Genomic DNA, 57,022 nt, shown 5'->3' with positions numbered 1-57,022 from the left:
CAGGAGCAGGCGCAGGTCCCCGGACACATCCCCGGCGCGGCCAACGTCCCCTGGGCGCAGGCTGCCAACGACGACGGGACGTTCAAGTCGGCCGATGAGCTCAAGGAGCTGTACGCGCGCCAGGGCATCACGTCCGACCGCGAGATCATCGCCTACTGCCGTATCGGAGAGCGCTCCTCGCACACCTGGTTCGCGCTCCACGAACTGCTCGGCTATCCGGACGTCAAGAACTACGACGGCTCCTGGACCGAGTACGGCTCGCTGGTGCGCGCTCCCGTCGAGATGGGATGACGCCTCTGGCGCGTACGCGGGGTTAGGTCCTGTCCGGTCGATCAGGCCGGATCAGTGAGCGGGGTCTGGTGCGTGCAGCTGCAAGGCGGAGGAAGGAGCCCACGCGGAGCGTCGGCGACTGACGACAACGCAGCAGATGTGCGTGCCAGGGCACGCGAGCCCGGCAAGATCGGCCGGACAGGACCTTAACCGAAGCGGCCCTCCACATAGTCCGCCGTCCGCGGGTCCGAGGGTGCGGAGAACATCGCGGGCGTGGGGCCGTGTTCGACGATCACGCCCGGGGTGCCCTGTTCGGCGAGGAAGAAGGCGCACTGGTCGGAGACGCGCGCCGCCTGCTGCATGTTGTGGGTGACGATCACGATCGTGACCTCGTGGACCAGCTCGCGGATGGTCTCCTCGATGCGGCGGGTGGAGGTGGGGTCGAGCGCCGAGCAGGGCTCGTCCATCAGGAGCACCTTGGGACGGATCGCCAACGAGCGGGCGATGCACAGGCGTTGCTGCTGGCCGCCGGAGAGTGCTCCGCCGGGCTGGCGCAGCCGGGTGCGGACCTCCTTCCACAGGCCTGCCTTGGTCAGGCACTCCTCGACGAGGTCGTCCTTGGCGCCGCCGCCGAGGCGGACGCCGGTGAGTTTCAGCCCCGCGGTGACGTTGTCGTAGATCGACATCGCCGGGAAGGGATTCGGCTTCTGGAACACCATGCCGACGCGGCGGCGCGCCTCGGTCAGGCGCTGGCCGGCCGCGTAGATGTCCTGGCCGTCGACCAGCACCTCGCCCGCCAGCGAGGCGGACGGGACGAGTTCGTGCATGCGGTTGAGGATGCGCAGGAAGGTCGACTTGCCGCATCCGGAGGGGCCGATGAGGGCCGTGACCAGGCTCGTCGGCATGGTCAGCGATACGCGGTCGAGGACTTTGTGGTCGCTGAACCAGGCCGAGATCCGGCGGGCCTCAAGGGTCGCCCCCGTCGCGCCTGTCGCTCCGGTCGTCCCGGTCGCGCCGGTGCTCCCGGCGCTCCCGAAGCCGTCGACCGGCGCCGGAAGCGGGAGGGTGGTCTCGGTCTGGGTGGTCTGGTCGCTCACGGCACGTCCTTGTTCGGCGGAGACTCGATCACGGAAGCCCGATCACAGAGGGTTCGATCACAGAAGGCGCGATCACAGCAGGTTGGGGAGGAGCAGCGCGGCCTGGTCGGCGACGGCCAGGCCGAGGGCGCCGAGCAGTGGCACGCCCACCACCCAGGTGTGCCGCCGACCCCAGCGGGCGTGTGCCCAGGCGACGGCCGCGGCCGCCAGCACCAGCCCCTGGCCCCACAGCACGAGCGGCAGCCAGGCGGTCTGCTGCACAGCCATCGGCTTCTCGTCCTCCGGCAGGGCGCCGGACGGTACGGCGGGCGCCGGCGCGGCCTGGACGTCCGAGACCAGGTCCGCGTCCACCCGCAGAATGCCGCGGGGCATGAACGGCGTGCCGTCGGCGGTGATGAGGGTGAGGCGGCCCCGGCCGCCGGTGAGGGCCGGTGGCTGGGGGTCGCCCTCCCGGCGCGGGCCGATGACCCTGTACGTGTGCTTCCCCTGGCCCGTCGTCACGGTGAACCTGTCCCCGGCGGTCAGGTCCTCCAGGCGCCGGAAGGGCCCCCCGTAGGTCGCCTGGCGGCCCATGATGACGCTGACTCCGGCCTGGCCGGGCAGGGTGGTGTCCCGGCGGTGGCCCGCCCCACGGGCCAGGTCGTGCGCCGTGGTTCCCTCGCGGACGACTTCGCGCAGCTGGAGTACGGGGATGTCGAGGAGAGCGACCGGATCCCCGGGCGCCGGCGCCAGGCCGCCGCCCGGGGACCGGCCGATGGGCGCGACGCCATTGGCCAGTTCGGAGCGGAAGCCGGCGTAGTCGACCTGTCGGTCGCGGGCGTGCCGGAGGTCGCCTACGAGAGTGACGTCGACGACGAATCCGAGCAGCAGCGCGGCGAGGATGCTCAACGCCGCGCTGACGACGCGCAGTCGGGGCCCGGCGGCCGGCCGGCCGGACGGCGCGGGGCCGCCGGGTGATGTGCCGCGGACGGGAGCGCCGTCCGCGGTCACGGCGTCGGCCGGGGCAACCGGTGCCGTCATCCGATCCTCCGTGACACTGAGGTGGCGTAACCCCAGGCGTATCCGGGGCGCTTGGCCGTGATGGTGACGGTGAGCAGGTGGCCGCGGTCGGCCCTGGTCGGGTAGTACGTCACGCGGGTCGCACCGGTGATCGTCCGCCCGTCGCGCTTCCAGGTGTAGCTGTACGTGGTGGCCGCGGGGGTCCACGTCCCCGGCCTCGCGGTCTGCCGGTAGCCCACCCTGGCGGTGCCGGTGATCGAGGGCCTCGTCACGTTCTTCAGCGCCGGGCCCGCGGCCACGGTCACGGCCGGGCTGGTCGAGGTGGTACTGCCGGTGCTGTTGGCCGCCATCGCCCGGCAGGCGGTCTTGTGGTTGTAGTCGGCCGCGACGAGGGGGCGGGTGCGCGCGATGGCACCAGTGATCACTGCGCCGTCGCGGAGCCAGAGGTACTTGATCGACGTCGCGCCGCTGAAGGCCACGGTGCAGGTGGCCGTATAGCCGACCTTGAGGGTGCCGGTCACCTTCGCGGGCGTCGTGATGGCCGGGGGCTTGATCTTGACCGTGTACGACAGGGCCGCAGAGGACGAAGAGCCGTACGCCGCCGGGTCGGACGGTGTGAACTCCGCCTTCAGCGCGTGGGTGCCGACGGCCAGAGCGGTGGTGGTCAGGGTGGCCACGCCCGCGGACACCGCGACGGGGGTGCCGAGTTGGGCCGCCCCGTCCAGGAAACGTACCGAACCGGCCGCCTCGGCCGGGGCCACCGTCGCCGTCAGCTTCACGGCTGTGCCCTGGACGACCGGGCTCACCGGAGCCGTCGCGAGGGTGGTCGTGGTCGCGGCGGCGGGAGCGGTGCTCTGGTAGGCGGTGTTGGACGTGAACCACATGGGGGCGGTGAAATCGCCGTACGTCGTCGAACCGAAGGCGGCCCGGCAGGTCAGCGTGAAGTCGTAGCGCCCCTGCAGCGTGGTGAAGCCCGCCGTACTGGCGTAGTCACGCATCGTCTGCGTCAGCGGCACCACGATGCCGCCGGTGCCCGTTGAGCCGTATGTCTCGATCGGTGAGTTGCTCACCACGATCTGACCCTCGGCCGGGAATCCCGAACCGGCCACGGAGACAATGAGGTTGGTGGCCTCGGCCGGGCACGGCCCGGCGGTGGTCAGCGTGACCCCGCTGGTGTCCGTACCGGTGGCCGGGGTCACCTCCATCGAGCCGAGGACATCGGCCCTGGCTCCGGTGGTGCCGAGCGCGAGCGCTCCGGCGGTGAGGAGCGATGCGAGCGCGACCGACAGCGGCCGGCGTGCGGTTGAGAACCTCATGGTCTGTCTCCGCCTCAGACGTTCTGGGTGTCGGTGCCGGGGAATTCCTCGCGCCCGCGGGTGCGCCGCACGACCGTGATGCCCGCCGCCACGAGCAGGGCCGAAGCCACGCCGGCCATCGCGATGTCGGTGCCGGTGGCCGCAAGGGATCCCTTGCCGCCGCCCGAACCGCCGCCGCTGACGTCGGTGGAGATGCCCTGGGAGCCGCCGCCCGGGGTCGCGGTGTCCGTCGGGGCGGCGGTGTCGGTCGGCAGCGCCGTGTCGGTGGGCGACGCGGTGTCGGTCGGCAGCGCCGTGTCGGTGGGCGACGCGGTGTCCGTCGGAGACGCGGTGTCGGTGGGAGAGGCGGTCCCCGTGGGCGACGGTGAGCCGGTGCTGGTGGGCGCCGTGGAGGACGGCGTGGCCGTCGGCCCGGCGGGGTCGGTGTTGCGGTACGCGGTGTTGGAGGTGAACCAGATCGGCGCGGTGAAGTCGCCGAGGCTGGTGCCGTTGAAGGCGGTGCGGCAGGTCACCGTGAAGTCGTAACGGCCCTTCAGCGTGGTGAACCCCGCCGTGTTGGCGTAGTCACGCATCGTCTGGGAGAGCGGGATGATGAGCCCGCCGTCCGCCGTCGATCCGTAGGTGCTGAGCGGCGAGTTGCCGACCACGTTCTGGCCCTCGGCCGGGAAGCCCGAGCCCTTCACCGCGACGATGAGGTTCGTGGCCGCGTCCGGGCACGCCTTCGACGTGGTCAGCGAAATCCCGCTGGTGTCCGTGCCGGTGGCCGGGGACACCTCGGCCGTACCGACGACCTCGGCGTGCGCGGCGGTCGCGGTGAGCACCCCGGCCGCGCCGGTCGCCGCGATCAGCGATCCGAGCAGGACGGCGGCCGGCCGGGATATCAAGGTGCGGGACTTGGTTGTGATGGACACGGTGTTCTCTCCCTGTGACTGATGGTTCAAGAGGTATGGACGGTGGTGGTGTTCAGTCGCCCGGCTCGGGCTCCGCGGCACGCGCCCGGCGTCCGCGCACCCAGTGAGCCGCACCCATGAGGAGTGCCAGCAGGGCGGCGGCGAAACCGGCCACCGACCAGGCGACGAGCGAGGTGTTGGAGTCCTGGGCAGCGGCTTCCGCCGCGGCGGGCGCACCCGCGGGTGCGGCGGACCCGTTCGCGGACCCGTTCGCGGGCGCGGAAGGCGCCCCTGCCCCGGCGCCCGCCGCGCTCCCTGTTTCCGCGCCCGTACCGCCCCCCGACACGGTCGGCGGTACGGGCTGCTCTGATTGCCCCGGCGCCTTGGCGTCCGGAGCCTTGACCGCGACCCGCGTACCGTCCACGTACGCGTCTTTCGCGGTGAACCGCAGGGACCCCGTGAAGTCCCGCAGACTCGTCAGGTCGAATGCGCCCTTGAGGCAGCTGACCGTGAAGGTGTAGGTGCCGCGCAGTGTGGTGAAGCCGGCCGTGCTGGCGTAGTCCCGCATCGTGTACGTGAGCGGGATCGACAGGCCGCCGCCGGGCACCTTCGGATACGTGGCGAGCGGGGCGTTGCCGACGACGATCTGGCCCTCGCGGGGGAATCCCGCTCCGGTGACGCGGGCGATGACGTTGGCGGTCTTCGCGGGGCAGGGCACGGCGGAACTGAGCGTGATGGGCTGGGCGTCGCTCCCCCGCGCGGGGCTGACCGCGAGTCCTCCGGACTCCGCCGCCCGGGCATCGGCGGGTGTCCCCGCGACGACCGCTCCGGCGGTGAGCAGGATCGCCGCGAGGCCGACGGCCTGCTTCGACCTGGCCGCGGCGGGGCGCGGCTCCGGTGCGCTCGTGCCCGCGCCGCGCCGCCGACGCCTGCGTACGAGCAGGAGCGTCAAGGCTCCGGCGGCGACCAGCAGCACGACCAGCATCGCCCACGGCACGGCCCAGAACACCTCGACCCGCGTGACGCGCGGCAGTACGCGGTGCTTGATGTCGCCGCGTACGGGCCTGGGGTCGACGGTGACCGTGGTGGTGTCGCGCATGGCCGGGAGGACGCCCGTGGCCGAAGCCGTGATCTTCACGGCGGCGCCGGGCAGCAGCTCGGGGATGTCACGAGGAGCCGCCACCTTCCCACTGCCTCCGAACAGATCGCGTACGCGCACCGCCTGACGGGCCGCCAGCCGGACATTGCCGGTGTTGCGCACGGTGTATGTGACGGTCGCGGAGCCCGTGCCGAAGGGGTTGGCCGTGCCGTGGTAGGCCGTGTCCAGGCCCTCGACGGTGAGACGGGGCTTGAGCTCCCCGGCCACCCGCAGATAGATCCGCGCGCCGACCCGCTGGTCGACGGCGACCTTGCTGCCCTTCTTGTCCGTGCGTACCGCCGACAGCGAGGCGACGATGCCGCCGGTGTGGTCCCCGGGGGTCACCTTCTGCGGGACGGTCAGGGTGAAGGGCACGATGACATGGGACCGGCCGGGCACGCTCAGCACGTTCTTGCCGAGCTTCACCCAGGAGCCCACGTCGGTGGCCTTGTGGTTCGCCGCGAACAGGTCGAAGCCGCCGTCGGCGGTGGTGAAGGCGTCGCCGGCGTACACGCGCAGGGTGAGCGGCTTCTTGCCGTAGTTGTGGACGGCGATGTGGTCCTTGACGACGGCGCCGGGGGTCGCCCCGTACGAGAAGTGGGGCCGCGCGTCGGGCTTCTTCGCGGCCGACGGCTGGACACCGAAGGTCGTACGCCCCTGTCCGCCGTCGCCGGGCCGGGTGGCCGGAACCGGGGTGGCGGCCGACGCGGTTCCGGCTGCGGCCGGGAGGACGGCGAGAAGGCATGCGGCCAGGACGGCGGCGATGCGGCGGGCTGAGGTCGTGATCATGTCGGGTCGTCCGTTCGGGCGCGGGACGGGTGGAGCGGGGTGGGTGGGCGGCCGGGGCGGGCATCGCTGCCCGCCCCGGCCCGGGGCGGCTTACCTGGGGGGCAGTGCCGCCGCCCCGTGACCATCCGGGTGGGTCAGATGGCCGTCAGGGTGAGCGTGGCGGTGTAGGTGCCGGCCACGGTCGAGGTGGGCGCGTTGAGAGCCAGGTCCGCCCCGACGTGGGCGGTGCCCAGGCCGGTTCCGTTGGCGAGGGAACGGGAGGACTTGAGTCCGGCCGTGCCCGCGTCCGCGGGGGCGACACCGTTGGCGGCCGCGACGGCAGCACCCGGCGTGACGGTCTGAGAGGCGCCCTTGTCGATCAGCTTCGGCGTCCAGCCGAGGTTCTGACCGTTGATCAGGTGCGTACCGCCGTCGGAGAAGTCGGTCAGCTGGCCGCTGACGGACCAGCCCGGGTTACCGGCGCGTGTGTCGGTGAGCGTGACCGGGTTGATCGCGCCCGTCGTGGACAGCAGGTCACCGTTGGCGTTGAGCACCGGGGAAGGCAGGGTGACATGCGGGTTGTCGACGCTGATGACGAGCGCACCGGCTTCGACTGTGGTGGTGATGTCCTGGGAGGCGGTGACACCGGCGAAGGCGCCGATCACGTACGGAACGGCACCGGAGTCGGAGCCGAGGTACGCGGCCGGGTTCGTCGGGACGAAGACCGCCGAGAAGGAGTGGTCACCCGCGCCCAGGCTGCTCGTGGTGTAGGCGGCCTGACCGGCGGCGACCGGCACCGTGGCCAGCGTGGTGGTGGTACCGCCCACGGTGTCCTGGAACTTCACGGAACCGGCCGCCGAGGCGGGCGCCACCGTGGCCGACATGCTGACCGGGCTGAACTGGGCCGCGGTGCCGGCCGGCGATACGGCCAGCGCGGTCGTGGTCGCGGTCGCCGGAGCGGTGTTGACCGTGTACGCGACCGCGGCGGACGCGGACGCGTTGTAGGCGGTGCTGCTCGGCGTGAAGGCGGCCGTCAGCGAGTGACTGCCCGCGCCCAGGCTGCTCGTGGTGAGCGCGGCCTGGCCGCCGGAGACGTTCACCGGGTTGCCCAGCGCGGCGCCGTTGTCCTTGAACTGCACGGTGCCCGCGGCGCCGGCCGGGCCGACGGTCGCGGTCAGCGTCACGGGAGTACCCGCGGTGACCGGGCTGGCCGGGGACACCGCGAGGGAGGTGGTGGTGTCGGTCTTCACGGCCGGGTCGGTGTTCTGGTACGCCGTGTTGGACGTGAACCAGACCGCCGCCGGGAAGTCACCGAGGCTGGTGCCGTTGAAGGCTGTCCGGCAGGTGACCTGGAAGCTGTATTTGCCGGTCAGGTTGGTGAAGCCCGCCGTGTTGGCGTAGTCACGCATCGTCTGGGAGAGCGGGATGATGAGCCCGCCGTCCGCCGTCGATCCGTAGGTGCTGATCGGCGAGTTGCCGACCACGTTCTGGCCGCCGGCCGGGAAGCCCGAACCGGTCACCGAGACAATGACGTTGGTGGCGTTGGCCGGGCAGGGGCCGGACGTCGTCAGCGTCATGCTGGAGACGTCGGAGCCGGTCGCCGGGGTGATCACTGCGGTGCCGATGTCGGCGGCGTGCGCCGACGGAGCCAGGATCAGGCCGCCTGCAAGCACGGCGACCAGGCTCGCGAGACCGCCCGCCAGGGTTCGCGAGAGGGTGTTCTTCCACACAGTCGTGCTCTCCTTCTTTGAAGGATTCGAAAGTGGCGAAAGCGATGAATCAGGCATGGGGGGTTGAGTAACTACGCAGGTGCTGCGGCTGCGTCAGGGGGTCTGCTTGCTGGTGTCGCCGCAGTTCGCGTTGGTCGCGAAGCCGTAGGTGTTGATCACGGTCGGCTGCTGGCAGATCAGAGCGTTCGAGCCGACGAAGACGGTGCTCCACGGCGCCGTCCCGATCTTGCTGGTCGGGATGACGTTGTAGACGTCGCGCTTCACACCGAAGTTGCTGTTGAGCGTGTTCGGCGCGAGGTTGTCGATGGTGCCGAGGATCGCGCGGCCGCGGAGGTCGGCGATGGTCTGCGTCGCCTGCGAGTTGTACTGCGCGATGGAGAACGGGACGATCGACTTGTCGTCGAGGACACGGCCGTCGTGCTCCTGGACGGGGGCGCCGGCCTTGGTGTCCTTGATGCAGGGGTAGACGCCTGCGACCACGTCGGCGTCGGTGATCCCCATCGTGGACTCCCAGAAGCTACGCGTACCCGAGCCCGCCTGCGGCAGGTACACCGTGAGGCTGAAGTTGGGAGCGGTGCCCACATAGTTGGGGTCGCAGTGGTAGATGGCCTTCAGGTCGGCCAGGGAGAGCTTGCGCGGCACCGTGCTGGTGGGCGTGATCGAGTAGCTCACCGCGTCCACGGCGAACGGGACATAGGTCAGTCCCGGGTTCGCGGCGCCCAGGTTCAGGCTGGAGGAGCGCGAGAAGTCCAGACAGCCGTTGGCCGCCTGCAGGGAGTTCAGCAGGGCGGTGCGTCCGGCGCCCGACCCGTTCGGGCGGTTGACGGTGCAGCCCGGGGTGGTGGCGGGGTCCTTGGTGGTGATCTGGGCCGAGCCGGTGGCGTCGTACGAGCCGATGACCTTCTGGCCGCCGATGGTGATGGCGTTGGCCAGGCCGTTCATCACGTCCTGCGTGGTGTCGGAGCCGACACCGGACAGCTGGCGGTAGGGCGGCGGCCCGGACGGGTCGGCGACGGCCTGGCTCGCACAGACGGTACCGGTGAGGAGACCGGTGATGCCGACAGCGGCGAGGGCTATCTTCCTCTTGTTCACGTGCGTTACCTCTCGGATAGGCTTGCGCCGGTGGTGCCCGGCGCGGCGTTCAGACAGTTCGTTGGCGCGGACCTGTCGCTGGTTCGAGTCCGGGCATCACCTCCCTTCGCTGCCGCGCTTGTTGACCCCGGCGCGCCAGGCCGACAGACCTGCCGACAGCCGCGGCAGCACCCTCGGCAGGAGGGGGCCGCTGACCGCGGCGGCGAGCCCGACGATGAGCGCGATCAGCAGGGCGTAGCGCACGGCACCGAGCGCCCAGGCCGGAGTGCGGATGATCGGTTCGTCGGAGGCCGCGGCTGCCGCGGCGGACGGCGATCCGGACGGCTTCGTGGTCGCGTTCGGGGACGCCTTGGTCCCGGCCGGACTCGGCCCACCGGCGGCCTGGCCGCCGCCACCGCCGCTCGCGTCACCCCCGCCACCGCCTGCGGTGCCGCCGCCGGACGAGCCCGTGCCGGCGCCGCCGGTGTCACCTCCGGGGCCGGAAGTGGACGGCGAGGTGCCGGCCCGGGACGCGATGGCGTCGGCAGCGGCACGCGCCACGGCACGCACGCTCCCCGGCAGCGGGGCGTACCCCTCCGGGAGGGTTCCGGCCGAGACACCCGGCCGCTGCCCATTGCCTACCGCGTACTTCAGGAAGGCCGCGTAGTCCTGGCCCTCCTTCTTGGTCAGCTGCTCGGGCACGGTCGCGGCGTAGGTGAGCAGGGTGAGCGGGTAGGCGTTCGCAGCCTTCGTGGCCGGGTTCGGGCTCACAACTCCCGTGACCCCGCTGGGCTTCATCGCCGCCTGGCCCGCGAGCAGACCGGCGGTGTCGGGGCCCACGAACCGGCCCGCTGCGTTCTGGAGCTTCGCGGTCACCAGCCCGTAGCGGGCGGCCGTCGCGGTGTCTGTCAGGGCGAGGACGGCGCGCTTGCCGGCGGTCTGCGGCGGGGTCTTCTTGTAGCCGGGCGGCGTACTGGTGTTGTCCCAGCTCGCGCGGGCCAGGGTGTCGCCGCGGGCGGCGGCGCGGGCGGCGGTGTGCATGTCGGAGGCGTACGGATGCTTGTCCTGGATGCACAGCGGCGGCTGGCCCGGGTTGTTCGGGAACTCCTGGCAGAACGGGTCGCTCTTCGGGAACTCGTTCCTCGGCAGTTCGACGTTCCGGTAGCGCGGGTTGACCTTCATCCCGGAGAAGTCCCGACTGCCGTACCGCCCCTGATTGTCGGCGGTGCCGCTCAGGAACTCCCGGGCGGCCGGGTCCTTGTCCAACCAGCTCCACAGCTCCCACGCCGCGTCGGAGATCGCCTCGGGTACGAGCACGTCGCCGAGGCTGCCGCGGAATTCGAGGTCCTTGTAGTCCGGGTTGTACTTGATGAACTCCGGGTCGCGGGCCAGGTTGAACGGATTCTCGGCGGTGCTCGGCGCGAGGCGCGAATTGCCGTCCTGGTACGACTCGGTGAGCAGCTTGGCGACCAGCCTCGGGGTGAGATTGAGTCCGGTCAGCCGTGTTCCGTTGCGCGCCGTGACCGCACCCGGTGCGTTGAAACCGGCCTGGCTCTCGACGAAGAAGCCGATGGTCAGCCCGGACAGCGTCATGGGCGCATAGACGGGACGCCGGCCGGACGGCACCTGGCCGGCGGTGGCCGGGCGGCCGAGGAAGACCAGGCCGGGCTTGCCGGAGACCAGCTTGGCCCGGGCGGTGTCGTCGGTCACCTGGGCGTAGCCGTAGATCGTCTTGCTCGCCGACTGGCACAGGGCGGGCTGCCAGCGGGCGATGGCCTCGGCGGCGATCTCGTGGCCGAGGGTGCTGCGCTCGTCGGCGCCGATCGGGCAGAAACTGCCCATCGGCTCGAACCCGAGCGGCACGACGAGCCGGTGCTTCCAGTTGCTCGCGGTGAGCGGCGAGGACTGAAGGAGCCCGCTCGGCTGGGAGTGGTACGAGCTGCCGTCCACCTCGCTCTCGCCGCGCGGCACGATGACCAGCCAGCAGGGCCGGCCGGCCGTCGCGTTCGAGGCACCGGCCGCCACCTCGCCGCAGCCCAGACCGGGTGCCTCCAGGGCCGTCTGGGCCTCGAAGTACACCTCGCCCTTGCCGTCGGGGCCGCTGCGGGCGTAAGGGGTCTCGTTCGTGGTGTTCACGTCGTAGAACTCGTTCCAGTTCCCCTTCGTGATCACATCGCCGGTCGCCGACTTGAACGGGACGTACGAGATACCGGTGCTGGTCGGCGGCGGGAGCGTCTGGTCCGGGTCCTTCAGTCCGCCGTAGGTCAGCTGCCGGGTGTTGGTGTACGCACCGGCGGTGCCGGCCGTGTCCTGCGCGGACGAGCCGCCGAACTGGCACTTGTCGGGGCTGTCCCCCCAGCACTGCATGATCTGCAGGTAGTTGGCCGCGTACGTGGTGTCCGAGACCGTGGGTGCGCCGCCCTTCCAGGAGACCTTCACCACCTGGTTGACCAGGTTCCGGGTCTGGCTGACGGTCACCTTCAGGTTCGCGTACGGACCCCGTCCGGAGACGGTCACCGCGGACCTCTGGTCGGCGGCGTCGGCCGGCCGGGAGGCCATGGTCACGGCGGCGGCACAGATCACCGCGGTGAGCAGGACGAGCGCGACGACGGACGTCGTCCGCAGGAAGCGGCGGAGCGCTGCGATCATGACGTACTCCGCTTCAGGCGCCTGTTCAGCAGCGGAGGTCCGACCGTCACCACGATCAGCAGTACGCCCGCCACCACCATCAGAGCGGTCCGCATGCCGCCGCCGATGCTCGTGGCCGTCGTGACGGGGACGGCGAACGCGTCACCGCTGCCGCCGCCGGCCGCCCCGCCGTTGGCCCCGACGACCTGCCCGGTGTCCGGGTCGATCGTGGCCCCGGGGCCCGCGGACGGGCCGCCTGCGCCGGTCGCGGTGCCGGCCGACGACCCGGCCGTGCCCTTGCCGCCCGCGCCCGATGCCGACCCGCCGGGGCCGCCTCCGCCGGAGCCCGTGGTGCCCTGGGCGGACCCGGACGAACCGCCGGAGGATCCCGAGCCGTTGCCGTTGACCGTGGTCGGGGTCTTGGCGCCGCCCGTGCCGGTCGAGCACTGGGCCGCGCCCTTCTTGTCACAGGCGGGCGGATAAGGGGCCGTCTTGGCCAGGGTGTTGCTGCCGTCGCTGGAGAAGGTGGGGTTGTGGCAGTCCTTGATGTTGATCTTCTCGACGTCGACACCGGGGATCCTGCGGACCTGCTTCAGCCCGGCCTGCACGAGGTTGATCGGCAGTGGCGAGTAGCCGAGGTTGTCCACGTGCTGCTGCCCCTGGCAGAGGAAGTAGTACGCGAAGGCGCCGAGGGTCTTGCCCTTCTGGGTGTTGAAGTTCGACTCGAGTGCGGTCGGGACGACCATGTAGCTGTAGCTGGAGAGCGGATAGGCGCGCGCGTCCCGGTCGTTGTAGACGTCGTCGAGGATCTGCGTCAGATAGCCCGGCGATGAGCTGTTCTCGTTGATCCGGGCCTTGGTGAGGGCGACCGCGACGTTCTTCGCGGTCGGCTCTGTGTAGTACCCGGCCGCGTTGAGCACCTTCGCCACCGGGAACCCGGTCGTGTACACCGCGTACGAGTACTCGACATAGGTGATCGTGCCGACGTTGCCGCCCTGGGCGACATAGCCGGACACACCGTTCGAGCCGGACTGGCCGACGAAGCCGCTGCCCGGTACGAGCGGGTAGTTGGACGTCGCGCCGCAGGGCGCGGTGCGGCCCGCCCGGCGGCAGTAGGCGTCCCACAGCGAGGTGTACTGCTTGCTCATCCAGGTGGTGAACTGCGCGGTGGTGCCCGAGCCGTCGGAGCGCACCACCGGGACGACCCTGCGGGCGGGCAGCGCCGAGGCGAGCGCGGGGTTGTCGGCCTTGATCGCCGGGTCGTTCCAGGTCTTGATCTGCCCGGTGAACATCTTGGCGATGACCTCTCCGGACAGCCGGAGGTTGGTCACCCGCTTGTTGCCGATCGTGAGGTTGTACATGAAGGAGGTGCCGCCGGCCACGATCGGCATGTAGGCGTACTTACGGGAGGGCGGCGGGTCGACGACGCCCGAGTCCTTGATGCCGTACGGGATCTCGGAGACGCCGTAGTCGACGGTGCCGTTGCGGAACTGGTTGCGGCCGTCGGAGGACCCGGTGCCGTTGTAGTTCACCGTCATGCCGTACTGCTTGACGTTGGCCCGCCACTGGTCGAGCGCGTTCTGGCTCCAGGTGGATCCGGCACCGGAGATCGGGACGTACGACGCCGCGGCCGCGGGCTCGGCACCCGGCAGCGCGACGCCGAACAGGAGGACGGCCAAGCAGGCGAGGGCGGTCACGGCTCTCAGACGGAGGCGTGCGGAGCGTGCCGGAGGCGATCCGGGCATGGCAGGTGACTCCTGGTCGGTTGGGTCGGTACGGAGCGGTGCGGAACCCGCGGGGCGGGTTGGGAGCCGTGCGGGCTCGACGGGTCTCAGCCGGAGGGGCTGCCTGGGGCACCGGGCCGGGCGTCCGGCTCGGTGCCGGACCGGTGGTCCGGCGCGTCGTCCCACACGCCGGGCGGACCGGCGTCCGGCGCCGGGTGGGGCACCGCGCCCGGTGCGGGATTCGGGAAACCCCCGGCCACCGCGGCCACTTGCGGCACGAGCCGGGCGCGCCTGCTCATGCGCTCGGCGTCCCGGCGCGAGGCCAGCACGCGCCGGTGCTGCTGGTTGCGGGTCAGCTCGCCGGGACCGCGCCCGCCGACCACCCGGGCCACGATGAACAGCAGCAGCACCAGAGCCATCAGGAGGGCCGCGGAACCGAAACCGCGGGCGATCAGGCTGGGTTGGGGGGAACTCACCAGCTGGAAGGTCGCCAGCGGCAGCGAGACCTGTGGACCGCTGAGCGCGTTGGTGTTCAGGTCGGCGGTGAAGCCGGAGGTGAGCAGCACCGGTGAGGTTTCGCCGATGCCGCGGGCGGTGCCCAGGATCACCGCGGTCGTGAGGCCGGAGCGTGCGGTGGGCAGCACCACGGTCCACACCGTGCGCCACTGGCTCGCGCCCAGCGCGTAGGAAGCCTCGCGCAGCGAGCCCGGCACCAGCCGGATGACCACGTCCGAGGCGCGGATGATGATGGGGAGCATCATCACGCTCAGTGCCAGGGCGGCGGCGGACCCGGACTTGTCGACACCGAGGATGAGGATCACCGTGGCGTAGATGAACAGGCCGGCCACGATCGACGGCAGCGCGGTCATCGCCTCGACGATGGTCCGTACGAACCGGGCGTAGCGGCCCGGCACTTCGTTGAGGAACACCGCGCAGGCGAGCCCGAGCGGCACGGTGATCGCCAGCGAAATGGCGATCTGCTCCAGCGTGCCGATGATCGCGTGCAGGACGCCGCCGTCGGTGAGCGGCTGCAGCGGACCGGTGCGCGACATGTCCTCGGTGAAGAAGTTGAGGTGCACCAGAGCGGACTTGCCGCGCCACAGGGTGTACACCACCACCAGGACCAGCGCCGCGAGCAGCAGCATGGCGAGGCTCTGCCACAGCACCGCGGCGACCTTGTCCCGTACCGTCACGCCGTTCTCGTCGAAGGAGACGAGCACGGCGTAGACGACGAGGAACAGCACGTAGGCGACGACGACGAAGCCGAGAATCGAGTCGAACGGCGCGATCCAGGTGAACAGGAGAGCCGTCAGCGCGAGGGCGCCCACCGCGGCGCCCGCGAGCGCGAGCAGATCCGTGGCATGCAACGACGAGGTGTTGCGGCGCACTTCCGGGGATTCGTCCGGCCCTTCGGCGCCGGGCCGCACCGTCTGCGCCGGCCGTTCCTTGAGGAGTTCGGTCATCTCAGGCCTCCGTCCCGCTGCCCGAGCGGCTGCGGGCCGCGATCGAGGACGCTATGAAGTTCACGACAAGGGTCATCAGGAACAGGGCGAGTCCCGCGGCCATCAGCGCCGACATGCCGAAGGCGCTCGCGGATCCGTAGCGCAGCGCGATCAGCGCCGAGACGGAATTGGAGCCGTTCTGCAGGATGTGCGGCTGTACGGCGAAGACCGGCGAGATGATCATGTAGACGGCGATGGTCTCGCCGAGAGCCCGGCCCAGACCGAGCATGGTGCCGCCGATCACTCCGCCCCAGCCGAACGGCAGCACGACCGAGCGGATCATCCCCCACCGGGTGGCGCCGAGCGCGAACGCGCCCTCGCGTTCGCCCGGAGGCGCCTGCGAGAAGGTCTCCCGCATCACCGAGCAGGCGATCGGCGTGACCATGAGGGCGACGACGATGCCCGCGATGAAGGTGGAGGACGTGTAGACGGTGGCCGTCTCCAGCGGGTCGTGCGGATCGCTCCCGTCGACCTTGAAGAGGGGGATCCAGGAGAAGTACGTCGCGATCCAGCGGGAGAGCCCGACCACATGGCCCTGGAGGAAGAACGCGCCCCACAGCCCGTACACCACACTCGGCACGGCGGCCATGAGGTCCACCAGGGAGATGAACGTCCGCTTCAGACGCCGCGGCGCGTACTCCGAGATGTACAGCGCGGTGCCGATCGCCAGCGGCACGGCGATGCTGATCGCCACCAGGCCGATGAGCACGGTGCCGGTGATCACCGCCGCGATTCCGAAGCGGTGGGCGTCCGGCTCCCACGCGGAGGTGGTGAGGAACGAGCCCTTGGCGACGTCGAGCGCCTGCGCGGCGCGATAAGTGAGGAAGACACCGACCAGCAGCATGATGGCCAGCACGATGGCTCCGCTGCCGCGTGCGGCCCCACGGAAGAGACGGTCCGTCGGCTCGCCCCCGCCGCGCACGGCCCGCGGCGCGTCCACGGGATCCGGTTCGGCCTCCGGGCGTTCGAGCATCGCTACTGTCATCGCGCACCCGCCCCGGCCCGGACGCCGGCGTACGGCCGGGCGTGGCCTTCGTCTTCCTGCTCTGCTCGCGTAGATCTGGACCGCTGAGGTCCGCGCGGAGGCAGAGCACGGGGCCGGGGCCGGTTCGTGACCCCGACGGCCAGTTGGGCCACGGGGACAGCGACCAGGAACTGGCTGAGGTTGTACTGGCACTCCCGCTGGCGCAGATAACGCCGGCCGGACACCGCCACGGCCCGCCCCTCGATCTCCAGGCGCCAGGTCCAGCTGCTCGCCGCGTCCGGCATGGTCAGCAGTACACGGGCCGCCGCCACCTTCTCCCGGAGCTGAACGACCGCTGCCTGGCACTCCGCGAGGCCACCGAACGCCTCGGCGCTGCGTCCGAGTTCACGGTTGTTCGCGCCGACCAGACGCCACCCGACCGGCTTCTCCTCGCCGTCCGGTCTCTGCTGCGATGCGCGCACTACGTACAAAAACCGCGGCCGAACCATCAAAACCACCCCCAGCCATCCATGCGTTTCCGCCACAGGCCGAAACCCCCACCCCCAGCGCACTGACAGTCGCTGGTTTGTGTGCGGCTTGTGTGCACCACGAGGTGAAGGCCGAACGGAGGGAAAATGAATGGGAAGCTCTGGGGAACTCAAGGTAATCGTGATCAAGTCCGTGGTGACGCTGCGCGGCCCCCGCCGACGCTGTGCGGACTCCCCCGGGACATGACGAAGGCCCCCGGACGTGTCGTGTCCAGGGGCCCGCGGTCCTGCTGTCGGTCAGTCCTCGCCCTCCAGCTCGCCCTCCGTCTCCAGGAAGACCTGGCGCAGCGCGGCGAGCACCGACGGATCGGGCTTGGCCCACATGCCGCGCGACTCGGCCTCCAGGAGGCGTTCCGCGATGCCGTGCAGGGCCCAGGGGTTGGCCTGCTGGAGGAACTCCCGGTTCACCGGGTCGAGGACGTAGGTCTCCGTGAGCTTGTCGTACATCCAGTCGGCGATCACGCCCGTCGTCGCGTCGTAGCCGAACAGGTAGTCCACCGTCGCGGCGAGTTCGAAGGCGCCCTTGTAGCCGTGGCGGCGCATCGCCTCGATCCACTTGGGGTTGACGACGCGGGCGCGGAAGACGCGGGAGGTCTCCTCGACCAGGGTGCGGGTGCGGACCGTCTCGGGGCGGGTGGAGTCGCCGATGTACGCCTCGGGGGCCGTGCCGCGCAGGGCACGCACGGTGGCGACCATGCCGCCGTGGTACTGGAAGTAGTCGTCGGAGTCCGCGATGTCGTGTTCGCGGGTGTCGGTGTTCTTCGCCGCGACGGTGATGCGCTGGTACGCGGTCTCCATCTCGGCGCGGGCCGGCCGGCCGTCGAGTTCGCGGCCGTAGGCGTAGCCGCCCCAGACCGTGTAGACCTCGGCGAGGTCGGCGTCGGTGCGCCAGTCGCGGGAGTCGATCAGCTGGAGGAGACCCGCGCCGTAGGTGCCGGGTCGGGAGCCGAAGATACGGGTCGTGGCGCGGCGTTCGTCGCCGTGGTCCGCCAGGTCGGCCTGGGTGTGGGCGCGGACGAAGTTCTGGTCGGCGGGCTCGTCGAGGGACGCGGCCAGGCGGACCGCGTCGTCGAGCAGGCCGATCGTGTGCGGGAAGGCGTCGCGGAAGAAGCCGGATATGCGCAGCGTGACGTCGATGCGGGGACGGCCGAGCTCGGCGAGCGGGATGGGCTCCAGACCCGTGACGCGGCGCGAGGCGTCGTCCCAGACCGGCCGGATACCGAGCAGGGCGAGCGCCTCCGCGACATCGTCGCCGCTGGTGCGCATCGCGCTCGTGCCCCACAGGGACAGGCCGACCGACGGCGGCCAGTCGCCGTTGTCGGTGCGGTAGCGCTCCAGCAGCGAGTCCGCCAGGGCCTGGCCCGTCTCCCACGCGAGACGGGAGGGGACCGCCTTCGGGTCCACCGAGTAGAAGTTGCGTCCCGTCGGCAGGACGTTGACCAGGCCGCGCAGCGGGGAGCCGGAGGGGCCCGCCGGGACGAAGCCGCCGTTCAACGCGTGGACGGCATGATCGAGTTCGGCGGTGGTGGCGGCGAGGCGGGGGACGACCTCGCGGGAGGCGAAGTCCAGGATGGCCGCGACCTCGGGGCCGTGCCCGGCGGGGACCGCATCGGGGTCCCACCCGGCGTCCTCCATCGCCTGCACCAGCTCGCGCGCCTTCTCCTCGGCCGCGTCCGCGGTCGTGCGGGTGGCCGCCGACTCGTCCAGGCCCAGCGCCTCCCGCAGGCCCGGCAGCGACGACGTCCCGCCCCAGATCTGGCGCGCCCGGAGGATCGCGAGAACCAGGTTGACGCGGTCGGCGCCCGCGGGCGGCGAGCCCAGGACATGGAGGCCGTCGCGGATCTGGGCGTCCTTGACCTCGCACAGCCAGCCGTCGACATGGAGCAGGAAGTCGTCGAAGCCGTCGTCGTCCGGGCGGTCTTCGAGACCGAGGTCGTGGTCGAGCCTGGCCGCCTGGATGAGGGTCCAGATCTGGGCGCGGATGGCGGGGAGTTTGGCCGGGTCCATGGAGGAGATCGCGGCGTATTCGTCGAGGAGTTGTTCCAGTCGCGCGATGTCGCCGTAGGAGTCGGCGCGTGCCATTGGCGGGACGAGGTGGTCGACGAGTGTGGCGTGGACGCGGCGCTTGGCCTGCGTGCCCTCGCCCGGGTCGTTGACCAGGAAGGGATAGATCAGCGGGAGGTCGCCGAGCGCGGCGTCTGGTCCGCAGGCGGCGGACAGGCCGGCGTTCTTGCCGGGCAGCCATTCCAGGTTGCCGTGCTTGCCGAGGTGGATCATCGCGTCGGCGCCGAAGCCGCCGTCGTCGGCGGACGCGGCGATCCAGCGGTAGGCGGCCAGGTAGTGGTGCGAGGGCGGCAGATCGGGGTCGTGGTAGATCGCGATCGGGTTCTCGCCGAAGCCCCGCGGGGGCTGGATGAGGATGAGGAGGTTCTTGTGGCGCAGGGCCGCGAGGACGATGTCGCCCTCGGGATTGCGGCTGCGGTCGAGGAACATCTCGCCGGGCGGCGGGCCCCAGTGCTGCTCGACGGCGGAGCGCAGTTCCTGCGGCAGCGTCGCGTACCAGCGCTTGTAGTCCGCCGCCGGGATACGGACCGGATTGCGCGCCAACTGCTCCTCGGTCAGCCAGTCCTGGTCGTGGCCGCCCGCCTCGATCAGGGCGTAGATCAGCTCGTCGCCGTCGCCGGAGGCGAGGCCGGGGACGGGCTCCGTACCGAAGTCGTAGCCCTCCGCCTGCAGTCGGCGCAGGAGGGCCACCGCGGACGCGGGGGTGTCCAGGCCGACCGCGTTGCCGATCCGCGAGTGCTTCGTCGGGTACGCGGAGAGCACGAGCGCGAGGCGCTTGTCGGCGGCGGGGATGTGCCGCAGGCGCGCATGGCGTACGGCGATTCCGGCGACCCGTGCGGCCCGCTCGGGGTCGGCCTCGTACGCCGGAAGGCCGTCCGCGTCGATCTCCTTGAAGGAGAACGGCACGGTGATCAGGCGGCCGTCGAACTCGGGGACCGCGATCTGGCTGGCCGCGTCCAGCGGCGAGACGCCCTCGTCGCTCTCCTCCCACGTGCTGCGCGAACCGGTCAGGCAGAGCGCCTGGAGGATCGGCACGTCCAGGCCGCTCAGGGCGCCCGCGTCCCACGACTCGTCGTCGCCGCCCGCCGATGCCTCGGCGGGCCGGGTGCCGCCCGCCGCGAGGACGGTGGTGACGATGGCGTCGGCGGCGCCGAGCGCGTCGATCAGCTCGGGTTCCGGGGCGCGCAGGGAGGCGACGTACAGCGGGAGGGGACGGCCGCCTGCGTCCTCGATCGCCGTGCACAGAGCGTCGACGAAGGCGGTGTTGCCGCTCATGTGGTGGGCGCGGTAGTAGAGCACGGCCACGGTCGGGCCGTCGGTCTCCCGCGCGGTGCGCTCCAGCGGGCCCCATGTCGGTGCGGGGGCCGGTGACTCGAAGCCGTGGCCGGTGAGGAGCACCGTGTCGCAGAGGAAGCGGGCCAGCTGCTCCAGGTTGGCGGGGCCGCCGTGGGCCAGGTAGGCGTGTGCCTCGGCCGCGATGCCGACGGGGACGGTGGACGCCTCCATCAGCTGGGCGTCGGGGGCCTGTTCACCGGTGAGGACGACGACCGGGAGCCCGGCCTCGTGCAGCAGGTCGAGCCCGTCCTGCCAGGCGCGTACGCCGCCGAGGAGCCGTACGACGACCAGGTCCACGCCGTCCAGCAGGGCGGGGAGCTCGCTGAGGTCGAGCCGCGAGGGGTTGGCGAACCGGTACGCGACCGGGCCTCCGGCCGCGCGGGCACTGAGCAGGTCGGTGTCGGAGGTCGACAGCAGCAGAAGCATGCGTGCGCAGGCCTTCCTCGGGGTGTCCGCGCCCCGGGCGGTGTGGACGGCAGGAGTTCCTGGCTCACCCGGTGTGGACCGGGCTCACAGTGGCGGGACCGCGCCGGATTCGCACCGGGCTTCCTCCATGTCGCCGTCGCAGGCGATGACGGGCCGGCCGGCCCGTCGCCTGAGCATAGTAGGGCTCGGGAGGCGGCTGGGCGGCGTGCGGCGGATGTGATGATCGGCGCAGGTGGGCGGGAGTGAGGTGGCAAGGGCGGTGGGTATGCTCGCCGCCATGCCGACCGCCCCAGGCCCCCGCGACGCCGGGGCGATACCCCCGAGCCGTGACCGTGGTGACGCCTGCCCCGGCACGCTGCGCCTCCACACGGCGGACGACGGCGCGCTGGCCCGGGTGCGGATTCCTGCGGGCACGCTGACCACCGGCCAGGCGCTGGCGCTGTGGGATGCGGCACAGCGGCTCGGCGACGGTTCGCTGCACCTCACCTCGCGCGGCAATGTACAGCTGCGCGGCCTCGGCGAGGGCTGCGGCGGGGAGCTGGCCGATGTGCTCGGCTCGGCGGGTCTGCTGCCCTCGCCCCGGCACGAGCGGGTGCGCAATGTCGTCGCCTCCCCGCTCTCCGGGCTCGACGGGCGAGGCGCGGCCGATGTGCGGCCCTGGGCACGGGAGTTGGACCGGCTGCTGTGCGCGAGCGAGGCGGCGACCGGGCTGTCGGGGCGTTTTCTGTTCGCGTTCGACGACGGCCGCGGGGATGTGGTGGCGCTGGGTGCGGACGTGACCGTGCAGGCGGTCGGCGCAGCGGATGCGGTGCTCCGGCTGGGTTCGGACGACGCGAGTGTGTCCGTACGCGGTGAAGACGCGCCGCGTGCCGCGCTGCTGGCCGCCGAGGCTTTCCTGGATGCCGCGCAGGGCAGCGGCACCCGCTGCTGGCGGGTGAGTGAACTGCCCGGCGGCACCGCCGAGTTGACGACCGAGGTGGCCTCGCGCCTGGCGGCGGACGGGATCTCCTGCACGCTCGTGACGGTGCCTCCCACGACGGTCGGCGATCCGCCCCCGCCGGGCGCGGTCAGGGACCCCGACGGGCGTACCACCGCACTGTCCGTCGTCGCGCCGCTCGGCGTGCTCACCGCCGCCCAGTGGCACGAACTGGCCACCGTGGCCGAGCACGACGGCAACGGCGAACTGCGGCTGACCCCTTGGCGCGGCGTAATCCTCCCCGGGGTCGAGGCCGCCGCCGCCCTCGCATCGGCCGGGCTCATCACCTCCCCCGCCTCCCCCTGGCTCGGCGTCGGCGCGTGCATCGGCCGGCCCGGCTGCGCCAAGTCCCTCGCCGACGTGCGGGCGGACGCGGCGAAGGCGCTCGGCGCAGGTCCTTCGAGCCTGCCCGTGTACTGGTCCGGCTGCGAACGCCGTTGCGGCCATCCGCACGGCGACTGGGTGGACGTCGTCGCGACCGCCGACGGCTACGACGTCTCCGTACACGGGGACGAGCCGTGCACCGGCATGCCCCCTTCCGAACTCGCCGCCATCGTGGCGGCTGCGCGCACGAGCGCCGTGACGCGTTGACGAAATGAGCGAGAGCACAGTGTTCGACTACGAGAAGGACGGCGCGGCGATCTACCGCCAGTCCTTTGCCACCATCCGCGCGGAAGCGGATCTCGCGGGGCTGCCCGCCGATGTCAGCCAGGTCGCGGTCCGGATGATCCACGCCTGCGGCATGGTCGACCTGGTACGCGATCTCTCGTTCACTCCGGACGTGGTGGCCCGCGCCCGCGAGGCCCTGCGCGGCGGGGCGCCGATTCTGTGCGATGTCGCCATGGTCGCCAGCGGGGTGACCCGTAAGCGGCTGCCCGCCGGAAACGACGTGGTGTGCACCCTGTCCGACCCGTCGGTCCCCGGCCTCGCGGCGAAGCTCGGAACCACCCGTAGCGCCGCGGCACTTGAGTTGTGGCGCGAGCGGATGGAGGGCGCGGTGGTGGCCGTCGGCAATGCGCCGACCGCGCTCTTCCGGCTGCTGGAGATGATCGAGGAGGGCGCCCCTCGCCCAGCCGCGGTCATCGGGGTGCCGGTCGGTTTCATCGGCGCGGCCGAGTCCAAGGACGCGCTTGCCGAACACCCCTCGGGTCTTGAGCACTTGGTGGTACGGGGACGCCGCGGCGGCAGCGCCATGGCCGCGGCCGCGCTCAACGCGATCGCGAGCGAGGAAGAGTGAGCAACGTCAACGCCACAGGCCGACTGTACGGAGTGGGGCTCGGGCCCGGCGATCCGTCCCTGATGACCGTACGTGCCGTCGAAGTCATCGCCGAGGCCGATGTGGTCGCGTACCACAGCGCCCGGCACGGCCGGTCCATCGCGCGCTCCATCGCGGCGAAGCATCTGCGCGCCGACCACATCGAGGAGGCGCTGGTCTATCCCGTCACCACGGAGACCACCGACCATCCCGGCGGCTACCGGGGCGCGATGGAGGAGTTCTACACCGAGGCCGCCGCCCGGCTGGCCGCGCATCTCGACGCGGGCCGCACGGTCGCCGTGCTGGCGGAGGGCGACCCGCTCTTCTACGGCTCGTACATGCACATGCACAAGCGCCTCGCGGACCGCTATCCGACCGAGGTGATACCCGGGGTGACTTCGGTGAGCGCCGCGGCCGCGCGGCTCGGAACACCGCTGGCCGAGGGCGAGGAGGTGCTGACGATCCTGCCCGGCACGCTGCCCGAGGAGGAGCTGACCGCGCGTCTCGCCTCGACGGACTGCGCGGTCGTGATGAAGCTGGGCCGCACCTTCCCCACGGTACGGCGGGCGATCGAGCGCTCCGGGCGGCTGGACGAGGCCCGCTATGTCGAGCGCGCCACCATGGCGGGCGAGCGCACGGGCCACCTGGCGGACGTGGAACCCGAGTCGGTGCCGTACTTCTCGGTCGCCGTGCTGCCGAGCCGTGTCGACGCGCCCGCGGTGGTACGGGAGCTGGGCGAGGTCGTCGTGGTCGGCACCGGTCCCGCGGGGCCTCTGTGGCTCACGCCCGAGACGCGTGGGGCGCTGGCCGCCGCGGACGATCTGGTCGGCTACACCACCTATCTGGACCGGGTGCCGGTACGCCCGGGCCAGCTGCGCCACGGCTCCGACAACAAGGTGGAGGCCGAGCGCGCCGAGTTCGCCCTCGATCTGGCCCGGCGCGGCAGGCGGGTGGCCGTCGTGTCCGGCGGCGACCCGGGTGTCTTCGCGATGGCCACCGCCGTGCTGGAGGCGGCGTCGCAGGACGCCTACAAGGACGTGCCGGTGCGGGTGCTGCCGGGGCTGACCGCCGCCAACGCGGCCGCGGCCCGCGCGGGCGCCCCGCTCGGCCACGACTACGCGACCCTCTCGCTCTCCGACCGGCTCAAGCCCTGGGAGGTCATCGCGGAACGGCTGCGCGCCGCCGCGGCGGCCGATCTGGTGCTCGCGCTCTACAACCCCGGCTCGCGCAGCCGGACCTGGCAGGTCGGCAAGGCCCGTGACCTGCTGCTCGAACACCGCTCCGCGGACACGCCGGTGGTGCTCGGCCGCGATGTCGGCGGGGCGCAGGAGAGCGTACGGATCGTGCGTCTCGGCGATCTCGATCCGGCCGAGGTGGACATGCGGACGATCCTGATCGTCGGCTCCTCGCAGACGCGGGTCGTACGGCGCGGAGACGGCGAGGAGATCGTCTGGACGCCGCGCCGCTATCCCGAGAGCCCCCAGGCGGAGAGCTGAGCCAGCCACGCGGCGGCCTCGTCCGGTGAGGCCGCCACCGGGACGCCCTCGGGGACCGGGGGCCGCCGGACCACCACGACCGGCAGCCCCACCTCACGGGCGGCGGTGAGCTTGGGTGCGGTGGCGGCCCCTCCGCTGTCCTTGGTGACCAGGACGTCGATGCGGTGACGGCGCAGCAGATCGCGCTCACCGTCGAGGGTGAAGGGGCCGCGGTCGAGCAGCACCTCCATGCGCGGCGGGTACGGAGCCTCCGGGGCGTCCACGGAACGCATGAGGAACCACAGGTTGTCCAGGTGGGCGAAGGCGGCGAGACCCATCCGGCCCGTCGTCAGGAACACCCTGCGGCCGAGCGCCGGGAGCACCGCCGCGGCCTGCTCCAGGGAGTCGGCCGGGTGCCAGTCGTCGCCGTCGGCCGCGACCCAGCCGGGCCTGCGCAGGGCCAGCAGGGGAACATGGGCCTCTGCGGCGGCGGACGCCGCGTTGAAACTGATCGTCCCGGCGAAAGGATGGGTGGCGTCGATGAGCGCGTCCACGTCGTGCTCCCGCAGCCACTGGGCCAGGCCCCCGGCTCCGCCGAACCCGCCGATACGGACGTCGCCCGCGGGAAGCCTCGGCGTGGCGACGCGGCCGGCCAGCGAGGTGGTCGTCCGTACGGTCGTGTGGAGCTCTTCCGCGAGCTGCCGTGCCTCGGTCGTCCCGCCGAGGATCAGTACGTGCATCGGGTCGTGGTCCGTTCATGGGTGAGGCGAAGGGCGGTCGCAGCGCCCAACTCAAGCACACCGGGCTGCGACACGGCTGGACCACCGGCGCGTGTGCGACCGCGGCCACCACGGCCGCGTACACGGCGCTCCTGACCGGCGACTTTCCCGATCCTGTGACGATCACCCTGCCCAAGGGGCAGACGCCGTCCTTCGCACTCGCGGCGGAGTCGCTCGCGGACGGGCGGGCCATGGCGGGCATCGTCAAGGACGCCGGCGACGACCCGGACGTCACGCACGGCGCGCTGATCCGCGCGACGGTACGGGTGCTGCCGCGCGGTTCCGGGGTGGTCTTCGCGGCCGGGCCGGGCGTCGGGACGATCACCCGGCCCGGGCTGCCGCTCGACGTCGGCGAGCCCGCGATCAACCCCGTGCCGCGCCAGATGATGCGCGAGCATGTCGCGCTCGTCGCCGGACGCTACGGCGGGACGGGCGACGTCGAGATCACGGTCTCCGTCGACCACGGCGAGGAGATCGCCCGCTCGACCTGGAACCCCCGGCTCGGGATTCTCGGCGGTCTGTCCATCCTCGGAACGACTGGCATCGTCGTGCCGTACTCCTGCTCGGCGTGGATCGACTCGATCCGGCGCGGGGTGGACGTGGCCCGGGCGGCGGGGCGCACGCACGTCGCGGGCTGCACGGGGTCGACGTCCGAGAAGACGGTCGTCGCGGAGTACGGCCTGCCGGAGGACGCGCTGCTGGACATGGGGGACTTCGCGGGCGCGGTGCTCAAGTACGTACGGCGGCACCCGGTCGACCGGCTGACCATCTGCGGCGGATTCGCCAAGCTGTCGAAGCTGGCGGCGGGTCATCTGGACCTGCACTCGGCGCGCTCGCAGGTCGACAAGGGCTTCCTGGCGGAACTGGCCCGGGCGGGCGGCGCGGACGAGTCCCTGGCGGCAGCCGTCTCCTCGGCGAACACGGGTCTGGCGGCACTCCAGTTGTGCACGGCGTCGGGCGTCCCGCTGGGCGACCTGGTGGCGGTCGCGGCGCGGGACGAGGCGTGGGGGGTGCTGCGGGGGGCGCCGGTGGTGGTGGACGTGATCTGCGTCGACCGCGCGGGGGTGGTGGTCGGCCGCAGCGGCCCGCGCTAGCCGGTCCCTGCGGGGCCTTCCCTCTGAGTGCGGGAAATCGGTCCCGTGCCGTATTGCAGTGCTTCCCCAACTGCCGTTGGTTGGCAGGCAATTGGGAGCGCTGACCCGTACCGGAAAACAGGGGCGCCCCCAGGCCATTGCAGAACACGCCGGGGCGCACGGTTGCAATCCGTGACCAGCCATTAGCGGCAAGCGTTCCCCGGCCCGTCGCGAATTCACCGGAATGCGGCGCACCGACCGCCGACCGGAACAGCCGAAACGGCCGGAGCAATCACCGAAGATCCGACGCGTCATCACGAAGTGCTCACAGCAAGGAGATTCAAAGGAGTTCCGCTTTTTCCTCATTTCTTCTCGCGGTTGCATTTGCTTGATCACCTGTGATTCTCTGCGACGCCATCAAGATCAACTACCTTTCGGAGGAAGTCCGTTGCGTCGCCGATTCCTTGCCGTGTCCCTCTCGGCAGCTGCCGTCGCCCTCACTCTCAGCCCGTCCACGGCGCATGCCGACAACCGCCCCGCCCAAGGCACGCAGTCCGGTGTCTCGACAGCCGCCGAATCCGCCTCCGTAAAGGAGATCCGGGCCCACTGGACGCCGGAGCGGATGCGCCAGGCGCTCCGCAACGACCTCGCGCTGCCGAAGTCCTCGCAGGGGGCGGAGCGCTCTTCCTCCCGCAGCGGCATACCGCCGAAGGCGGGTGCGCGGTCGGCGCACGCGGCGTCGCCGTCCACCACGTCCACCACCTCCACCCAGTTCATGACCAGTGCCGCGGCCGCTGATGAGATATCCGTCGCGCAGGAGGTGCCGTACACCACCGCCCCGCAGTACGCCCTGGTGGGACGGCTGTTCTTCGACGACCCCACGGGCGCCCCGCACACGTGCAGCGCTTCCTCGATCGTCGCCAACAACAAGAACACCCTGTGGACCGCGGGACACTGCATCCACATGGGCGACGGCACGGGGGACGCGGGGTGGATGAAGAACTTCATGTACATACCCGGCTACCGGGACGGCAACGGCCCGCTCGGGGCATGGGCCGTGAAGACGAAGATCACGCCGAACTCCTGGATGGAGAGCGGTGACCTGAAGGGCTCCGACTACGCGGCCCTGGTGCTGGACCCGCACCCGACGCACGGCAATCTGCAGGACAGGGTGGGCGCTTTCGGCTACCTGTTCGCCTCGAACGTCACCGACTACAGCGACGTCTACTCGGCGGGCTACCCCGGAAAGGGCTACAACCGGACGGATTTCACCGGTGAGCGAATGATGTTCTGCTACGGAAACACCGTGGACGCCGGACCGTGGAACCCGCTGGACGACCGGCTGTCCATGGACTGCGACATGGGCGAGGGTTCGTCCGGCGGCTCGATGGTCCACGGCAAGAATTCCACCAATCCGCAGATCGTCGGTGCAATCAGCCATCACGAGGCGGACGGGAACGGCAACCGCATCTCGAACGACCAATTCTCGTCCATTCACGACTCGCAGGCCGGGAACGTGATCGACGCGGCCAACGCCGCCTGATCCACTTCACACAGAGGAACGTGGCCCAGCACCGGGCCACGTTCCTCTCAGGCGTGATCCCGCCGGGCCGGGGATCAGCTCGGCTCGGCGTATTTCGCCCGCTCCGACGTCCAGGCGTCCATGATCTCCTGGGTCGTCATCCGGTCCGCTTCGGCGGGGAGCTCCCGGCCGGACTTCGCGAGTTCGGCCTCCCACAGGCGTATGTAGTCGGCGCGGCTCTTCTTCGGCTCGGAACGCACGGTCACCCCGGTATCCGGTGTCGCGAGGTAGTGGACGGCTGCGGCGCCGCCGGCGAGTGCTGTACCGGCGAGGAACGCCACGGCGGCCACGGTGCGGCGAGTGGGCATGGGAGGGGGTCCTTGTCTGTCGTGCAGGCGGCGGAGCAGGGATGCCAACGGGCCCCGGGGGATACGTAACCGGCTTCCCAGGCCCCACGCTATCGACTTCCGTCGGCATCATGCACATGCCCAGACGGCAGATCCAGCTCCGCGCGGACCGTGGGCGGGACCAGCTCCTCGACCGTCGCCGCGGCGGCGCTGACCCTCTCGCGGGAGGCGACCGACTCCACCCGGAAATGGCGCCCCCGTCCGGAGGGCCGGGTTGGGAACACACGGCGCAAAGTGCCGCGCCCGGGGGCGTGGGGCGTCAGCCCCCGCGAACCCTCCCCTCCCTCAAGGGGGCTGGGGGCCTCGCCCCCCAGTTTCGGGATGGGGGTACCTCCCACGGCCGCCAGGCGGCAGGGGGAGGGCGAGGCTGGGGAGAACCCCCTCACGCCACCGGCGCACCCGGCACCGGCGCGCACGGCTCGTGCCTCTCCCGGTCACGCGAGTACAAATGGCTGTCGCGGAACTGCGACGCCCCCAGCGTCCGGCCCACCATGATCACCGCCGTCCGCAGGATCCCCGCCGACTTCACCTGGTCCGCGATGTCCGCGAGGGTGCCGCGCAGGATCAGTTCGTCCGGGCGGCTCGCCATCGCGACCACCGCCGCGGGGCAGTCGGAGCCGTAGTGCGGCTCCAGCTCCTCGACCACCCGGTCCACGTACCGCGCGGCCAGGTGCAGCACGATCAGCGCGCCGCTGCGGCCGAGCGTCGCCAGGTCCTCGCCCTCGGGCATGGCCGTCGCGCGGTTGGCGATCCTGGTGAGGATGACGGTCTGACCGACCGTCGGGACAGTCAGCTCCCGCTTCAGCGCGGCCGCGGCCGCGGCGAAGGCCGGAACGCCCGGCACGACCTCGTACGGCACCCCCGCCGCGTCCAGGCGGCGCATCTGTTCGGCGGCGGCGCTGAAGACGGACGGGTCGCCGGAGTGCAGCCGGGCCACGTCGAGACCCGCCTCGTGGGAGCGGATCAACTCGGCTGTGATCTCGTCCAGGTTGAGCTGCGCCGTGTCCACCAGACGCGCGTCCGGCGGGCATTCGGCGAGCAGTTCGCGCGGGACGAGGCTGCCGGCGTACAGGCAGACCTGGCAGGAGGCGAGCGTACGGGCGCCGCGCACCGTGATCAGGTCGGCGGCGCCGGGGCCGGCGCCGATGAAGTACACGGTCATCGTTGATCTCCTGATTTGGTGACGGACCACTGGGTGACCGGCATCGCCTGCCGCCAGCCGGTGAAGCCGCCCACGGGGACGGCGTGCGCCACCGCGAGGCGTACCAGCTCGCCGCCGTGGCGGCGGTACCGGTCGGCGAGCAGCGCCTCTGACTCGAGGGTGACCGTGTTGGCGACGAGGCGCCCGCCCGCGGGCAGCGCCTCCCAGCAGGCTTCGAGCAGCCCGGGCACGGTCAGCCCGCCGCCCACGAACACGGCGTCCGGCGTGGGGAGTTGGGCGAGCGCCTCGGGCGCGGCGCCGGTGACGACGCGCAGCCCGGGCACACCGAGCCGCTCGGCGTTGAGGGCGATGCGGGCGGCGCGTACCGCGTCGCGTTCGACGGTGACGGCCCGGCACGAGCGGTGCGTACGCATCCACTCGACCGCGATGGAGCCGGAGCCGCCGCCGATGTCCCACAGCAGCTCGCCGGGCGCCGGCGCGAGCGCGCCGAGGGTCGCGGCGCGCACATGGCGTTTGGTGAGCTGGCCGTCGTGTTCGTACGCGGCGTCCGGCAGCCCCGGTACGGCGCCGAGCCGCAGACTGCCCGGCGCGCGGCGGCAGTCGACGGCGATGACGTTCAGCGGGTCGCCGGGCGGGCGGTTCCATGTCTGTGCCGTGCCCTCGGTCTGCTCTTCGCGCTCCCCGCCGAGCTGTTCGAGGACCCGCATCCGGCTCGCCCCGAAGCCCCGCTCGCACAGGAAGGCCGCGACCTCGCCCGGAGTCGCGGCCCCGGCGCTGAGGACGAGCAGCCGCCGCCCGTCGTACAGGGCCGCCCCGAGCCGCGCGGTGGGCCTGCCGACGAGCGTGACGACCTCGGTGTCCTCCAGCGGCCAGCCGAGGCGCGCGCAGGCGTACGACACGGACGAGGGGTGCGGCAGGACGTGCGGGACGCCGGGGCCGAGCGCTTCGGTCAGGGCCCGGCCGATGCCGTAGAACATGGGGTCGCCGCTCGCGAGCACCGCGACGCGGCGCCCGGCGTGGGCCGCGAGCAGCCCGGGCACGGCGGGCCGCAGCGGCGACGGCCAGGCCACCCGCTCGCCCGCACAGGCGGGTGGCAGGAGTTCCAGCTGCCGCGGTCCCCCGATGACGACCTCGGCGTCCAGCAGGGCACGCTGCGAGGCGGCGGGGAGCCCGTCCCAGCCGTCGGCTCCGATCCCGACGACGGTGACGGCCGGTGCGGTGGGGGAAACGGGACTCACGGACGGACACCTCGGGTACGGGGAGAGCTCGAAGGCGCACTCTACTGGGCGGGCGTTTGCGCACGTAGCGGGGCCGGAGGGGCCGCGAAGGCCACGCGGCGGTGGGCGCGGCGGAGCATCCTGCGGGCCACCGGCGGGTGGATGCGGCGGATCACCGCGAAGTAGAGCCTGCCGCGCCAGTTGTGGGTCTTGACGACGGTGGTGAGCGTGACCTTGTCGTCGGCTATCAGGACCGAGGCGCGGAAGTCGAGGTGGCCGGCGTCCTCGCCGAGCAGCAGCTCGTTCGGGGCGCTCGCCCTGACCTCGAACGGGAGGACATCGCGCCAGGCGTGCGGGTCGCGGGGCATGCCCGGGTCCAGGGGGATCGCGCACGCGTCCGCGAAGTCCGGGACGGGAAGGGCCTGATGGGCCAGCTCGGCCCCGGCCGGGACAGCTGTCGCCTTCGGCCGGTCCCGGACGAGGCTGTGCAGGAAACGGGCCCGACGGGACCAGCGGTGGGGCCGGGTCAGGGTGCCGGGCGTGGCGGCGCGCTCGATGTTGTCGAAGAGCTCTTCGATCATGGTGTCGTGCAGGGGGCGGATCACCAGGGTCCACAGCAGCCGGGACTTGAGGCCCTGTTGCTGTTCGAGGACATGGCGGACCCGGCAGCTGCCCGAGTCCACGGGCTCCGTCGTGAGGGCATGGAAGCCGTTGGAGGGCGGGGTGAAGTCGAAGCGGATGCTGCGGCCGGGGTCGTACGCACCGACCGAGTAGCGGACGAAACCGTGACCGCCGTCCGAGCCGACGCCCAGGGGACGATCGAAAAGGATGGGCGGCCAGACCGGGCTGGGGCTGAGCGGGTCGTCCGGGGACGAGATGCGGTCGAGCAGGGCGCCGACCACTTCCGCCGGGGCTGCGACCTGTCGTTCGTGAACGTTCCGCACTGTGCGCATCCCGACCTCCATACGGTGGCGTATGTTTCACCATACGGTAGCGTATGGACATGGCGCAGGCACGCAGGAGACTCACGGCACACGACTGGGCCGACGCGGCACTCGCCGCCATCGGGGAACGCGGGCTCGCCGCCGTCGCCGTGGAGCCGCTCGCCACGCGGCTCGGCACGACCAAGGGCAGCTTCTACTGGCACTTCGCCAACCGGGACGCGCTGATCGCGGCGGCGCTGGGGCGGTGGGAGGAGATCCACACCGAGCAGATCATCACCGAGATGGAGACCGAGCCCGACCCGGAGCGGCGGCTGCGCGGGCTCCTCACGAAGGCGATCGCGACGGCGGCGGAGGATCCCCTGGAGGTGTCACTGCTCGCCACGGCCGATCATCCGCAGGTGGCGGCCGCGATCGAACGGGTGACGAAGCGGCGCGTGGGGTATGTGGCGCACCTCTTCGAGGAGTTGGGCTTCGAACCTGAGGAGGCGCGGCGGCGGGGGCTGCTCGCGTACGCGGCCTATCTGGGCCACACGCAGCTGAGCCATGCGGTGCCGCAGGCGCTGCCGGTGGGGGTGGAGCGGGGCGTGTACCTGGAGTCGGTGATGGACACGCTGCTCCGACGCGGTTAGCCGCTGCGCATGGCGCTTTCCCCACCCCGCCCTGCCGCTACGGCCTGGCGGCCATGTCCTCAAACGCCGGACGGGCTGAATTTCAGCCCGTCCGGCGTTTGAGGACCGGGGTCGGGGCGGAGCCCGGTTCGGGATGGGGGTACCTCCCACGGCCGCCAGGCCGTAGGGGGAGGGCGGGGTGGGGAACAAGCCCGCCGCAGGCGCACCGTCAGGCCGAGGCGTGCTTCCTCGGGGTCGTCTTCTTCGGGGTGGACTTCTTCGCCGCCGCCGTCTTCTTCGTTGCCGCCGCCGACTTCGTCGACTTCGCGCTCGTGGTCTTCTTCGCGGCCGTCTTCTTCGCCGCCCCCGTCGTCGACTTCTTCGCACCCGCCGCCGCCTTGGGCGCGCTCGCCGCCCGCTTGCGCCCCTTGATGGGCGTGACCTCGGCGTCCTCCCCGCCGGCTTCGCCGCCCGCCCCGCTCGCCCCGCTCGCCCCGCGCGCCTCCTGCGCCGCCCGTACGCTGCTCTCCAGCGCCGCCATCAGGTCGATGACCTGGCCGCCGCCCTCCGCAGGGGCCGCCTCGGGGAGCACTCCGCCCTCCACCTTCGCGGTGATCAGCTGTTCCATCGCCGCCCGGTAGTCGTCGTGCAGGGACGACAGCTCGACCTCGCCGAGCGTGTTCATCAGCGCGTCGGCCAGGTCGAGTTCGGCCTCCCGGACCTTCACGTCGGTCTCCGGGGCCACGCCCTCCGGTGTGCGGATCTCGTCCGGCCAGAGCAGCCCGTGCATGGCGATCACGTCGTCGACGACACGCAGCATGCCCAGCCGCTCACGCCCGCGCAGGGCGAACTTGGCGAGAGCGACCTTCTGGCTGCGCCTGAGCGCCTCCCGCAGCAGTGTGTACGGCTTGGTGGCGGGGACCCCGTTCGCCGACAGGTAGTACGCCGCGTCCATCTGGAGCGGATCGATCGACGACGCGGGCACGAACGCGACGATCTCGATCGTCTTCGCCGTGTGCAGCGGGAGCACCGCCAGGTCCTCGTCCGTGATCGGGATGAGCGATCCGTCCGCGTCCTCGTATCCCTTGCCGATCTCCGAGGGCGGCACTTCCTTCTCCTCCAGCTCGCAGACCTTGCGGTAGCGGATCCGGCCGCCGTCGGCGGTGTGGATCTGGCGGAAGGAGATGGAGTGGTTCTCGGTGGCGTTCATCAGCTTGATCGGGATGCTGACCAGACCGAAGGAGATCGCGCCGTTCCATATGGATCGCACGTTTGATCCCTTTCATCCGAAATTTTGGGATTCGTGGGATTCTCATCGTATGACGCCGATCACGGAGGTGGAGGGGCGGCGCCTCGCGCTCACCAACCTGGAGAAGGTCCTCCACCCGGCCACCGGGACCACCAAGGGCGAGATCCTGCACTACTACGCCACCACGGCCGGTGCGATCCTGGCCCATCTGCACAACCGGCCGCTGTCCTTCCTCCGGTATCCCGACGGCCCGGACGGCCAGCTGTTCTTCACCAAGAACCCGCCGCCCGGTACACCGTCCTGGGTACGGACGGTCGCGGTGCCGCGCTCCGAGGAAAAGCACGCGCACCAGGTCGTCGTCGACGATCTGGCGTCGCTGATCTGGGCGGCGAACCTGGTGGTGGAGTTCCATACGCCCCAGTGGCAGGCGGACGAGCCGGGGATCGCCGACCGCATGGTCTTCGACCTGGACCCGGGCGCCCCGGCGACGATCGTCGAGTGCTGCGCCGTGGCGCTCTGGCTGCGGGAGCGGCTGGCGGCGGACGGCCTGCTCGCGTATGCCAAGACCTCGGGCTCCAAGGGGCTGCATGTCCTCGTGCCGCTGGAGCCGACCCCCTCGGAGAAGGTCTCGGCGTACGCGAAGAGCCTGGCCGTCGAGGGCGAGGCCGAGCTGCCGGGGCTGATCCTGCACCGTATGACGCGCTCCCTGCGGCCCGGCAAGGTCTTCGTGGACCACAGTCAGAACTCCTCCAAGAAGACCACCGCCACCCCCTACACGCTGCGCGCCCGCACCGAGCCGACCGTGTCCGCGCCCGTCACCTGGGAGGAGGTCGAGGCGCACGAGAACCTCGTCTTCCGGATCGGCGACATCGGGCCACGGCTGGAGCGGTACGGGGATCTGCTCGGCCCGCTCATCAATCTCAACCGCGCCAGGCCCCTGCCGTGAGCGTGCCGCGCCCGCCGCTGAGGGTCGCGCTCGCCGAATCGGTGAGCGTGCTGCCGCGCGGGCAGGGCCTGGCGTACGAGCCGAAGTTCGACGGCCACCGGATGGTGATCTTCCGGGTCGGCGGCACGGTGCTGCTGCAGGCCCGTTCGGGACGGATCGTCACGGCCGCGTTCCCCGATCTCGCGGACGCGGCACAGCAATTGCCGGAGGGCACAGTGCTGGACGGGGAGGTGGTCGTGTGGAAGGACGGCCGTACCGACTTCGCCTCCGTACAGAAGCGCGCCGCCGCCACACCGGGGCGGGCTCCCGCTCTCGCACGCAGGCTGCCCGCCTCGTACGCCGCCTTCGATCTGCTGGCCGAGGGCGGCGAGGACCTGCGCCTTTCGGCGTACGAGAAGAGGCGCGCGCGGCTGGTCGCGCTGCTCGGCCCGCTCGGGCCGCCGCTCCAGCCCGTACCGATGACGCTGGACGCAGACGAGGCGGCGACCTGGTTCGAGACGCTGCCCGAGATCGGCGTCGAGGGTCTGGTGGTCAAACGGCTGGACCAGACGTACAAGAGCGGCACGCGCGCGTGGCGCAAGCTTCGGCACACCTCCGCGCGCGATGCGGCGGTCGTCGGCTTCACCGGGCCTCGGACGCGGCCCGCCGCGCTGGTCCTCGTGCTGCCGGACGACGACACCCCCGTCGTCTCCAGCCCGCTGACTCCGGCGCTGCGGGCGCGGGCCGCGGCCGCGCTCACCTCGCTGACCAGTACGAACACCGGCACCGCGACAGCGCTCGGCGTGGGCGAGGTCGAGTACCGGAGGGTCGAGTCAGGCCTGGCGGCGGAGGTGGAGCAGGGCACGACGCGGCACACGGTCACCACCGTGCTGCGACTGCGACTGCCCGAGGATCGTGATTAATCAAGTTTGACTAGTGCGGGGGCAGGGGATACGGCCAAACGCGTAGTCAAGTTTGAGGAGACAGCGTGACCCTTCTGCCCGACGCCGGATACACCCCCACCGCCGAAGAGCTCGCGAGCATCCAGGACTGGTTCGCGGCGTACGACGCGCACAGCGCCAAGCGCGAGGTCGAGCGCATGGCGGACCTCGCCGTCTTCCCGCTCAACCTGGTCAGCGACGACTCGGCGGGCAACGGCGCCTCGGCCCAGTGGGACCGGCGGCAGTTCATCGAGACGATGAGCCAGGTGATGGGCGAGGGCAGCGACGACATCGCCTTCGAGTCGACGCGTACGCCCGTCTTCCTCTCCCCCGCAATGGCCGTCGTCTTCACCGACTCGACGATGACCATGGACGGCCGCACCCGGCAGCTGCGCTACGCCGACGTGCTGATCAGGCGCGACGGACAGTGGGCGTTCCAGACCATGCTGCAGAGCGGCTGGGGCGACAACCTCCGCTGACACCCCCTGGCTATGCCCGGAGCCAGGTGCGCCGGTCCCGCGCCGTCGCGTACAGCGCCTCGATGTCCGCCGGTTTGAGGACGCCGCCGAGCCTGGCCAGCGCGGGCACTTCGTCGTCGCGGATGATCCGTATGTCGGGCGGCACGGGCAGTACGTCGAGCCGCGCCGCCCCGACCACGGCGAGCACCGGGCGCACCGCCGCCGCCAGCGCGAGGGTGGCGCGCTCGGCCCGGCGGCGGGTCAGCCGCAGCAGCGGCGCCGGCCCGCCGCGTCCGGCCCGCACCATCGGGTCGGCGATCCGCACCTTGAGCCGGCGGGCCGCCAGGGTGTGCACGGCCAGCAGTCCGCCCGGGCCGACGGCCAGATGGTCGATGCGGTCGGCGCCCGGCAGCGGCACCGAGTGGAGGATCCGCCAGCCCGCGCCCTCCAGCCGGTCGAGCGCTTCGCCGAGCAGCTGCTCGGCGGCGATCTGGACGCGCCGCGGGTCCTGCCGGAAGCGGCGGGCGGCGCCCGCGGGCAGCGAGTCGAGCTCGACCAGGAGCCCTTCGCCGGGCCGGTTGGGGGCCAGGTCGTCGTCCGGGTGGAGGGACAGCCGGGCAAGGTCGGCGGAGGTGGGAACGGGCGGCGGTCCGATGCTGACGTCGCCGGTCAGATAGGGGGCGAGGGCAGACAGCACATCGGCGCGGTGGCGCTCGGAGACCAGACTGACCCGGCCGCTGTCCCTGTCGTACCAGGCGACGTTGCGGCCGTCCGGGAGGCTGACGTACAGCCGGTCCCGGCCCTGCCTGCGTGCGGGTGTCACGCGAAGTCTCGTCATGCCACCACCCCTCGACCATGGGAACAGCCAGGGGGCCTTCGGGGCAATATCCACGCGATGCCGAGAGGTGGTGCACACTCTCCCCAAGCGCAAGGTTTTCGGGAGGGGGCAAGCGTGTTCGGGGGGATCCACGAGGTCGACTGGGCAGCACTGGGGCACGCCTACGGTCCGGCGGACGATGTTCCGCAGATGCTGTACGCACTGGCGTCGGCGGACCCGGACGACCGCGAGACGGCCCTCGACAGCATGTACGGAGCGGTGCACCACCAGGGCGATGTGTACGACTCGACGCTCGCCTGCATTCCCTTCCTCCTCGAACTCGTGGCGAATCCGGCGGTCCAGGACCGCGGCGGCATCGTCGAGTTGCTGACCAGCATCGGCAGCATCGATCTGGACGACGACGAACTGGACCCGGAGGACGAGGAGTTCGAGTACGCCGCCAACTACGCGATGGCCGCGTCCGCCGTGACCGCCGGCGCGGACGTCTTTCTGGCGCTGCTCGACGCCGAGGACCGCGGGCTGCGGCTGGCCGCTCCGCTCGCCCTCGCGACCCTGCACAGCGATCCCGGGCTGGTGCTCACCCTGCTGCGGGAGCGGCTCGGCGCGGAGCCCGACGAGGAGGTGCGTTTCGCCTGCGTCGAGGCCGGGGGCCGGATAGCGCTGCGGCACGGCCGGCTCGCCCCCGAAGTGGTGGAGTGGCTACTGGGGCTGACTCGGGCGCCGTCCGCACCGGGGCTGCGGCTGGCCGCGCTCGCGCAGCTCGCCCGCTGCGCGCCGGACGCCCTGCCCGCCGATGTGGTGCCGGGGGTGACGGCGCTGCTGCGTGAGCTGCGTGCCGAGCCGGTGACCGCGTCCCCCCTCGCGGAGCCCGTGCCCGAACGGCCGCCCGCGCCGACCCTGCTGGGGCGGCTGCGCGAGGCCCACGAGGCGGACACGGTGGGCCGTGGCACACCCTGGACCGCGGATCTGCTGCGGACACTGCACTCCGGTCTCGGCGATCGCGTGGACGACCGGATCGCCCTGCTCGTCGACCAGTTGTGCAGCCCCGACTGGGGGCAGCGGATCGATGCCGTACGGATGAGCAGCGGGTTGCTGAGGACCTGGCGCGGTGCCTACTCAGAGCTGGTCGGCCTGATCGGTGAGCAGCTCGCCGACCCGGAGAAACGTCTCGCCGACGCGGCCGCCGACACCCTCGGGGAGCTGTTCTGCCTGGCCGCGCCCGCCGCCGACGCGCTGGCCGACCGGGTGGCCGCCGACCCCGATGCCTGGGTGCGTCACTGGCAGAGCGGGCCACCCTCGCTGGGCGCCGCGGTCTCGGCGCTGGCGCGGGCGGGCGACCGGCGGGCCGTGCCGGTGCTGGCGCGGACGCTGGACCTTCCCGAGCCGCCGCACGACCTGGGCTACGCGCTGGACCATCTGGGCGCGGCGGCGGCCCCGCTGGCACCGGCGTTGCGGCGCAGGCTCGGCGAGATCGAGCTGGACGAGCGGCTCTTCGACCGGGCCGGTCCGCTGTTGTACGGGCTGACGGCGCTGCGGGCCGCCGAGGCGGCGCCCGAGGTGCTGCGGGTGCTGCGGGGCGCGCCCGACTACCGCAGGGAGTGGGTCGCCGAGTCGGCGCTGCGGGCGCTGACCGCCTTCGGCCCCGCGGCGGCGGACGCGATACCGGACCTGCGGGCGCTGCTGCGCTCGGTCGGCGTCGGCTCCGGCTTCTCGGCGTCGCTCGCGGCGAGGACGGCGGGCGCGCTGTGGGCGGTCGAGGGTGATGCCGGGGCCGTACTGCCCGTGCTGTGTTCCGCGCTGTCCGAGGCGGACCCCGCAGGACGGCGCTCGGCGGCAACGGCGCTCGGCGCGCTGGGCCCGGCGGGCGAGAAGGCAGCGCCCGCGCTGCGTGAACTGCTGGGGGCGGGCGAGCCGTGGACCCGGGTGGACGCGGCGATCGCGCTGTGGCGGGTGACGCGCGATCCCGGGCGGGCATGGCCGGTGCTGCTCTCGTCCTGGGAGCAACTGCCCACCACCAGGGCCGCGATCGCCCAGTGCCTGACCGAATTGCCGGTCGAGGGGGCGGAGCGCATTCTGCGCGAGGAGCTCCATTCCGTACGACGTCACAATGCGATCGACGGCGGATACGGCAGTCATGACATCTTTACCGACGAGAAGCTGCTGGCCCTGTGCCGGCGGGCGTTGACGAGGGAGAGACCAAGAGCATGATCATCTTTGGCAGCAGGGGCTACCTCTACCAGCTGGCGATACTCACGCTGGTGTGCGGGCACTGCGGCAATCCGTCCGCCCACACGCTGAGGAAGTACGTCACCAAGTTCACGCTGTTCTTCATCCCGCTGTTCCCGTTCTCGACGAAGTTCTCGACGCAGTGCACCTTCTGCGGCATGGAGCAGCGGATCACCAAGGAGCAGGCGGAGCAGCTTCAGGCGCAGGCCGCGGGCATTCAGCCGCAGGCGCAGGGATACGGGCAGCCGCAGCAGCAGCCCGGTCAGCAGCCGTACCAGCACTGACGGGCCCGGGGGGAGGCCGGCCGGGCGCCGGCCCTCTCGGTAGAGCATCATCTGTAAAGCCGTACCTCGGGCCACGCCCGGCAAGGAGAATCTTGAGCCCGAGCTCGAACCGCCTGTTGTACGCCGTGCTGCTCACGGCGTCCGCAGCCGTACTCCTTGCCGGCTGCGGCGACGAGGGACGGATGAAGAGCGCGGGCGCGACCCCCACGGCGGTCGGTCCCGTACGGCTGTGGCCCGATCTGCCGCCCGTCACCGCGCCGCCCAACGACTACGGCGAGACGGACACCGAGCGCGTCCCCGGTATCAAGGTGCCGGGCGACGACGTCCGCGCACTCGACGCCGTCGCCGTCGTGCGGGCCGAGGCCGGCGCCCATCCCGATGAGGTCACCGGGGTCGACGGTCTCTACCAGGAGACCGTCCAACAGCTCGGCACCTGCGAGGAGAAGCCGAAGTCCTGCCCGGTGCTCGCGCCGTACTACCGCGATCTGACCGGCGACGGCCACGAGGAGCTGATCGTCGGCATCAAGATGCCCGAGCAGCAGACGGCGGTGCGTGTCTACATGCCCGACAAGGGCGGCCTGACCCGCGTCATGTCCACCTCCGACCAGGTCGTCAGCGTGGATCTGGCGGGCCGGGACCTGATCATGCGCTCCGTCTCGGCGGGCATCCCCGGATACGAGTACCGCACCGCCTGGTCCTGGGACGAACCGCAGCACGCCATGCTGCCCACCCGTGACGAGATCGTCCGCGTCAAGTCCTCACGCTCCCACGCGTTCGAGCGCTCGGTGGCCCCGCAGTGACACGGCCACGGCTTCCCCGCTGGACCGCGACCCTGACCTGGAAGGCCGCGGTCTTCATCACCGTGATGTGCTGCGCGCTGGCCGCGATGCTCGGCGCGCTGGTGCACGCATCGGTGACCCGGCAGATGGTGGACCAGGCCAGGGAGAAGGCGCTGGCCCGGCTGATCGAGGTCACGCGGGCATACGAGTCGGGCGAGCCCGTGCCCCGGTTCGGGGGCGTGGACCCGCCGGGGCTGCCGCCCTCGCTGCGCGCCCTCGCCGTCGGCGGGAAGCGCGGCACGATGGTGGAGAGCTACCGGGGCCGCCCCACCATGTGGGCGGCCGGCCCGGCCGACGGGCGGGCGATCGCCGTCCGCGTCGACTACACCATCAGCGCGAACACGATCACCGGCCTGGACCGGGCGATCGTCGGCTCCTCGGTGCTGGCCATCGGGGCGACGCTGCTGGTGGGCGCATTCGCCGTCACCAGGATCACGCGCCGGCTCCATCTGACGGCGCAGGTCGCGCGGAGGATCAGCGCGGGCGACCTGGACGCGCGCGTCAACGACCCGCGCACCAAGGACCCTTCGCGCCCCCAGGACGAGGTCGCGACGGTCTCCGGTGCGCTGGACACCATGGCCTCGTCCCTCCAGGGCAAGCTGCTGAGCGAGCAGCGGTTCACGGCCGACGTGGCGCACGAGTTGCGTACGCCGCTGACCGGACTGACCGCCGCGGCCGAGCTGTTGCCCGAGGGCCGTCCGACCGAGCTGGTGCGGGACCGGGTGCGGGCCATGCGCTCGCTGACCGAGGATCTGCTGGAGATCTCCCGTCTCGACGCGGGCAGCGAGACGATGGACCTGGACGTGCACGAGCTCGCGTATCTGGCCGAGCGGGTGGTGCGGGCCTCGGCCACGGACACCGAGATACGGGTCCTTCGCGACGCGACCGTGGAGACCGACAAGCGCCGGCTGGAACGGGTGCTCGGCAATCTGGTCGCCAATGCCCACAAGCACGGGAAGCCGCCGATGGTGCTGACCGTGGACGGCACTGTCGTGACGGTCGCCGACCACGGCACGGGCTATCCGGAATACATTCTCGATCACGGGCCGCAGCGCTTCCGTACGGACGGCGGCAGCAAGGGCCACGGGCTCGGACTGACCATCGCGGCCGGCCAGTCGGCGGTGATCGGCGCCGAGCTGCGCTTCTGGAACGCGCCCGGGGGCGGCGCGGTGGCCCGGCTGACGCTGCCGGAGTACGCAGGGCTCGTGGACGGTACGGACGACGCGGCCGACAACGCGGCGGAGCACGGCCGGACGGGCTGACTTCGGCCCGCCCAGCACCTGAGGAACCGGGTCCGGGACCGAGCCCCGGCTACGTTGCGAGGCATGACCGCAACGACGACGAGGCCGGCGGACGCTCCCCCGCCCGACCTGCGCCTCCCCAAGCGGCGGGGCGTCGAACTCTCGCTCCTCGTCTGCGCCGTCCTCATCTCCGTCTACGGCTACATCGACGTGGGCCTGACGAAGAACAACGCCGTCCCGCCCGACGCCGCGGGCTACGGAGCGGGCCTCGGCGTCCTGGCCCTGCTCGCCCATCTCGCCGTACGCCTGTGCGCCCCCTACGCCGATCCGCTGCTGCTGCCCATCGCGGTCCTGCTCAACGGCATCGGCCTGGTGCTCATCTACCGCCTCGACCTGGACACTCCCGGCGAGGTCGCCGCGCCCGCCCAGCTGATCTGGTCCACCGTCGGCGTCGGCCTGTTCATCGCCGCCGTCGTCCTGCTGCGCGACCACCGGGTGCTGCAGCGGTACGCCTATCTGTCGGTCGCCGCGGCGCTGGTCCTGATGATCGTGCCGATCCTCTTCCCCGCCGTGAACGGCGCCAAGATCTGGATCCGGATCGGCGGACTGTCCTTCCAGCCGGGTGAGTTCGCCAAGATCCTCCTCGCCGTCTTCTTCGCCGCGTATCTCGCCGCCAACCGCAACGCCCTGGCGTACACCGGCCGCCGGATCTGGCGGCTCCAGCTCCCCACCGGCCGGGTGCTCGGCCCGATCGTCGCGATCTGGCTGCTCAGCGTCGTCGTCCTGGTCCTCGAACGGGACCTCGGCACCTCGCTGCTCTTCTTCGGACTCTTTGTGATCATGCTGTACGTGGCGACGGGACGGACCGGCTGGATCGCCGTGGGACTGCTGCTCGCCGGGGCGGGCGCGTTCGCCGTCGGCTCGCTCGAACCGCACGTCAACAGCCGGGTCACGGACTGGCTCGACCCCTTCGCCTCCATCCAGGCCGGCCAGGGCCCCGGCCAGCTCGCCCAGTCGCTCTTCGCCTTCGCCGCGGGCGGAATGCTCGGCGAAGGCCTCGGACTCGGGCACTCCGTCCTCATCGGCTTCGCCGCCAAGTCGGACTTCATCCTGGCCACCGCGGGCGAGGAGCTCGGCCTGGTCGGCCTGACCGCGATCTTCCTGCTGTACGGGCTTCTGGTGGCCCGCGGCTACCGCGCCGGGCTCGCCCTGCGCGACCCCTTCGGCCGGCTGCTCGCCGTCGGCCTCGCCTCGATCATCGCCCTCCAGGTCTTCGTGATCGCGGGCGGCGTGATGGGCCTGATCCCGCTCACCGGTATGGCGATGCCCTTTCTGGCGCAGGGCGGTTCGTCCGTCGTCACCAACTGGATCATCGTGGCGCTGCTCATCACGGTCAGCGACTCGGCCCGCGCGCCGCACCCCGAAGCGCCCGAGCCGGGCGCACTCGCCCCGCTCCCGGACCGGGAACCGGCCCTGGACCTGGACCTGGAGGACGAACGGTGATCCGCTACATCCGGCGGGCCGCCGTCCTGTGCCTGCTGCTCCTGGCCGCGCTGCTCGTCAACGCCGCCCGGGTGCAGATCATCGAGGCCACCTCGCTCGACAAGAACCCGGCCAACCGGCGTGTGGCGATCGCCCGTTACGACGATCCGCGCGGGGACATCCTGGTCGGCGGCCGGCCCGTCACCGACTCCCGGGACTCCGGCCAGCAGCTGCGCTTCGAGCGCACCTACACCCAAGGCCCGCTGTACGCGCCCGTGACGGGCTACTCCTCGCAGACCTACGGCACCAGCCTGCTGGAGAACGCCGAGGACGGCATCCTCTCCGGCTCGGCCCCGATGCTCGCGCCGCTGCCCTTCTGGAACGACATCAGCCGCGGCGAGTCGCCCGGCGGCAGGGTCGTCACCACCATCAAGCCCTCGCTGCAGCGGGCCGCGTTCGACGGCCTGGGCGGACGGCGGGGCGCGGTCGCCGCGATCGAGCCGTCGACCGGGAAGATCCTTGCTCTGGTCAGCAGCCCCTCGTACGACCCCGCAGAGCTCTCCGGCACCGGGCCGCCGGTCAAGTCCGCGTGGGCGAGACTCAATGCGTCGGGCCATCAGCCGATGCTCAACCGGGCCATCCGGCAGACCTATCCGCCCGGCTCCGCGTTCAAGATCGTGACGGCGGCGGCGGCGCTGGACTCGGGCGTGGTCGGCGATGTCGACGAGCCGAGCGGCGCACCCGATCCCTATGTCCTGCCCGGGACCCGCACCACGCTCCCCAACGCGGCGAGGGGCTGTGGCGATGCCTCCCTCGCGTATGCCATCCAGTGGTCCTGCAACACCGTGATGGCGCATATCGGGGTCCAGGTCGGGCTGGCCGGAATGCTGGACACGGCGGGCAGGTTCGGCTTCAACGACCCGTCGCTGAGGATTCCCTCGGGCGTCGCCACGTCCAATTTCGACCGCCGGATGAGCGTCGACCAGGTGGCGCTCTCCTCGATCGGGCAGTTCGACACCACGGCGACTCCGCTCCAGATGGCGATGGTCTCGGCGGCGGTCGCCAACGGCGGGGATCTCAAACGCCCCTATCTCGTGGACCGGGTGACCCGCTCGAACGGCCACACGCTCGCGCAGAACACCCCGGTCTCGTACCACCAGGCGATGAGCCCGTCGACGGCCCAGCAGCTCCAGGAGCTGATGATCAGGGCCGTCGAGGAGGGCACCGGCGAGAACGCCGCGATCGACGGGGCGAGGGTGGGCGGCAAGACCGGCACGGCACAGCACGGGCTCGACAACTCCGCCACGCCGTATGCCTGGTTCATCTCCTGGGCGCAGGCGCGGGACGCGATCCGTCCGGCGGTCGCAGTGGCGGTGGTGGTCGAGGACGCGTCCGAAGTACGCGGTGAGATCAGCGGCGGGGGCAGCGCGGCGCCGATCGCCCGGGCCGTGATGGAGGCGGCGCTGAGAGACTGACCGGATGGTGGTGGAACAGGCGCTGGAGCGGATCGGGCGGCTCGATCCCGGGCTGAGCGCGTTCGTCGAGGTCTGGCCCGAGCGGGCGCTCGCGCACCCTGCGGATCACCGACTCCCCCTGTCCGGTGTGCCGTTCGCGGTGAAGGGGCCGTCCGGAATCCGCTCGTACGCGGCCCGGCGGCTGATCGCGGCGGGTGCGGTGCCGGTCGGCTCGACGTCGGTGCCGGGCCCCGGCACGTACTGGCAGACGTGGGGTCTCGGCGCCCACGGCCGCACACGCAACCCGTGGCGCGCGGACCGTACGCCGGGCGGTTCGTCGGCGGGTTCGGCGGTGGCCGTCGCGGCGGGGATGGTCCCGCTGGCCACGGGAAGCGACGGGGCGGGTTCGGTACGGATCCCGGCGGCGTGGTGCGGGGTGTTCGGCCTGAAGACGACGAACGGGCTGCTGCCGTCGCCGGACCGCACGGGCCTGGCCTCGGCGGGTGTGCTGACCCGCTCGGCGGCGGACGCGCGGGCCTATCTGAGGTGTGTCCTGGACGGCTACGAGACGGTCCGGGTGCCCCTGCCGCTCCGGGCGCGCTGGTCACCGGACCTGGGGTACGCCGAGACCGACCCGGAGGTGGAGTCGGTCGCCCGGTCGGCGGTGGACCGGCTGGCGTCGGCAGATGTCGTACGTATCGACAGCCGCCCCTTCGCCCTGCTCGATCCGAAGGACGCCTGGCAGTCGACCCGGCGCGGGGAGCCCGTGGCCGCCGCCGACGTGCGGGCGGAGAACGACCGCCGCCTGGCCGGACTGTTCGCGGACACGGACCTGCTCCTCACCCCGGCGACCCCGAACCGCCCGCACGGCCACGACGGCCCTGGCGAGCTCTACTCCACGGCCCTGACCTGGGCGTTCAACCTGAGCGGCCATCCGGCGGCCAGCATCCCGGCAGGCTTCACGAGCGACGGCTGCCCGGTGGGCCTGCAACTGGTGACGGCCCGCGGCACGGACATCTCGCTCCTCGAAATGGCGGTGGCGGCGGAGAGACACACGGCCTAAGTCCCCTGCGCGCCCTGTGCGATCGCCTTCTCGACCTCCGAGACCCGGGCCTGCTCCTCCACGGCGAAGCGTTCACGGTCGAGCTGTTCGGCGATCTCCTCGTCCTGGGACATCAGGAGGTCGAGGTTGGCGTCACCCAGCTCGAAGACGCCCATGTCCAGATAGGCCTGCTGCAGCCGCTCGCCCCACAGCCCGATGTCCTTGACGCACGGAACGATCCGGCTGAACAGCAGCTTGCGGAACAGCTGCAGGTATTCCGACTGCTCGGAGAGCTCGTGGGCCTCCTGCCTGGGGATGCCGAAGTTCTCCAGCACCTCCACCCCGCTGAGCCGGTCGCGCATCAGATAGCAGCCCTCGATCACGAACTCCTCGCGCTCGCGCAGCTCCGCGTCACTGAGTTCCTTGTAGTAGTCCCGCAGCGCCATCCGCCCGAAGGCGACATGCCGGGCCTCGTCCTGCATGACGTACGCGAGGATCTGCTTGGGCAGCGGCTTGTCGGTGGTGTCCCGCAGCAGGCCGAACGCCGCCAGCGCGAGGCCTTCGATGAGGACCTGCATGCCCAGATACGGCATGTCCCAGCGGGAGTCGCGCAGGGTGTCGCCGAGCAGTTCCTGGAGGTTGTCGTTGACCGGGTAGAGCATCCCGATCTTCTCGTGCAGGAACCGGCCGTAGATCTCGGCGTGCCGGGCCTCGTCCATGGTCTGGGTGGCCGAGTAGAACTTCGCGTCCAGGTCGGGGACCGACTCGACGATCCGCGCGGCGCACACCATCGCGCCCTGCTCGCCGTGCAGGAACTGGCTGAACTGCCAGGACGTGTAGTGCTTGCGCAGCTCACCCTTGTCCTTCTCGGTCATCTTCGCCCAGTGGCGGGAGCCGTAGAGGGTGAGGGCCTCGTCGGGCGTGCCGAGCGCGTCGCAGGGATCGACCTCCAGGTCCCAGTCGATGCGCTTGGCGCCGTCCCACTGCTTGTCCTTGCCCTTCTGGTAGAGCGCGAGGAGCCGGTCGCGGCCGTCCTCGTACTCCCAGCTGAAACGGGCGGCGCCGGAGGCCGGGACCTGCCAGTGGAGGGTTTCGGGGGCGTGTGTGTAGCGGTCGTACGTCGACACCGGCGACTCCTTCGCCTCATATCCCGTATACCGAAGGCCACTTGGCAGGCTCACACGTTGGTAGACGAAGAGTCAACAAGTCGTACGCAAGGGATTGACGGGCTTACTGACAGGGAGTCTCATAATGGCCATGACGACAGTGCCCGAACAGGACATCCGGCTGCTCCGCGACGCACTCGGCCCGCTCCGCGACCGCGAGCAGGTCGCCGAGCGCCTGCTCGAGTCTTCCGCCAAGCACTCCTTCGACCCCGACAAGGAACTCGACTGGGACGCCCCGGTCGAGGAGGGCAAGTGGTTCTGGCCACCTGAGCTGCTCTCCCTCTACGACACCCCGCTGTGGCACAAGATGTCCGAGAAGCAGCGCTTCGACCTGGCCCGGCACGAGTCCGCGGCGCTCGCCTCGCTCGGCATCTGGTTCGAGATCATCCTGATGCAGCTGCTGGTGCGGCACATCTACGACAAGCCCGTGACCAGCAACCACGTGCGGTACGCGCTCACCGAGATCGCCGACGAGTGCCGGCACTCGATGATGTTCGCCAGGATGATCCAGAAGGGCGGGACACCGGCGTATCCCCCGCCGCGGATCTACCACAATCTGGGGCGCGTCCTGAAGACGATCTCGACCACGCCCGGTTCCTTCGCGGCGACACTGCTCGGCGAGGAGATCCTCGACTGGATGCAGCGGCTGACCTTCCCCGACGAGCGCGTCCAGACCCTGACGCGCGGGGTGACCCGGATCCACGTGGTGGAGGAGGCACGCCATGTCCGGTACGCCCGCGAGGAGTTGCGCCGCCAGATGGTGACCGCGCCGCGCTGGGAGCAGGAGTTGACCCGGCTCAGCTGCGGGGAGGCGGCGCGGGTCTTCTCCATCTGCTTCGTGAATCCGCAGGTGTACACGAACATCGGCCTCGACCGGCGCGAGGCGGTCGCCCAGGTCCGCGCGAGCGGACACCGGCGAGAGGTGATGCAGTCGGGCGCCAAGCGGCTGACGGACTTCCTCGACGACATCGGCGTCCTGCGGGGGCCGGGGCGGCGGCTGTGGAAGCGCTCAGGACTCCTCGCCTGATCCCGCGCAGGGCATACGCTGCGAGCATGACCAGTCCCGCTCCAGCGACCCGTGCCTACCGGCGGCTCAGCGTCGAGGAGCGCCGCAGACAGCTCCTCGCGGCCGCGCTCACCCTCTTCGCGCACCAGCCGCCGGACGAGATATCCCTCGACGACGTGGCCGAGGCGGCGGGGGTCTCGCGGCCCCTCGTCTACCGCTACTTCCCCGGCGGCAAGCAGCAGTTGTACGAAACGGCGCTGCGGTCCGCCGCGGACCAGCTGGAACTGTGCTTCACGGAGCCGCCCACGGGCCCGCCGACCGAGCGGGTCGCCCGGGTGCTGGACCGCTATCTCGTCTTCGTCGACGAGCACGACGCCGGATTCAGCGCGCTGCTGCGCGGCGGAAGCGTCGCCGAGACGTCCCGTACGAGCGCGATCGTCGACGAGGTGCGGCGGGCCGCGGCCGAACAGATCCTCGTCCACATCGGCGCGGACCGGCCGGGACCGCGGCTGCGGATGATGGTGCGCACCTGGATCGCGGCGGTCGAGGCGGCGTCGCTGATCTGGCTGGACGAGGGGAAGCAGCCGTCGGCGGCCGAGCTGCGGGACTGGCTGCTTGACCACCTCATCGCACTGCTCGCGGCGACGGCGGCGACGGATCCGCAGACGGCGGAGGCGGTCGCCGAACTGGTGGCACTGGAGACGCCGTCGGGGGCGGTGGGGACGCTGGCGGGGCGGGTGGGGGTGGTCGTGGGCGAGGCGGGGGCTGTGGGGTAGGGGGTGCGGGTGCGGGTGCCGCTGCGCGGGGCTTGTTCCCCTACCCGCCCCTTCCCGAACTGGGGCTCCGCCCCAGACCCCGCGCCTCAATCGCCGGCGGGGCTGAAGTGTGCGGCTCGGCCGCACACTTCAGCCCGTCCGGCGATTGAGGACACGCGCGAAGCGCGTACGGGGGTCTGGGGGCCTGCCCCCAGTTCGGGAAGGGGCGGGGTGGGGTGAAGCCCGCCGCAGGCGCCCCTCCCGCGACGTCACAGGTCGTGACCCAGCCCCGGGCCCACCGGAACCTCCACCCACCCCGTGTCCACCACCCCCGCAAACGCGCTCCGCGCCAGCGGCTCCGCATCCACCAGTAGTGGACCCACCAGATCCGCCGGCACCGTCGCATGCGGAAGCGCCGCGGCCAGATGCGCCGCGGCCAGCGACGCGACGCCCAGTTCCGGCATCGTGCCGATCTTCACCGCGAGGCCCGCGGACTCCGCCACCGCCGCGACCTGCCGGGCCCGGTGGAGCCCGCCGACCTTGAGGATCTTGATGTTGAGGACATCCGCGGCGCCACGGCGGACGATCTCCAGCGCGTCGTGCGGCGACTGCATGCTCTCGTCGGCCATCACCCGCACCCCGCCACCGCCACGCAGCGCCGCCATACCGGTCAAGTCCCAGCGCGGCAGGGGCTGTTCGACCAGATCGAGGCCCGCGTCGGCGAGCCGGGCCACGGTCCTGGCGGCCGTGCCGGGGTCGTAGCCCTCGTTCGCGTCGAGGGACAGTTCGACGGAGTCGGGCACGGACTCGCGTACGGACTGGACCAGCCCCACATCCAGATCCGGGTCCTCGCCGCCCTTGACCTTGATGTGGGTGAAGCCCTTCGCCGCGTACGCGGTCGCCTCCTCCACCATCTCCTCGACGGTGCCGAGTCCGACGACCCAGGTGGTGGGGACGCGCGGGCGCACGCAGCCGCCGAGCAGCAGATGGACGGGCCAGCCCGCCGCCCGCGCCGCGAGGTCGTGCAGTGCGATGTCCAGGGCCGCCTTGGCGAGATGCTGGCCGCGGATCGCGGCATCCATCGCGGTGTGCGCTCCGGCCAGATCGCGGGGGTCGCGGCCGATGAGTGCGGGGGCGGCGTGTTCGGTGAGGGCGGCCTCGAGACCGGCGAGGGTCTCTCCGGTGTAGGCGGTCATGGGGGATGCCTCGCCGAAGCCGGACTCGCCGTCGGCGGTGCGTACTTCGACGACCAGGCTGATCAGTTCGGGGCTGGTTCCGCTGCTGATGACGAAGGGGCGCCGGTACGGTGCCCTGACGACGCGCGTGTGGACCGAGGCGATCTTCAAGCACGGCTCCTTCGAGTTACGGCCCGGACCGTAAAGGGGCGGGCGCGTGTGGGGGCTCAGAGGCGTACGCGGTAGACGATGGGCGGGCGGCCGGTCTGGCCCTCTTGCCGGCTGCCCGTCGGCACGGCGACCCCCGCCCGCTCCAGGCGTTTGAGGATGCGGCGGGCCGTGCGCTGCTGGACGTCGAGGTGTTCGGCGACGCGGAGGGCGGTGATGCCCTCGTCAGCGTCCTGCGCGGCCAGTTCGCGCAGCCGGTCGAGTGTTGTGGCGTTCAGTCCGACACGGCGGGCGAGCGTGACCGTGCTCTCCGGGCCGGGGACCGACGCCCCGGAGGACCGTTCCGCGTCGATCACGATGTCGACGTCGTCGGTCATCGAGACGACCCCGGCGACCGGGCCCACCGAGCGGGCCCGGTTGACCGCGCGCCTGGCGAGCGATTCGGCCTCCGCGGCGGTGCGGCCGAGTCCGAAGCCGACGTGCGCGGCGCCGTGCCGGGCGGCGAGATCGCTGAGGAAGGGCAGGCGGGTGAACTTCTCGCTGACCTCCTCCAGCACGCCCCGGGTGGTGACGACCAGCCGCTCCCCGTGCGGCAGATCGGCGAGGCTGCCGCCCAGTACCCGCAGGTCGGCGGCGAGTTCGCTGTCGGCGGCCGGCAGGTCGACGATGCCGAGCGCGACCTGGGCGTCTCCGCTGTGCGCGCCCGCGGTGGCGAGGACGAGGGCCTGGAGCGTGGAACGTATGGAGTGCCGGGAGGGTGCCAGCCGTACGGCGTGCATCTCGTGGTCGAGCAGGTGGAAGGCCGAGCCGAGACAGGTCAGGGCGACCCTGGTCTGTTTCTTGTCGCGGGCGGTGAGATGGAACTCCGCCAGGTCCTGCGAGGTCAGCCCGGGCCGGTAGGGCAGCACATGCACATGCTCGGTGGGCAGCTTGGCCTCGGTGAGCGTCTCCATGACCTCGCTGCGCCGCAGCGTGTCGATGGAGATCCGGGAGACGTCGTGGCCCAGCCGGAGCAGTTCGACGAGCGCCCGCAGCAGGGTCGCGCCGTTGTACGGGACATACATGGCGGGCCGGTCCAGCAGACCGGCGGCCGACGCGAGGGTGTGCGGTACGACGCCGGTGAACAGCAGCGCGTCCACGTCGGCCTGCGCCCGCGCGACCACGTCGAGGGTCTCGTCCTCGTGGCGGTACGGGAGCGGCACAAGACGGTCGGCCCCTGACGAGCCGCCGACCGCGACCACCTTGGGCACAAGGTCCTCGGGACCGATCACGCCGACCGTGAGAGCCATCGGCCGGTCTCCGTTCTTCTGGAGTGGTTCTGCGGTACTTCTGGACGGGGTTGACGCCCGGCAACCGCGGTTCTAATTTCGGCCCAGGCCATAACCGCATGCTTGCGGAGAGGATAGTGCCCCGATGCCCGAACGGGAAATGCCACTGCCCACAGTTCTCGACGCCCGCGGCCGCACCTTCGGCGAGGAGGAACGGGCAGCGGTTCTGCGCGTGCTGGACTCCACCGTCCTGTGCAGCGCCTTCGGCAGTGAAGCACGCTCACTCGAAGCCGAGATGAGCGGGATGTACTCCCGCGCGCACACGGTCGCCTGCAGTTCGGGGACGGCCGCGCTGCATCTGGCGGTCGCCGCGGCCGGGGTCGGCCCGGGCGACGAGGTCGTCACCACCCCGATCTCGGACTTCGGCACGGTCGCGCCCGTACTGGCGCAGGGGGCACGGGTGGTGTTCGCCGACGTACGCGCCGAGGACGGCAACCTCGACCCCGCAGCGGTCGAAGCCGCCGTCACGCCGCGCACCAAGGCCGTCATCGCCGTGCATCTCTTCGGCGGCGCGGCGGACATCGACGCCCTGCGCGCGGTGTGCGACCGGCACGGACTCGTACTGATCGAGGACTGCGCCCAGGCCTGGCTCGGCGAGGACGCCGGCGGCCGGCTGCTCGGCACCGTGGGAGACATCGCCTGCTTCAGCCTTCAGCAGTACAAGCACATCACCGCGGGCGACGGCGGCCTCGCCCTCACCGACGACCCGGCACTCGCCCGCCATATGCGGCTGTTCATGGACAAGGGCTGGGACCGCGCCGAGGGCCGCATCCACCGGGAGCCCGGCCTCAACTACCGGATGCCCGAGCTCGTCGCGGCGGTCGCCCGCGCCCAGCTCACGAAGGTCGCGGACGTCGTACGCGTACGGCGGGAGCGCGCGGAGCAGCTGGCCGCAGCGATCGCCGGCATCCCGGGCGTCGAGATGCCCACGCGCCGCGCGGGGCACGCCTGGTGGGTGGTGCCGCTGCTGGTCGACGACAACGCCCGCTGGGCCAAGAAGCTCCAGGCGGCGGGCATTCCCGCACTGCCCGGCTATCTGGAGCGCCCGCTGTACGCCAACCCGGCACTGCCCGGATATCCACCGGGCCTGTGTCCCCGTGCGGAGCGGCTGATCGACCGTACGCTGCTGGTGCTCCAGTGGAACGAGGGGTACTCGGAGGACGACGTGGACCGGATCGCCCGTGCCCTGGCCGACGGGGAAGACCGATGAGCGCCTACGAGTGGCTGCGTCCGTCGGCCGAGGAGTTCATCGGCTGGGACGTGGACGTGCTGTACGGGCCGTGGCCTCGGCACCACCGCGACATCGGGCTGGCGGAGGTACGCGAGCGCCTGGGCCGTTCGCCCGTCGCCTGTGGGCTGGCCCTGTCGACGCGCGGCCCGCTCTTCGACGACGGCGAAGGCAACGCCGAGACGGTGCGCGACCTCGCCGACTGCCCGGAGCTGCTTCCGGTCGGCACGATCGACGTACGGGACGCGCTGACCGCGGAGGCCCGCCTGGACGAACTGGCCGCGGCCGGAGTGCGGTTCCTGCGGCTGTTCACGATCGAGCAGATGGCCGAGCCCGGCTTCCCCGGCTACCGCCGGGTCGTCTCGCTCGCCCTGGAACGCGGCCTGACACTCCTCCACGACGGCGACCCCCGCCGCTTCGGCCCGCCGCTCATGGGCCTCGGCGCCGATGTCCTCTTTCTCGACCTGCACGCCTATCTGCTGGCCGACTTCCTGCTGATGGCCCGCGAGGAGCCCGGATTCCGGGCCACCACCCGGATGCTGTCGGGACCCGACTCCATCGAGCGCGTGGTGGAGACGGTGGGCCCCCGCCATCTCGTCTTCGGCTCGCGCACCCCGTTCATGGACATCTCGCCGCAGACGCTGCGGCTGCGGTACGCGGACATCACGGACGACGACCGCGCCGCGATCTCTACGAAGAACGTCGAGGAGCTGCTGGCCTGATGCCGATCATCGATGTGCACGCCCATGTGGGCCGCTGGCAGTTCCACCTCACCGCCGGTGACGCGGAGAACAATCTGCGGCAGATGGACCGCTACGGCATCGACCTGCAGCTGGTCTCCGCGTCGGAGGCGGTCGTGTACGACGCGGTCGGCGGCAACGCGGCACTGAGCAAGGTGCTCGCGCAGCAGCCGCGGCTGTACGGATACGCCGTGGTGAACCCCAACCGGCCCGAGGAGAGCGCGGCGGATCTGCGGCGCTGCCTGGACACGGGGCGGTTCGTCGGGGCGAAGATCCACACGCACTATCCGGGACAGCTGCCCGGGGCGCGGGCGATGGCGGAGGCGTTCGACGTGGTCGCGGAGGCGGGCGTACCGCTGCTGCTGCACACCTGGGGCGACGAGGTCACCCTCCTGCCGGAACTACTGGCGTCCCGCCCGGGCCTGCGCGTCATCATGGGCCACGCGGGCGGCGACGCGTGGCGCGAGGCGGCGCATGCGGCCGCGTCCTGCGACCGCCTCTACCTGGAGCACTGCCGCACGGCGACGGACGCGGGCCGCATCGCCTACGCGCGGGAGGCGGGGGTCCCGGTGGAACGCCTGCTCTTCGGCACGGACGCGACGCTGATCGATCCGTGCGTGGCGTTGGGGGTGGTGCGGGACGCGGGGTTCTCTGCGGAGGAGCTGGAGAGGGTGCTGTGGGGGAACGCGGTGAGGTTGTTCGGGTTGCCTGCGGCGCTCTCCCCTACCCGCCCCTTCCCGTAACTGGGGCTCCGCCCCGGACCCCGCTCCTCAAACTCCCCCAGACTTCGTCCGGGGGGACCCCCAAGGGGCTGAATTATTCAGCCCGTCCGGCGTTTGAGGACACGCGCGAAGCGCGTACGGGGGTCTGGGGGCTTGCCCCCAGTTCGGGAAGGGGCGGGTCGGGGAACAGGCCCCGCGCAGCGGCACCCGCGCCTAGTCGGGCTCCTTCACCAGCCCCTCCAGGCACCGCACCACCGCATCCCTCTCCCCCACCGGGAGTTCCGGCCCGTACGGATCGTGAGCGGCATCCTCAGGGATCAACCCCTCCCACACCCCCGCCCACAGCATCCGCTGCACATACCCCTCGATCGGATCCCGGAACGTCGCCTCCGCGAAGCGGTCCAGCCGACCGGACGCCCGCACAAACGCCCCGTAGTCCCCCGCGTTCCACGCCTCGATCACCGCCCCCGTCAGCGACACCCTCGCCGCCGCGATGCCCACCAGTGCCGAGTCCGCGCCCCACATCAGGGACGGGCCGAACATCCGGTCCTCGCCGGTGATGGCGAGCTTCCCGCTCGACCGCGCCGCGCGGATCGCGTCCTGGCAGGCCATCGCGCGGTCCAGCGTGGCGAGTTTGACCCCGGCTGCCGACGGGAGGGCGAGCAGCCGGCGGATGAGGTCGGGCGGGTAGGGGTAGCCGCCCGCCTCGCCGTGGAGGAAGAAGCCGAGCACCGGCAGCCCGCACTCCTCGGCGACGCGCTCGTGGAGACGTACCGCCTCCCCCTCCCCGGCCGGCCGGGAGGCGAACTGCGCCAGCGGGTAGACCATGACCGCGTCCGCGCCGAGGTCTGCCGCCTGGACCGACATGGCGACGGTGGCGTCCCAGGCCTCCCGCAAGTTGCTCGCGCGGGCCGATCGTGGCACCCCCGCACCTGCCACGATCGGCCCTTGGACCGCCTCCCGCCAGGTGCGCAGCACCTGAAGGCGGTCGGGCTCGGAGAGGTGGAGGCCGCGGCCGGTGTGTGCCCAGACGGCCACGCCGCCGATCCGCTCGGCCGCGATCCGCTCCGCGTACCCGCGCAGTGCGCCGAAGTCCACGACCCCGCCGCGGTCCATGGGCGTGGCCACCGCGGGCAGTACGGTGCCGCGCAGCCGCCGCACCAGGTCCTCCGTCGCGGAGGTGGGCGTCGCGGTCATGGGCGATCTCTCCCGTCTGTTGCGGTCGTTGGCGACACGCTAGCCTTTACGGCCCGGACCGTAAAGGAGCGTCCCATGCGTCTCGGCCTGTACGTCAATCTCTACGCGGACGCGGCAGACCGGCCGCGTCTGGCCGATGCCGTGGAGCAGGTGCGGCTGGCCGAGGAGGCCGGATTCGACTGGGTGGTGCTCGGCGAGCGGCATCTGCACCGGCCCGGTTATCACGAGGCGCTCACCTCATTGGCGTATCTCGCCGCGCACACCGAGCGGATCGGCCTCGCCACGGCCGGACTGATCGCGCCGGTCTACCAGCCGGTGTGGCTCGCCGAGACGCTCGCGCACATCGATGTGCTGTCGGGCGGGCGGCTCACGGCCGGTTTCGTCCTGGGCTACCGGCCGGAGGAGTTCACGCTGTTCGGCACCCAGCCGCGCGAGCGCGTGTCCCGTTTCGAGGAGTGCCTGGAGCTGGTCACCCGGCTGTGGACCGAGGACAAGGTCACCCACCACGGCCGCTGGACCTCGGTGGAGGATGCCTTTCTCTCGCCGCGCCCGGTGCAGTCCCCGCGGCCGAAGATCTGGAACGGCGGCCGGGTCTCCGCGGCCCTGGAGCGTACGGCCCGGACGTGCGACGGCTGGACGACCTCCTTCAACGAGCTCGACTCCGAACTGCCGGGAAAGATTGAGGAGTACCGCTCCTTCCCGCGCGGCGCCGCGAGTCTGGGCGCCGAGGTCATCGTCTGCCGCGAGGGCTACGCCGCCGCCACCTCGCAGCAGGCACGAGGCGCGCTGGAGGCCCCGCTGCGCGGTCTGTACGACGCCTACGGCGACTGGAAGCGCACCTCGGCCGACGCGGCCCGCTACGCCCAGCAGTGGGACGACATCGAGGCACGCTCGGTGATCGGTTCGGTCGACAGGTGCGTCGAGCGGCTGGGGGCGTACGGCGAGATGGGCGCCGACGGGGTGGTGCTGCGCATCCAGCCGCCCGGCATGCCGCAGGCGGACGCCCTGAGCGCCATCGAGACGTTCGGCACAAAGGTGCTGCCCCGGCTGGGCGGCTGAACCTCAGGACTTGAGGCCGCTGGTGGCGATGGAGTCCGTCAGATAGCGCTGAAGCAGCCCGAACACGAGCAGGCAGGGAACCACGGTGATGGTCGCCCCCGCCATGATCTGGTTGATCGTCACGTCCTCGCCCGCGAGCGTGGCGAGGCCGACGGTGAGCGTGCGCATCTGAGTGGACTGGCCGATGACGAGCGGCCACAGGAAGTCGTTCCAGTGCCAGAGAAAGACGAAGACGCCCAGCGTCGCGAGGATCGGCCGGATCAGCGGGATGACGATGGTGGTGTAGATACGCCATTCGGAGGCGCCGTCGATCTTCGCGGCCTCGAAGAGCTCGTCGGGCAGCTGGTACATGAACTGCCGCATCAGGAACACGGCCTGGGAGTTGGCCAGGGTCGGCACGATCAGGCCCCAGTAGGTGTCCACACCGCCCATCTTCGAGACCAGGATGTAGTACGGGATGAGGGTCGCCTGGAAGGGCACCATCAAGGTCGCCAGGAACGCCCAGAAAAGCACCTCGCGCCCGGGAAACCGCTTCTTGGCGAAGGCGTATCCGGCCATCGAGGAGAACAGCAGGATGAGCACGACCGAAACGAGCGAGTAGATCAGTGAGTTGAGCGCCCAGCGCGTGATGTCCGCGCCCGCCAGGACGTCGGAGAAGTTCTGCCAGGTCGCCCGGGTGATGTCGAAGGCCCCGGGCAGCGTCTGGCCGCCGGGCGGGGCGAAGGCGACCAGCACCATGACCGCGAAGGGTGTGACGGTCACGAAAGCGACGAGGATCAGCAGTACGGGCAGTCTCAGCCGGCCTCCCATCAGTCCGCCTCTCTGCCGATGAGCCGGCGCTGGATGAGCGAGAAGACCAGGACGACGAGGAAGAGCATCAGGCCGACCGCGCTGGCGTAGCCGAAGTCGAAGTACTTGAAGCCGGAGTCGTAGAGGAAGTAGACGAGCGAATAGCTGGCCCTGACGGGTCCGCCGGCCGTCATCACGTACATCGCGTCGAAGACCTGGAAGGCCTGGATCGCCTCGATGACGAGGACGAAGAAGAGCACGGGCCGCAGCATCGGCAGGGTCACGAAGCGGAAGCGCTGCCAGGCGCTCGCGCCGTCGACGGTGGCGGCCTCGGTGACCTCGCGCGGGATGGACTGGAGTCCGGCGAGCAGGATCAGCATGGTGTAGCCGAAGCCCTTCCAGGCGGAGGTGGCCGCGATGGAGGGCAGGACGAGCGACTCGTCGCCGAGGAAGTCGACCGGGCCGAGGGAGAGCGCGCCGAGTGCGGCGTTCAGCAGCCCGTCGTCGACCTCGTAGATCCACTTCCAGATGACGGCGGCCAGCACGATGCTGGTGACGTACGGCAGGAAGAAGACGCCGCGGAAGAAGCCCCGCAGCCAGATGGTGCGATGCAGCAGGACGGCCGTGCCGAGGGCGAGCAGCACCGTCATGGGGACGTAGACGGCGGTGTAGAAGGCGGTGACGCCCAGGCTCTCCCAGAACAGGTTGTCGCCGAACAGCCGCGTGTAGTTCTCGGCCCCGATGAACTGCCATTCGCCGCTCAGCCGGTAGTCGGTGAGCGAGAGGAAGGCGGCGCCCAGGGTCGGTCCGAAGCGGAAGACG

At 71.5% G+C, this 57,022-nt stretch carries 49 protein-coding genes and 1 riboswitch (2 of these 50 only partly in view); of the genes, 23 read left to right on the top strand and 26 right to left on the bottom strand.

Annotation, left to right across the window (positions count from 1 at the left end; all coding sequences use genetic code 11):
* Positions 1 to 291, top strand: partial view of a sulfurtransferase gene (locus tag OG741_RS27020; RefSeq protein WP_405602088.1) — the 3' end only. 561 nt of this gene lie to the left of the window's left edge; the window shows 291 of its 852 coding nt (coding positions 562-852); the start codon falls outside the window, past its left edge; the stop codon is at positions 289 to 291.
* A 185-nt stretch (positions 292 to 476) separates the two neighbouring features.
* Here OG741_RS27020 and OG741_RS27015 read toward each other — a convergent pair whose 3' ends face one another.
* The 13 genes from OG741_RS27015 to cobN form a co-directional block, all read right to left on the bottom strand.
* The gene (locus OG741_RS27015) at positions 477 to 1,226 is read right to left on the bottom strand and encodes a phosphate ABC transporter ATP-binding protein (RefSeq protein ID WP_266487730.1); all 750 of its coding nucleotides are present in this window, start codon (positions 1,224 to 1,226) and stop codon (positions 477 to 479) included.
* 213 nt (positions 1,227 to 1,439) lie between these two features.
* Entirely contained in the window at positions 1,440 to 2,387 is a 948-nt protein-coding gene (locus tag OG741_RS27010) for a sortase domain-bontaining protein (RefSeq protein WP_405602086.1), read from the bottom strand.
* The gene (locus OG741_RS27005) at positions 2,384 to 3,682 is read right to left on the bottom strand and encodes an Ig-like domain-containing protein (RefSeq protein WP_405602084.1); all 1,299 of its coding nucleotides are present in this window, start codon (positions 3,680 to 3,682) and stop codon (positions 2,384 to 2,386) included. The genes OG741_RS27010 and OG741_RS27005 overlap by 4 nt, the downstream gene beginning before the upstream one ends.
* A gap of 14 nt (positions 3,683 to 3,696) precedes the next feature.
* Complete coding sequence (locus OG741_RS27000; protein WP_405602082.1) at positions 3,697 to 4,593, bottom strand: hypothetical protein; 897 nt, start codon at positions 4,591 to 4,593, stop codon at positions 3,697 to 3,699.
* Between the two features lie 52 nt (positions 4,594 to 4,645).
* Complete coding sequence (locus OG741_RS26995; protein WP_405602081.1) at positions 4,646 to 6,499, bottom strand: WxL protein peptidoglycan domain-containing protein; 1,854 nt, start codon at positions 6,497 to 6,499, stop codon at positions 4,646 to 4,648.
* Positions 6,500 to 6,633: 134 nt separating this feature from the next.
* Positions 6,634 to 8,208 carry an Ig-like domain repeat protein gene (locus OG741_RS26990; RefSeq protein ID WP_405602079.1) on the bottom strand — a complete coding sequence of 525 codons (1,575 nt, stop codon included), beginning with the start codon at positions 8,206 to 8,208 and terminating at the stop codon, positions 6,634 to 6,636.
* 93 nt (positions 8,209 to 8,301) lie between these two features.
* Entirely contained in the window at positions 8,302 to 9,300 is a 999-nt protein-coding gene (locus OG741_RS26985) for a hypothetical protein (protein WP_405602078.1), read from the bottom strand.
* A gap of 96 nt (positions 9,301 to 9,396) precedes the next feature.
* On the bottom strand, positions 9,397 to 11,928 hold the full coding sequence (locus OG741_RS26980) for a hypothetical protein (RefSeq protein ID WP_405602076.1): 2,532 nt from the start codon (positions 11,926 to 11,928) through the stop codon (positions 9,397 to 9,399).
* On the bottom strand, positions 11,925 to 13,652 hold the full coding sequence (gene pstS, locus OG741_RS26975) for a phosphate ABC transporter substrate-binding protein PstS (RefSeq protein ID WP_405602074.1): 1,728 nt from the start codon (positions 13,650 to 13,652) through the stop codon (positions 11,925 to 11,927). Before pstS ends, OG741_RS26980 begins: the two co-directional genes overlap by 4 nt.
* Positions 13,653 to 13,738: 86 nt before the next feature.
* Positions 13,739 to 15,094, bottom strand: coding sequence for a phosphate ABC transporter permease PstA (pstA, locus tag OG741_RS26970; protein ID WP_405602073.1), 1,356 nt, complete (start codon positions 15,092 to 15,094; stop codon positions 13,739 to 13,741).
* 1 nt (position 15,095) lies between these two features.
* On the bottom strand, positions 15,096 to 16,106 hold the full coding sequence (gene pstC, locus OG741_RS26965; protein WP_405602072.1) for a phosphate ABC transporter permease subunit PstC: 1,011 nt from the start codon (positions 16,104 to 16,106) through the stop codon (positions 15,096 to 15,098).
* 8 nt (positions 16,107 to 16,114) lie between these two features.
* The gene (locus OG741_RS26960) at positions 16,115 to 16,579 is read right to left on the bottom strand and encodes a hypothetical protein (protein WP_405602070.1); all 465 of its coding nucleotides are present in this window, start codon (positions 16,577 to 16,579) and stop codon (positions 16,115 to 16,117) included.
* A 303-nt stretch (positions 16,580 to 16,882) separates the two neighbouring features.
* Complete coding sequence (cobN, locus tag OG741_RS26955) at positions 16,883 to 20,470, bottom strand: cobaltochelatase subunit CobN (protein WP_405602068.1); 3,588 nt, start codon at positions 20,468 to 20,470, stop codon at positions 16,883 to 16,885.
* Positions 20,471 to 20,523: 53 nt separating this feature from the next.
* Positions 20,524 to 20,616, bottom strand: a riboswitch (cobalamin riboswitch).
* Positions 20,617 to 20,747: 131 nt separating this feature from the next.
* Between cobN and cobG the strand changes: the two genes are divergently transcribed.
* From cobG to OG741_RS26940, 3 genes are read left to right on the top strand one after another with little or no spacing between them, the layout of a single operon-like run.
* Positions 20,748 to 22,037, top strand: a complete 1,290-nt coding sequence (gene cobG / locus OG741_RS26950) for a precorrin-3B synthase (protein ID WP_405602066.1) — start codon at positions 20,748 to 20,750, stop codon at positions 22,035 to 22,037.
* A gap of 19 nt (positions 22,038 to 22,056) precedes the next feature.
* A complete protein-coding gene (locus OG741_RS26945; RefSeq protein ID WP_405605797.1) occupies positions 22,057 to 22,683 on the top strand; it encodes a precorrin-8X methylmutase in 627 nt (208 codons plus the stop codon).
* Positions 22,680 to 24,197, top strand: coding sequence for a precorrin-2 C(20)-methyltransferase (locus OG741_RS26940; protein ID WP_405602064.1), 1,518 nt, complete (start codon positions 22,680 to 22,682; stop codon positions 24,195 to 24,197). Before OG741_RS26945 ends, OG741_RS26940 begins: the two co-directional genes overlap by 4 nt.
* Here the strand turns inward: OG741_RS26940 and OG741_RS26935 are convergent.
* Positions 24,167 to 24,916, bottom strand: a complete 750-nt coding sequence (locus tag OG741_RS26935) for a cobalt-precorrin-6A reductase (RefSeq protein ID WP_405602062.1) — start codon at positions 24,914 to 24,916, stop codon at positions 24,167 to 24,169. The genes OG741_RS26940 and OG741_RS26935 overlap by 31 nt on opposite strands.
* Positions 24,917 to 24,933: 17 nt before the next feature.
* On the opposite strand from OG741_RS26935, the gene OG741_RS26930 reads away from it, so the two are divergent.
* Positions 24,934 to 26,049: a cobalt-precorrin-5B (C(1))-methyltransferase gene (locus OG741_RS26930; protein ID WP_405602061.1), complete on the top strand. Its 1,116-nt coding sequence runs from the start codon at positions 24,934 to 24,936 to the stop codon at positions 26,047 to 26,049.
* A gap of 448 nt (positions 26,050 to 26,497) precedes the next feature.
* A complete protein-coding gene (locus tag OG741_RS26925) occupies positions 26,498 to 27,571 on the top strand; it encodes a trypsin-like serine peptidase (protein WP_405602058.1) in 1,074 nt (357 codons plus the stop codon).
* Positions 27,572 to 27,645: 74 nt separating this feature from the next.
* On the opposite strand, the gene OG741_RS26920 is transcribed toward OG741_RS26925, so the two are convergent.
* The 4 genes from OG741_RS26920 to OG741_RS26905 all read right to left on the bottom strand — a co-directional run bounded on the left by OG741_RS26920 (position 27,646) and on the right by OG741_RS26905 (position 31,289).
* Positions 27,646 to 27,918, bottom strand: coding sequence for a hypothetical protein (locus tag OG741_RS26920; RefSeq protein WP_405602056.1), 273 nt, complete (start codon positions 27,916 to 27,918; stop codon positions 27,646 to 27,648).
* A gap of 421 nt (positions 27,919 to 28,339) precedes the next feature.
* Positions 28,340 to 29,119, bottom strand: a complete 780-nt coding sequence (cobM, locus tag OG741_RS26915) for a precorrin-4 C(11)-methyltransferase (protein ID WP_405602054.1) — start codon at positions 29,117 to 29,119, stop codon at positions 28,340 to 28,342.
* Positions 29,116 to 30,357, bottom strand: a complete 1,242-nt coding sequence (gene cbiE / locus OG741_RS26910) for a precorrin-6y C5,15-methyltransferase (decarboxylating) subunit CbiE (RefSeq protein WP_405602053.1) — start codon at positions 30,355 to 30,357, stop codon at positions 29,116 to 29,118. Before cbiE ends, cobM begins: the two co-directional genes overlap by 4 nt.
* Before the next feature lie 41 nt (positions 30,358 to 30,398).
* Positions 30,399 to 31,289: a DUF2867 domain-containing protein gene (locus tag OG741_RS26905; RefSeq protein ID WP_405602050.1), complete on the bottom strand. Its 891-nt coding sequence runs from the start codon at positions 31,287 to 31,289 to the stop codon at positions 30,399 to 30,401.
* A gap of 50 nt (positions 31,290 to 31,339) precedes the next feature.
* On the opposite strand from OG741_RS26905, the gene OG741_RS26900 reads away from it, so the two are divergent.
* Positions 31,340 to 31,909, top strand: coding sequence for a TetR/AcrR family transcriptional regulator (locus tag OG741_RS26900; RefSeq protein ID WP_405602047.1), 570 nt, complete (start codon positions 31,340 to 31,342; stop codon positions 31,907 to 31,909).
* 208 nt (positions 31,910 to 32,117) lie between these two features.
* On the opposite strand, the gene OG741_RS26895 is transcribed toward OG741_RS26900, so the two are convergent.
* Positions 32,118 to 33,158 (bottom strand): Ku protein, encoded by a 1,041-nt coding sequence (locus OG741_RS26895; protein ID WP_405602045.1) that lies wholly within the window; start codon positions 33,156 to 33,158, stop codon positions 32,118 to 32,120.
* Positions 33,159 to 33,207: 49 nt separating this feature from the next.
* Here OG741_RS26895 and ligD point away from each other — a divergent pair, with 49 nt between their 5' ends.
* The 3 genes from ligD (at position 33,208) to OG741_RS26880 (ending at position 35,482) form a co-directional block, all read left to right on the top strand.
* A complete protein-coding gene (gene ligD / locus OG741_RS26890; RefSeq protein WP_405602043.1) occupies positions 33,208 to 34,083 on the top strand; it encodes a non-homologous end-joining DNA ligase in 876 nt (291 codons plus the stop codon).
* The gene (locus OG741_RS26885; protein ID WP_405602040.1) at positions 34,080 to 34,985 is read left to right on the top strand and encodes an RNA ligase family protein; all 906 of its coding nucleotides are present in this window, start codon (positions 34,080 to 34,082) and stop codon (positions 34,983 to 34,985) included. The genes ligD and OG741_RS26885 overlap by 4 nt, the downstream gene beginning before the upstream one ends.
* 65 nt (positions 34,986 to 35,050) lie before the next feature.
* The gene (locus OG741_RS26880) at positions 35,051 to 35,482 is read left to right on the top strand and encodes a DUF4440 domain-containing protein (protein ID WP_405602037.1); all 432 of its coding nucleotides are present in this window, start codon (positions 35,051 to 35,053) and stop codon (positions 35,480 to 35,482) included.
* A 10-nt stretch (positions 35,483 to 35,492) separates the two neighbouring features.
* On the opposite strand, the gene OG741_RS26875 is transcribed toward OG741_RS26880, so the two are convergent.
* Entirely contained in the window at positions 35,493 to 36,299 is an 807-nt protein-coding gene (locus tag OG741_RS26875; RefSeq protein WP_266487356.1) for a nuclease-related domain-containing protein, read from the bottom strand.
* A gap of 114 nt (positions 36,300 to 36,413) precedes the next feature.
* Here OG741_RS26875 and OG741_RS26870 point away from each other — a divergent pair, with 114 nt between their 5' ends.
* The 7 genes from OG741_RS26870 (at position 36,414) to OG741_RS26840 (ending at position 44,888) form a co-directional block, all read left to right on the top strand.
* Positions 36,414 to 38,507, top strand: a complete 2,094-nt coding sequence (locus tag OG741_RS26870; protein ID WP_405602034.1) for a HEAT repeat domain-containing protein — start codon at positions 36,414 to 36,416, stop codon at positions 38,505 to 38,507.
* On the top strand, positions 38,504 to 38,809 hold the full coding sequence (locus OG741_RS26865; protein ID WP_266487353.1) for a zinc-ribbon domain-containing protein: 306 nt from the start codon (positions 38,504 to 38,506) through the stop codon (positions 38,807 to 38,809). Before OG741_RS26870 ends, OG741_RS26865 begins: the two co-directional genes overlap by 4 nt.
* Before the next feature lie 92 nt (positions 38,810 to 38,901).
* Positions 38,902 to 39,609, top strand: a complete 708-nt coding sequence (locus tag OG741_RS26860) for a hypothetical protein (RefSeq protein ID WP_405602031.1) — start codon at positions 38,902 to 38,904, stop codon at positions 39,607 to 39,609.
* Entirely contained in the window at positions 39,606 to 40,910 is a 1,305-nt protein-coding gene (locus OG741_RS26855; RefSeq protein WP_405602029.1) for an ATP-binding protein, read from the top strand. Before OG741_RS26860 ends, OG741_RS26855 begins: the two co-directional genes overlap by 4 nt.
* A gap of 63 nt (positions 40,911 to 40,973) precedes the next feature.
* The gene (locus OG741_RS26850) at positions 40,974 to 42,392 is read left to right on the top strand and encodes an FtsW/RodA/SpoVE family cell cycle protein (protein WP_405602027.1); all 1,419 of its coding nucleotides are present in this window, start codon (positions 40,974 to 40,976) and stop codon (positions 42,390 to 42,392) included.
* Positions 42,389 to 43,846 (top strand): penicillin-binding transpeptidase domain-containing protein, encoded by a 1,458-nt coding sequence (locus tag OG741_RS26845; RefSeq protein ID WP_405602025.1) that lies wholly within the window; start codon positions 42,389 to 42,391, stop codon positions 43,844 to 43,846. Before OG741_RS26850 ends, OG741_RS26845 begins: the two co-directional genes overlap by 4 nt.
* A gap of 4 nt (positions 43,847 to 43,850) precedes the next feature.
* Positions 43,851 to 44,888 (top strand): amidase, encoded by a 1,038-nt coding sequence (locus OG741_RS26840; RefSeq protein WP_405602023.1) that lies wholly within the window; start codon positions 43,851 to 43,853, stop codon positions 44,886 to 44,888.
* On the opposite strand, the gene OG741_RS26835 is transcribed toward OG741_RS26840, so the two are convergent.
* Positions 44,885 to 45,994 (bottom strand): ferritin-like domain-containing protein, encoded by a 1,110-nt coding sequence (locus OG741_RS26835; protein ID WP_405602020.1) that lies wholly within the window; start codon positions 45,992 to 45,994, stop codon positions 44,885 to 44,887. The two genes, OG741_RS26840 and OG741_RS26835, sit on opposite strands and share 4 nt — an antisense overlap.
* Before the next feature lie 130 nt (positions 45,995 to 46,124).
* On the opposite strand from OG741_RS26835, the gene OG741_RS26830 reads away from it, so the two are divergent.
* Together OG741_RS26830 and OG741_RS26825 are read left to right on the top strand one after the other, a co-directional pair.
* Positions 46,125 to 47,060, top strand: a complete 936-nt coding sequence (locus tag OG741_RS26830) for a diiron oxygenase (RefSeq protein WP_405602017.1) — start codon at positions 46,125 to 46,127, stop codon at positions 47,058 to 47,060.
* Positions 47,061 to 47,086: 26 nt separating this feature from the next.
* A complete protein-coding gene (locus OG741_RS26825; protein WP_405602015.1) occupies positions 47,087 to 47,815 on the top strand; it encodes a TetR/AcrR family transcriptional regulator in 729 nt (242 codons plus the stop codon).
* A 248-nt stretch (positions 47,816 to 48,063) separates the two neighbouring features.
* Here OG741_RS26825 and OG741_RS26820 read toward each other — a convergent pair whose 3' ends face one another.
* Positions 48,064 to 49,140, bottom strand: a complete 1,077-nt coding sequence (locus tag OG741_RS26820; RefSeq protein WP_405602013.1) for a mandelate racemase/muconate lactonizing enzyme family protein — start codon at positions 49,138 to 49,140, stop codon at positions 48,064 to 48,066.
* A 56-nt stretch (positions 49,141 to 49,196) separates the two neighbouring features.
* Positions 49,197 to 50,426 (bottom strand): helix-turn-helix domain-containing protein, encoded by a 1,230-nt coding sequence (locus tag OG741_RS26815; protein ID WP_405602011.1) that lies wholly within the window; start codon positions 50,424 to 50,426, stop codon positions 49,197 to 49,199.
* A 124-nt stretch (positions 50,427 to 50,550) separates the two neighbouring features.
* On the opposite strand from OG741_RS26815, the gene OG741_RS26810 reads away from it, so the two are divergent.
* Genes OG741_RS26810 through OG741_RS26800 form a run of 3 tightly spaced genes read left to right on the top strand, consistent with a single transcriptional unit; the run spans position 50,551 to position 53,176 of the window.
* Positions 50,551 to 51,675 (top strand): DegT/DnrJ/EryC1/StrS family aminotransferase, encoded by a 1,125-nt coding sequence (locus tag OG741_RS26810; RefSeq protein WP_405602009.1) that lies wholly within the window; start codon positions 50,551 to 50,553, stop codon positions 51,673 to 51,675.
* Positions 51,672 to 52,415, top strand: coding sequence for a hypothetical protein (locus OG741_RS26805; RefSeq protein ID WP_405602007.1), 744 nt, complete (start codon positions 51,672 to 51,674; stop codon positions 52,413 to 52,415). The genes OG741_RS26810 and OG741_RS26805 overlap by 4 nt, the downstream gene beginning before the upstream one ends.
* Complete coding sequence (locus OG741_RS26800; protein ID WP_405602005.1) at positions 52,415 to 53,176, top strand: amidohydrolase family protein; 762 nt, start codon at positions 52,415 to 52,417, stop codon at positions 53,174 to 53,176. The genes OG741_RS26805 and OG741_RS26800 overlap by 1 nt, the downstream gene beginning before the upstream one ends.
* A gap of 192 nt (positions 53,177 to 53,368) precedes the next feature.
* On the opposite strand, the gene OG741_RS26795 is transcribed toward OG741_RS26800, so the two are convergent.
* Complete coding sequence (locus OG741_RS26795; protein ID WP_405602002.1) at positions 53,369 to 54,352, bottom strand: dihydrodipicolinate synthase family protein; 984 nt, start codon at positions 54,350 to 54,352, stop codon at positions 53,369 to 53,371.
* A gap of 75 nt (positions 54,353 to 54,427) precedes the next feature.
* Between OG741_RS26795 and OG741_RS26790 the strand changes: the two genes are divergently transcribed.
* Positions 54,428 to 55,411 carry an LLM class flavin-dependent oxidoreductase gene (locus tag OG741_RS26790; RefSeq protein ID WP_405602000.1) on the top strand — a complete coding sequence of 328 codons (984 nt, stop codon included), beginning with the start codon at positions 54,428 to 54,430 and terminating at the stop codon, positions 55,409 to 55,411.
* Between the two features lie 3 nt (positions 55,412 to 55,414).
* Here OG741_RS26790 and OG741_RS26785 read toward each other — a convergent pair whose 3' ends face one another.
* Positions 55,415 to 56,221, bottom strand: a complete 807-nt coding sequence (locus OG741_RS26785; RefSeq protein WP_405601997.1) for a carbohydrate ABC transporter permease — start codon at positions 56,219 to 56,221, stop codon at positions 55,415 to 55,417.
* Positions 56,221 to 57,022, bottom strand: the 3' portion of a protein-coding gene (locus OG741_RS26780) for a carbohydrate ABC transporter permease (protein ID WP_405601995.1). 191 nt of this gene lie beyond the right edge of the window; only the last 802 of its 993 coding nucleotides appear in the window; the start codon falls outside the window, past its right edge; the stop codon is at positions 56,221 to 56,223. The genes OG741_RS26785 and OG741_RS26780 overlap by 1 nt, the downstream gene beginning before the upstream one ends.

Source organism: Streptomyces sp. NBC_01410, from assembly GCF_045040195.1.
Lineage (GTDB): Bacteria > Actinomycetota > Actinomycetes > Streptomycetales > Streptomycetaceae > Streptomyces.
This window is presented reverse-complemented; position numbering and strand designations above follow the sequence as displayed.

What these genes read in the sequence shown, in the direction of transcription:
- OG741_RS26865 (WP_266487353.1), top strand. Translation starts at nt 38,504, where the DNA reads ATGATCATCTTTGGCAGCAGGGGCTACCTCTACCAGCTGGCGATACTC.
- OG741_RS26905 (WP_405602050.1), bottom strand. Translation starts at nt 31,289, where the DNA reads ATGCGCACAGTGCGGAACGTTCACGAACGACAGGTCGCAGCCCCGGCG.
- pstC (WP_405602072.1), bottom strand. Translation starts at nt 16,106, where the DNA reads ATGCTCGAACGCCCGGAGGCCGAACCGGATCCCGTGGACGCGCCGCGG.
- OG741_RS26875 (WP_266487356.1), bottom strand. Translation starts at nt 36,299, where the DNA reads ATGACGAGACTTCGCGTGACACCCGCACGCAGGCAGGGCCGGGACCGG.
- OG741_RS26830 (WP_405602017.1), top strand. Translation starts at nt 46,125, where the DNA reads ATGACGACAGTGCCCGAACAGGACATCCGGCTGCTCCGCGACGCACTC.
- OG741_RS26995 (WP_405602081.1), bottom strand. Translation starts at nt 6,499, where the DNA reads ATGATCACGACCTCAGCCCGCCGCATCGCCGCCGTCCTGGCCGCATGC.
- OG741_RS26930 (WP_405602061.1), top strand. Translation starts at nt 24,934, where the DNA reads ATGGGTGAGGCGAAGGGCGGTCGCAGCGCCCAACTCAAGCACACCGGG.
- pstA (WP_405602073.1), bottom strand. Translation starts at nt 15,094, where the DNA reads ATGACCGAACTCCTCAAGGAACGGCCGGCGCAGACGGTGCGGCCCGGC.
- OG741_RS27010 (WP_405602086.1), bottom strand. Translation starts at nt 2,387, where the DNA reads ATGACGGCACCGGTTGCCCCGGCCGACGCCGTGACCGCGGACGGCGCT.
- OG741_RS26805 (WP_405602007.1), top strand. Translation starts at nt 51,672, where the DNA reads ATGAGCGCCTACGAGTGGCTGCGTCCGTCGGCCGAGGAGTTCATCGGC.
- cobM (WP_405602054.1), bottom strand. Translation starts at nt 29,119, where the DNA reads ATGACCGTGTACTTCATCGGCGCCGGCCCCGGCGCCGCCGACCTGATC.
- OG741_RS26810 (WP_405602009.1), top strand. Translation starts at nt 50,551, where the DNA reads ATGCCCGAACGGGAAATGCCACTGCCCACAGTTCTCGACGCCCGCGGC.
- OG741_RS26815 (WP_405602011.1), bottom strand. Translation starts at nt 50,426, where the DNA reads ATGGCTCTCACGGTCGGCGTGATCGGTCCCGAGGACCTTGTGCCCAAG.
- OG741_RS26920 (WP_405602056.1), bottom strand. Translation starts at nt 27,918, where the DNA reads ATGCCCACTCGCCGCACCGTGGCCGCCGTGGCGTTCCTCGCCGGTACA.
- OG741_RS26840 (WP_405602023.1), top strand. Translation starts at nt 43,851, where the DNA reads ATGGTGGTGGAACAGGCGCTGGAGCGGATCGGGCGGCTCGATCCCGGG.
- ligD (WP_405602043.1), top strand. Translation starts at nt 33,208, where the DNA reads ATGACGCCGATCACGGAGGTGGAGGGGCGGCGCCTCGCGCTCACCAAC.
- OG741_RS27005 (WP_405602084.1), bottom strand. Translation starts at nt 3,682, where the DNA reads ATGAGGTTCTCAACCGCACGCCGGCCGCTGTCGGTCGCGCTCGCATCG.
- OG741_RS26980 (WP_405602076.1), bottom strand. Translation starts at nt 11,928, where the DNA reads ATGATCGCAGCGCTCCGCCGCTTCCTGCGGACGACGTCCGTCGTCGCG.
- OG741_RS26850 (WP_405602027.1), top strand. Translation starts at nt 40,974, where the DNA reads ATGACCGCAACGACGACGAGGCCGGCGGACGCTCCCCCGCCCGACCTG.
- OG741_RS26825 (WP_405602015.1), top strand. Translation starts at nt 47,087, where the DNA reads ATGACCAGTCCCGCTCCAGCGACCCGTGCCTACCGGCGGCTCAGCGTC.
- cobG (WP_405602066.1), top strand. Translation starts at nt 20,748, where the DNA reads ATGCCGACCGCCCCAGGCCCCCGCGACGCCGGGGCGATACCCCCGAGC.
- OG741_RS26795 (WP_405602002.1), bottom strand. Translation starts at nt 54,352, where the DNA reads ATGACCGCGACGCCCACCTCCGCGACGGAGGACCTGGTGCGGCGGCTG.
- OG741_RS26785 (WP_405601997.1), bottom strand. Translation starts at nt 56,221, where the DNA reads ATGGGAGGCCGGCTGAGACTGCCCGTACTGCTGATCCTCGTCGCTTTC.
- cobN (WP_405602068.1), bottom strand. Translation starts at nt 20,470, where the DNA reads ATGCTTCTGCTGCTGTCGACCTCCGACACCGACCTGCTCAGTGCCCGC.
- OG741_RS26935 (WP_405602062.1), bottom strand. Translation starts at nt 24,916, where the DNA reads ATGCACGTACTGATCCTCGGCGGGACGACCGAGGCACGGCAGCTCGCG.
- OG741_RS26900 (WP_405602047.1), top strand. Translation starts at nt 31,340, where the DNA reads ATGGCGCAGGCACGCAGGAGACTCACGGCACACGACTGGGCCGACGCG.
- OG741_RS26790 (WP_405602000.1), top strand. Translation starts at nt 54,428, where the DNA reads ATGCGTCTCGGCCTGTACGTCAATCTCTACGCGGACGCGGCAGACCGG.
- OG741_RS26800 (WP_405602005.1), top strand. Translation starts at nt 52,415, where the DNA reads ATGCCGATCATCGATGTGCACGCCCATGTGGGCCGCTGGCAGTTCCAC.
- pstS (WP_405602074.1), bottom strand. Translation starts at nt 13,652, where the DNA reads ATGCCCGGATCGCCTCCGGCACGCTCCGCACGCCTCCGTCTGAGAGCC.